We start from the raw sequence: 46,087 nt of genomic DNA on the forward strand, positions 1-46,087 counted from the left end.
CAGAAGGGGATCAAAAAATTCGTTGGGGCGGTAGCCTTTTCTTGGGCCGTACCGTAAAAAATGCACCAGCGGCGGCATGGCGGCAGGCCTTCCCAGAAGATAGCAACGTCTGTACCTGTTTTCATCAAACAGCCCGCTTTCTTCCACAAGGCGCAAATCCTGCTCTGTAGGGGCAGGATACACGGGAAGATCATCACAGCATACGGGCTGGATGTTGGCGCGTGGAGTCATTGTCCCAATCTCCTTTGAAGGCTTTTCCAAAATTTGGCGGCAGCTGTTCGCGCTGCCTCTGAATACCAGCGTAAGGTACCCGGCCATGGCCTGCCGAAGTCGCGGAAGAGCCATTCCCGCCTGGCAACGGCTGAAAGTCGCGCTCTGGATGCAAAAGGTTCATCCTTGAAGGCGTCCATGCGCGTATGGCCTTTGCTGGCTGCGGTATCGAGCAGCAGGGACTCCCACTGGTCAAAAATTGGTTCCGGAGCATACTGGGCAGCCGTTTTTAATGCCTCCTGCCCAAGCGCACTGCGCAGAGCCGCGTTGCTCATGGCCCTGCCCAAAGTGTCAGCCAAGCTTTGGGCGGTCATTTCCGGCGCCAGAAGGCCGTTTACTCCATCCCTGATTATATGGTTTACGCCTGCACATTGGGCAAACCCTACGGCTGGCGTTCCTTGCGACATGGCTTCCAGAACTGTTAGGCCAAAGCCTTCACAGCGTGAGGGAATGCAGAAAAGTTGCGCTTGGGCGAATATGTCCAGTGCAGGGTCGGCAATGCCCCGCATATGTATTGCCGATCTGGCGGAACTTTGGGCAATGGACCAGGAGATCGCTTTTTCCTCTTCGCCATATCCCCATATATCCAGCTTCCAGTCTTGAAAGCGGTCATGCAGCAGGCCGAAAGCTTCGACCAGCAAAGGTATCTGTTTGACCTTATCAAAACGCCCAAGACTAACCAGCGTGGGGGAAGCTGCATTGTTGTTTGCTGCAGTGGCACCTGCACCCGGCACGGAATTGGGAATGACCGTTACCCGCTCATGCAGCCACGCGGGTAAGGAATTGATGAACTCCGGCAGCAGCAGGTGTATGGCGTCTGCTCCGCTCATGGCCGCCAGACGGCCCGCGCGGTTCCAGAACTGCTCTACCCGGGCCGGGAAGCTGTGCTCGGAATATACCAGTGGAACGCCCGTTCCCATAAGGGTAACAGCCCAGAAAAGCTGCATGACCCCACCCTGCATGGCAATGGCCACATCGTAATTTTCTTGCGAAATCGTTTGCCGCAGCAGAGCGATGTTGTCATGTTTGTCAGAGTAGCTGACTCTGAATATCCGGGCACGGGGGTCAAACCTGTATGGAGGCGTGTTCTTTGACCTGGACGAACTGTAGATACTGACCTCGTGCCCCCGTTCCAGCATGGCATGTGTCAGTTCCCACACAAATTTAGGGCCGCCTCCAAAAAGCCAGTAGTGCATATCAAACAATATGCAGATTCGCAGAGAGCGGTGCTCTGCCAAAGCGGCTGAAGGTGGGGCCGGACGCCTTCTTTCCATTACTGGTTCAGATTGATGATTGTGGTATTTTTTTCACGGCCGCGATCATTTTGCCCTCCAGCCCCGGCGAAGGTGCAACGCAAAGCCGCTTTAACATGTAGTTTACGTCAATGATGTTGTCCCGTATCAGGGGTAAAAATACATTGTAACTATCATGATTTTTTGAAGTATTTTCTGGTTGAGGAATGAAAATGTCATCGCAAAGCAGTATTCCGTCGTCAGCCAGCATATGCCAGGAATTGCACAGGTCAAATGCCACATCCGGATAGTTGTGTCCGCCGTCCATCCAGATGATGTCAAACGTGCCTGAAATATATTGGGGGAGCAGAAAACTGTTTTTCTGGATAAACGTAATGTTCTTTGCAGAAAGGTTCTTTTCACGCTGTTCTTCAAGCGCACGTTTTTTTTCGGGGTTTTGCCGGCCGTAGCTGGTGATATACCGCTGTGAATCATCAGGAAGATCGCAGGTTACAATCTGCGCATGGGGGAACAGCGCCGAGAGAAAGGCGGTAGTATCACCAGAAAAAGTGCCTATTTCCAGAATCCGCCGAACTTTTTCCGGTACAATGGCGGCCAGCGCCAGCCAATGCTGGGAGGCGCCTTCGTACATATTTTCGTGGAATGTGCCGGCGATACCCAGAAGAGGAAGTATAGCGTTGGTTTTTTCCAGAGCTTTTTTGTAATCCCATCCCATTTTTTCAAAGCGGGCAGCCTGAGAAACAATCGCGGTTTCAGACGGAGTACCCGCCTGTTCTATTTTTGTTTTGATATCAGCAATATCCTTGCTGGTCATATTCGCAAATTCCGCCGGGGTGTTCTCCGACTTGTCCAGAACGCTCCCCGTCAGTCTTTTATCTATTTCCACGCCGTTCCAGGTACCCTTGTACAGGCAGGGGAGATCTTCGATGCCGATCCATGCCGCAAGTCGGGGCATAACAGTTGCTGTGTCGCAAACAAGGTCTGTAAATTTTATGGTCATGAAGCGGTCAGGGTGCTGGTTGGCAAATCGGGCGGCAACGTCCTTTGCCTTGAGCATACGCCTGAGCCAGTCAGGTTTGATCGTTGTAAGTTCCTCAAGGGCGTCTTCAATGGACATCTGCCGCGTGAAGGCTTCTCGTTTGCAGTGGGCGTACAGTACTTCCTGCGTATCACGCATAATGTAAACGACTTTGGCCTGAGGGTATGTTTGCAGAAGAGTCTCAAAGCGGAAAAAATCAACCTGGGGCATGCTCACTCCCCAGGTGGGCCGCGGGGCTTCGGGCATCAGGTGTTCACCCAGCACTGAATGCATCTCGCTGAAAACAGACTGGGCATCCAGATGTTCCAGTGTGCTGAGCCTGTCCATGAGAGCCTTGTCCAGAGCGTAAAAGTCAAGTTTAAACGGCAGTTTGACGATGTTGTCGCCGGAAACAGTGAAGGGAATGTATCCTTGCCGGGCAAACCCTTCCAGATGGTTCCACCTGCCCGCGCAGGAAAGAGCCGCGCGCACATCGCACATTTTTTCTGTTTTTTCATCAAAATGGTACAGCATGGGCGGTTTCCAGGCTGACAGGTAGCACAGGGCCGACGCCATAAAGTCGTGCCAGAATGAAAAACTGAGTACGTCCGGATGCCCGTTCAGCAATGATGCAAGCAGACCCTTGCCTGAAACCTGCGATCCGCAGAGGCAAAGGGGGGAAATGTTGCTCTGTTTCATCTATGCCTCCAGAGGCGCCCAAATGATTTCACGTTGTTTCAGTCCGTAACGTATCAATGCTTGCTCGATGCCGGGCATATGCTGCCTGCGGGCAAAAATAACAAGTGGCAGATTGCCGTCTGTGGAAAATTCTTCTGACATGAGTTCCGGATTGCGTACTTCGATGCCATCTACAGTGGGCGGCGTACTGCCCACATCCACCAGAAAGCAGCGGGCGTTCACGTTGCTGAAAAACTGGCGGTATTGACGCCACGCAGCGCCGCAACCCCAGAAGTAAGCTTCGCGACCGGCGAGCACCTTGGCATTTTTTTCTACTTCGACCCGCAGAACAGAATTGAACAGGAAATGGATTTTATCCGGCAAGGCTGCCAATTCCTCAAAGGAACAATCCTCACCAGGAAGTTGCGAAAAGGCTTCGTCGTCAAGCAGGCTGCGCATATAGAGCATCAGCCCCCGGTAGTAGAGGTGCCGTTCGTGGCGGTGTTCGGGCAGTACAAAAGGATACTGGTCGTACAGAGCGTCAAAAGGCAACCCCTGATACAGAAAATATCTGCGCCTGGGGCTGAGGTGCTGTCCTTCCACTGTAGGCAGGCTTGCAACCTGCTTCAAGGCCGCTGCGTATTCAGCCTCCGTATCTACGCGGAACAGATACCCGTCGTTGTCCTTGAGTCGCAGGGGGACGTTAAGGCCCTTGAAAAATGAAGGAAGGTCTTCGTCCTCCACAATGTCCTCACGGTAGTTGCCGGGGTACCATGTTTTTGCATAGCGTTCGATGGTTTCCACATCGTATTGCTGATCCACTACCGTTACGTGATCGTTCAGACGGACCAGCTTGCGCTTGCGAAAATCTCCTAACAGGCCCGGGCTGAAAAGTTCGCCCCTGTGACCAAGCAACTGGCGCTCGCCGGGCAGGCACATGCCGCAGCGGAGGCAAAGTTTACTGACCTGTTCCTGAAACTCATGAGGCTTGCGCTTCCACCAGCCAGCTTCAACGGGCCATGCATTGACGCCGTCAAACAGCAGCATGTCCAGCGCGGCACCCACTTCGCAAAAGTAGGCACCGTGGATATTAACCGTGGGGCTCCAGCAGCGTTGCAGCCAGCAGTTGTTGATGAGCTTCCACATCAGAGCCTTGTTGGGCACGGCCTCTTCCACGGCAATGGTCAGCGGATGATGGCTGCATGAGGTCATCTGCTCTTCGTTGTGTGGATTGTAGCGGATGGTGCGGTAGGTACGCGTCATGTCCGAATTGGTTTCCGGCCACTGCGTCCACGGGTATTCCGGCTTCCAGTTGTAGAGCGAATCCGGATCTGGGGCGTCTGTGCTGACTGTAGCGGGCGTGCTGGGCAGGCCGGATGTGAACATATTCAGCTTTGCCTGCGGCAAATGCTTGCGAAGCAAGGCGTTTATTTCGGCAAGCTGCGGGTGCAGCAGTGGTTCGCCGCCGATGATGCTGACCTCCGTGGGCCAGTCTTTATAGGCGATAATGGCTGCTTCTATCTGCTCCAGAGGCATATGACGCCGCTGATCCGACCGCAGGTGGCGTTCATACCGCGTGCAGTAGACGCATGAGTGGGGGCAGACAGTGGTGATATCAATAAGTGCGCTCCAGCGCTTGTAAATGTAATCCACAATTACACTCCGGATGTAGCAATAAATGTGTTGTAGTCGTGCTCGTCAAAAATGGCTTTTGCTTCGCGGTGCCAGATGGAAAATAATGGGCAGAGAGGCGTGAGCCAGTCGCTGCGGCGTAATGAACTTGGGGCGAACCGCCAGGGCTTGTTGCTGTTCAGGTAATGCAGAAAAAAAGGCACATTTTCTGACAGTACAGAGCCGTTAAACATGTTGAATCTGTCGTCAAGCTGCAGGCAAAATTCTTTATCAAGCATACAGAAGAGATTGAGCAGGGTTTCTTCATTATAAAAGAGAAATTCCGGGCCGATCTTTGCGTATGCCTGTGCGCTCTGCTGCGAAAGCTGCATTTTTGTCAGTGCAGCGTTATTTGCAAAAAATACGCCAGGATTGTTCAGAGGTTCAAGCCAGCTCCGGGGCGATGGGTCAAACTCCTGCTGGATGCTGGTATGGTTGTCAGTAATGGAAAAAAACCTGGCTGCAGGGTTGGCCCCGCTGGTGGCTACAAAAGACGTACGGGCAAAAATCTCATCCGGGTGGAAGGGGCGCACACAAACAACATCGGCATGGACACCAAGGCTGTAGGCATAGCCTCTGGCATGAAGCATCTCAGGCACAAAAAGTTGCACATAGGCCTCGGGCGTGGTGTGCATATGCTTGATATCAAAGGTGCTTCCATCTTTGCTGTGCAGAGGCTCAATGCCATATTTGTCTAGCAGGGCCTTGCCCGCGTCCGACAGGCACTGGATGTCTGTCACATAAAATGCGTCGGCCTGACCGGTACGTCGACGCGTGGACTCCAGCGCAACAATGGCAGGGAAGAGATAGTTTTCGTCTCCGGCGCAAAACAGGGCATAGTTTTTTTGCACGTCAGGGGCTGCAGGCAGTGGAGCAGCCGGGGGCTCCTGCTCAAGGCTGTGGCGCAGGCCGTGCAGCAACGCATCATGCCGGGCTTGCGTGGCCTCGCTACGCGCTTGCGCAAGGCCTGCTGCAACCGTAGCACTGTTGCTGTCATCAAAATCGCTGCCTCCGCCGCGGAAGATAAGGCGTGCGTTGGGAAGGTGCATGCTGTTGGCCGCCTGCACGGCAGTGGTTCTGGGAGCGGCGTCCGTTTGCCGTACAAGCAATGCCCAGAATTCCGCAGCAAAGCAGGAAATAGACGGTGTGATCGCGCATTGCGACTCTGCCGTAACCGGAGCGTCCGGCCTGAAGTAAACGGGTGATGGCACAAGCTGGATAACATTTTTTCCAAACCAGCGGGCCTCATCAAGCCTTTTGCTGTTCAGCCCTAACACCGTGCTGATGGATGGGTGTGACAGCATCATGACGGTGTTTTTCAAGAACAGGTGGGGAACTGGCAGCATTATGGCATTTATTTTTTCCCGCAGCAGAGTCTCGTCCTGTCTGGAAAGCCCCGGCCCGGGCATGTAAGGCCCGGCGCGGTTCACATACGTCAGCACAACCGGATGCTGCGCCGCAAGGGTGAGCAGTGCCTGCTCATGGGCGCTGAAATCATTATACTGGTAGTCTGGCGTCAGCGGCAGTGGGTCCATCCAGTCTTGCGCAAGCACCAGCAGGGCGTTTTCAGGAACATAGTTCAAAAAAGTATTGGGAGCGTAACGCGCTTTCTGCCAGTCTGCGCAGCGTTCGAAGTCTTCTTCCGCCATGCTGTTGCGGGCCAGGGTATTGGCAATTTCTGGCACGTTGGTGGAAAAAGCAAAAACAAGGTCGGGCATGAAGCTTGCCGGATGAATATGAACGTTGATCCAGGCAAGACCACATGCGGTGAGTACGCTGGCCATAAAGGTGGAAAGGCTGTAGCCGACTACAAGCACATCGCGGCAGCGCTGGCCGCGATTCAGGATATGCTGTTTGGCAAAAGCGCAGGCTTCGTCTGTTACGCCCTGGCGGCAAAGGGCCAGCCAGTCGCTCTGTTCTGGTGCTGTGGCAGCATCGGCGCATCTGGCAAAAAACTGGCGCATGTCCTGCCGGCTCTGATCATTGTGGCGTACCTGCCGCACGGGCAGGCCCGTGCCTTGCGCGGCAGGCAAGCGGCAAAGATGAAAAAAACTGTCGGCAAAATAGTGCCAGTGCGCTTCTGCCTTGATGGATGAAAGGGTTTTGGTGGGCGGCAGCCGAAAAAAATCGGCCAGAAAAACCACTTCACGCCATTGCGCGGCTGTGTGCTGCATTGCGGCCATGATCAGGAGGCTTTCCCGGGATTGGGCTGCAGGGTTTGCAGGCACCCAAGAATTTTTGCCGCGTTATGCTGGTTGCCAAGCAGAAGCACTTTGATGAACGTGCGGGCGTCCGTATGACGCAGCATGTCGTCAATGGCCGCATCGGAGACGATCATGCCGTCCCTGTTTACCGCTGCCGTGCTGGCATGCCCCACCTTGATGCTCAGATGTTCCGTCAGCACGTTGGTCAGCGCGTCCAGCAGGGGCTGGGGGCAGCCGTGCCGCGAAAAGTAGGCTGGCAGTTCTTGCAACATGTACCACACGTATGTGGCACGCTCCGGGCCTTCAGCGCATTTCAAACGCTCATTGGAAAAGTCATAGGCATACCCGTAGCCCGCGTAGGGGCTGCCAACGTATTTATGGGCATGGAAGGTTGCAGTCAGACAAATGCAGGCATCTTCCACAAAGCGCCGCACACTGCTGTGTTCCAGCGCGTGGCAGACCTTGTGTGCCACGCTGCGGGAGAAAAATTTGTTCCAGACAGTAGACTGCTGCTGAAAATTGGGGGAAGTGACGTAGGTTTGAAAAATATCAAGGCCCGTCAGGTGTTCCACCGGAGGGTCCATAGCCAGAAACCATGCCGCAAAACTGCCGTCGGCGTTTGTACGGGCAGTTCGAAAGTGCAGGATATCCGGCTGTTCCCGCTGGAACAGGGCTACATTCTTCCCCAGGCTCTCGGTTCCCCATATAAGATCGTCAGCATCGGCAAAACCGATGATGTTCCCTTTGGCGGCCCGCATACCTTCAAGCCTGGCCCGCATTGTATAAATGGGGGCGGCATGCGGCAGCAGGGTTATGTTCAGTCCTTTTGCCCGGTAGGCTTCCACCAGTGGCAGGCACGGCTCGTCCGAGCAGTCGTCAACCAGCACCACCTCGATATCTTTAAAATCCTGGGCCAGAATGCTGTCCAGAAGGTGTGGCAGGCATTGCAGATGGTTGTGGTGTGGTATAATAAGTGAAAGTTCCGGCATGATTAGTCTATCCTCATGGCCGGGTTGCCCGCCATGCGCCAGCCGTTGCGGCAACCTTTGTAAATGTATGCGCCGGGCGCAATGATGTTGTCGTTGCCGATGTTGGCCCCTGGCAGCACAACGGAACGCACGCCAAATGCGTTGCCGGTTCCTATGTGCGTGTCGCCCAGAATAAGGGCGTAGGGGCCAAAAAAATTGCCGTCGCCAATGACAACATCGTGTCCTACAACAACCGCCCCGTTGAAATAATTGGCGTTGCCAATGACCGCATCACACGAAAAATGGCAGTTGGCGGTGACGATTATGGCTTCACCGATGAGCGAACTTTCACCAACATACGAAGAGGGATGCACAAGGTTGCAAAAGGCCGCGCCGCGTGCTTTCCACTTGGCATAGGCCTTGAGCCGTAACGCCGGGGATGCGATGCCAATGACAAATACGTCATCTTGTGCCGGTGTATAGTCGTCGTCCACACCTATTTCCATCTCTTCAAGATTCCGCAGCTTCTGCGGATAACCCTCAAAGGATAAAAATCCCTTGAAATTCAGGTTTTCTCCCCATATTTCCCGCGCCATCCAGTAGCATTCCCTCGCAGCGGAAGAGTTGCCAATGATTACGAGGTTTTTTTTCATCAGTAGCGCCCACCGTCCATAACTATGGTTTGCCCTGTTACCCACTTGCTCGCGTCGCCCAGCAAAAATGTTATGGTTTGGGCCACATCTTCGGGGGTTCCAATGCCCAGAGGGTAGGCGGCCAAAGCCTGTTCGCGGGATTCCGGGCTGAGCATGGCAAAATATTTTTCGCTCATGGGGGTGCGAACCATAGCTGGCGCAACGGCGTTGATACGCAGGCCCTGCGGCGCAAGCTCCCTGCTCAGGCTAATGGTGGCCGCTTGCACGGCAGCCTTGGCGCCGCCGTAGGCTGCAAGCCCGGCCTCCTTGGCCAGCGCCGCCGCTGAAGACAGAAAAACAATGGATGAACCCTGACCCATGTTGTTGCGCTTGTCCGCAAAGCCCTTGGTCAGCAGCAGGGGCGCATGCACGTGGATGTCATAAATGTCCGCCGCCGCATTTCTGTCATATGCACGCAGGGGTATAACAGCGGCAAAGCCTGCACAGCATACAAGGCCGCACAGCTTGCCGTATTTTTTACGTAAATCCGTAACCCATTGCGGCAGTGAATCCATATCTTCCAGCAGGTCGCGCGGTTCAATATGAAGCAGCTCGGGGTGTTCACAAGATATCTTCAGCTCCTGCAACCGGGCTTGGTCGCGTCCGTTGGCAATGACAGTAGCCCCCATCTGGTTGCACAGGAGGGCCACGGCCTTTCCAATGCCAGAGCTGGCGCCTGTAACGAGAATGCGACTTTCCGGCGTAAGCGGGGTCATGCTATCTTGCCTTCCCCAAGATCAACCAGATCGGCAACGGTTTTAACATCCTTGTATTGTGCGAATCGGGTTTTTACTCCGAGCTCTTTATCAAACAGGGCAATGCAGGACATGATGGACAGGGAATCCCATTCTTCCATTTCGGTGAGGCAGGTTGCAAGAGTGATGGGGGTATCTGTTTGCAGTATATCCTGAAGGACTGAAAAGAATTTTTTTTGTTCAAGCACTATGATTCTTCCTTGGGAGTAAGGTTGGTTTCTTTTCCCGTAATCTTGTTCTGCCAGTGGGCAAGGTATTCCTGTTGCGTCATACTGTCGGCAGGGGGATCAAAATCAGTAACGCCCGTGCATATAATATTGCCCATATCCAGAATGGCGGATGCCCAGGATAAACCCACGCCAAATCCACACAGCATCAGACGGCTCTTTTTACTGCGCTCAATCTCCTGCCATGCATCACACAACGCAGTGGGGATGGAGGCTGCCGCTGTATTGCCGTATTTGCTGAAAGCGCTCATTATCGTTTTTTGCTCTGAAAAACCAGTAGCTTGTGCAATCATTGACATGATCTGCTTATTGGCCTGGTGCGGCACAAACCAGTCAATATCTTCTGGAGTCTGTCCTGCCCAGGCCAGAGTTTCCAAAATGTGCGGTGGTACAGTGTTGACCGTAAAATCAAAGATAGCACCGCCATCCATGTAAATATTGGTCAGCCTCCACGGAGTGCCGTTGGGATCGCGCAGGTATTCGCAATATGCGGCGTAATCCTCGACAGTCTTGGGCAGGGGCAACCTGTACGCACCAGCAGGTATCATGAGGGCTTCCGCGCCGCCGCCATCCGCGCCCAAAGAAAACCACGAATGGGTTTCGGCCTCGGAATATTCCACGATGGTGGCGCTGCCTGCATCACCGAAGACCGGCGCGACTACACGGTTGTCGCTGTCAAGGGTCTGACACATGCCGTCGCCTACCAGCAAGAGTACTCGCGTGGCTGCACGGCTTTCAATCAGTGAAAAGGCGAGCCAGAGGCCGTACACATAACCGGAACACCCCTGATTTACGTCAAAGGCCGCGCAGTTTTTAGAGAGGCCCAGTTTTTTTTGCAGAATGCAGGCAGTTGCAGGCAGGATGTGGTCGGGCCGCTGGGACAGAAAAATGATGGTGTCAACCGAGGCGGGATCAACTTCCATTTTCTTGAAAAGCAGTTCGGCGGCCTGACGGCTCAGATCGGAAGGCGTAACTCCGGGCTGGGCCACGCGGCGGCAATCCATGCCTACTATTTTTGTCATTCGCTGGGCTTTTTTGATGTCGCCCTTGAAATATTGCAGTTCGTCTTCAAGACGGATGACGTCTTTGGGAGCAACTGTGTGTATTCCGGAAATTTTCGCATGAAAAAATTGTGACTGCGCCATGTTCTAACCTGCCAGACAATGTTTGATACTCTGTGCGATGCGCTCAACGGTTTTTTCTTCCAATCCCGCATAGAGGGGAAGGCAAAGAACCCTGCGTGCTACGCTTTCCGCCACTGGGCACGGCAATGCGTCCTTGACGTAGGACAGCGTGTTCAGGGACGGGTAAAAGTACCGTCGAGGAAAAATATTATCCTTGGCAAGAGTATGCACAATTTGTTCCAAGATTTTTTCATCGTCAAGAATTATGGGGTAATAGGCATAGTTCCAGCCCAGCCCCGTACGGAAACCCGGACGCCGCAATCCGCTGGTTGGCAGCAGCGTCTCGTACATGTTGCATATAATACTGCGTTCTACAATGTTTTCAGCTACTTTGTCCAAAATGCACATGCCCATTGCGGCATGCAGTTCGGACATCTTGGCGTTTGTGCCAAGCCTGTGGTGCTCGTCTCCCTGATGCCCATAGGCGCGCATAAGAAGGAACGCCTCACGGTCTGCATCTGTATGGGTGACAAGGCAGCCTCCTTCCACGGTATTGAAAACTTTGGTTGCGTGAAAGCTGCACGCGGCAGCGTCGCCATAGCTTAATACGCTTCGGTTCTTGTACGTGGCGCCAAAAGAATGCGCCGCATCATAGAGGACACGCAAGTCATGCTTTTGGGCCAATCCGTCAAGAGCCTCTACATCGCAGATATTGCCGTATATGTTGACAGGAAGGAGGCCAGCAGTATCGGGCGTGATACGTTCGGCAACGCTTTTGGGGTCAAGGCAACATGTTTCTTCGTCAATGTCCGCAAATACCACAGTGCAACCTTCCCACAGCAATGCGGAAAGCGTTGCAACATAGGTGAAAGGTGTTGTAATAACTGTTTTGCCCGCAAGGCCAAGCACATGCAGGCCAAGCTGCAGGGCAATGGTGCCGTTGGAGCACACGTTGACGCGCTGCGTGCCCAAAAATTGCGCCAGCCGGATCTCCAGCTCTTGCGAAATAGGGCCATGATTGGTCAAATGCTGGGAGGCAAAGATCCGCGAAATGTAGGCGGCATATTCCTGTTCTGACGGCATCAGTGGGCGGGTGACGTAACAAGGATTATTCATAAAAACGTCGGTATGTTGCGAGTGGCATCATCAACCCTCTGTGCAGTAAGAAAGAGAAAATTCGGACGCTAGCCATATTTCAGGGGTAAAGTAGTCTTTGCACTGTTCAGAAATGTGAATTTATAGAGGCTATCGACGGAAATACAGCAGGAAAATCATTATTAAAAAATAGGCGCTTTCCAAATATTTGTCCAGAATACCGATCAGATCGTGTCGATATTCTACTTTATTGGCGGTAGTATCGGGGCAGAAAGTCTGCCATGCAGCAACGCATGTCTTACGCGATAACAAGTGGCAAAATGTAAAAGATGTCTTGCCCGGCACGATGGAGATTCCGATAACACGCGTGCCAACAACGATCTGTTTATTTAGTCGGCGATGTGAATAGCAAAACTGAAGATCCCCTGCACACGCAAGAAAGGGGTAGTTAAGCTTTCACTTAACCACCCCTAGTTCTTTTTTATCTGGTCGGAGCGAAAGGATTCGAACCTTCGACCCCCTGCTCCCAAAGCAGGTGCGCTACCAAGCTGCGCCACGCTCCGAAAAAAAACCGCGCCGTGGCTTGTGCTGGCGCGGAAATTTGTGGGGCGAAAGATGGGACTTGAACCCACGGCCACCTGGGCCACAACCAGGTGCTCTACCTACTGAGCTACTTCCGCCACGAGAAAGTTCTTATAGGCAGGATAATTTCTTTTGGCAAGCCTTTTTTAGCATCAAGGTGATCTGGATTTTATCTAGAAAAAAAACTACACTTCGCCATCCCGCCGAAAGAGGCAGCCTGCGGGTTATTTCGGCTCCAGAATGGCAAGCCAGACTGGGCCGCGTTTACCCGCCCATGCACGTTCGCATCTGCCCGACGGGGCGCAACACCACACGACACTATTGGCCGCAAAGCGGCAATAACCGTACATTCGGGGACATCTAATGGACAAACTGGTCATTGAGGGCGGTGTGCCGCTTACAGGCGTTATTGAAGTCAGCGGTTCCAAAAACGCGGCTCTACCTATTCTTTTTGCCGCTATTCTGGCTGAAGAGTCTGTAACCATCACCAATGTGCCCGATCTGCGCGATATTCACACGACCATCAATCTGCTTACAGTGCTCGGCTGCGACTGCCACTATGAAAAGGGGCAGGTGCGCATCACCCCCGGCACCTTGTTGCCTGAAGCTCCCTATGATCTTGTGCGCACCATGCGGGCCTCAGTGCTTTGCCTGGGGCCGCTGCTGGCACGCATCGGGCAAGCCCGTGTGGCCCTGCCCGGCGGCTGCGCCATTGGTGCGCGCCCCGTTGACCAGCACCTCAAGGGGCTGGAATTGATGGGCGCCAGCTTCCAGCTGGAAGAAGGGTATATCATTGGCCGCTGCCGCAAACTGACTGGCGCGCATATCACTTTTGACATGCCCACAGTGGGCGGCACTGAAAATCTGCTCATGGCCGCGGTATTGGCCGAGGGCGAAACTATTTTGGAAAACGTGGCCCGCGAGCCTGAAGTGGTGGACCTTGCCAACTTCCTGTGCGCCTGCGGCGCGCGTATCACGGGTCAGGGCACGTCCACCATCCGCATCAAGGGTGTAAGCTCCCTGCACAGCGCCACCTATCCCGTCATGTCAGACCGTATCGAGGCTGGCACCTTTCTGGTGGCTGCCGGTATTACGGGTGGCGAGCTGCTGCTGAACAACTGCCCTTATGAAGAGCTTGAGGCTGTTATTCTCAAACTGCGCAGCATGGGTATGGAAATCACCCCGCAGGGCGAAGGCGTACTGGCTCGCTGCTGCTCCGCGCCCTTGCGCGGTACGGACGTGAAAACGCAGCCCTTCCCTGGCTTTCCCACAGATATGCAGGCGCAGCTCATGGCCCTGATGTGTCTGGCTCAAGGGGCCAGCGTGGTGGAAGAGAGCATTTTTGAAAACCGCTTTATGCATGTTCAGGAACTGATGCGTATGGGCGCGCAGATCAAGATTTCAGGCCATACGGCTATGGTGCGAGGCGTGCAGAAACTCACGGGGGCGCCCGTGATGGCCTCGGACCTTCGCGCCAGCGCTTCGCTGGTGCTGGCTGGTCTGGCGGCTCAGGGCACCACAGAGGTACGCCGCATCTACCATCTGGACAGAGGGTATGAGCACATTGAATACAAACTTAACGCCGTGGGTGCGCGCATTCGGCGTGAAAAGCAATAAAGGCCCAAAGGAGAAAAACATGCAACGTCTGGCGCTTGTTCTGCTGCTGGTCATGCTGGCTGCCCTTAACGGCTGCGCTTATGGCGGCTACGGCCTCTATGACGACCAACGCCTTGTGGACACCATTTCGGACGACAAGGCCTTGGCCACCAAGATCAAAACGGCTCTTATGGACGAAAGTTTCACCGGGGGCTGGTCTGTATCGGTGTACAGTTTCTATCGGCATGTTTTCCTTGTGGGCGAGGTTCCGGCGGATATGCAGGGCAAGGCCCTGACCATCGCCCGCAGGTACAATCCCATTTCTGTAACGCCGCACTGGTTTACCCCGGCTACCAGCGACAGCAACAACATGATGCTGGCCGCAAGACTGCGCAAAGATCTCATTGGCACCAAGGGGCTCTCGTCATCACGTATAGATACGGAAGTGAACGCGGGCCGTGTGGTGTTGCTGGGCGTTGTCAAGGATGACGCTGAAAAGCAGCTGGCCATACAGGCCGCACGCGGGGTGCCGGGCGTAACTTCCGTAACGAGCTATCTTATGTTGCCGCAGAAGGTCGGGCAGCTTGGCACAGGCACGGTTGAGCAGCACGACGGAGCGGGCCTTGCCGGCGAAGGTGCGATGCCTGACGGCGGAACAGGCGGTATGAATACAACGCCTGCGTCCTCGCCGCCTTCTTCGGGTGGGACACCGGGAGGCTCGCCGGGCGGTCTGGACAGCAAGGATTTGCCCTGACGCAGAAACCAGTAAAACATAGATCAGCACGGATGGCCCGGTTTTGGCGCAATTGCCTGTAAACCGGGTCATCTTGATATTTGGCGGTCAGGCTGCAAACCAGGCGGAATGATTAAATAGAGCAGTTTTACATCGAAGTTGCCCTGAATATAAGGAAAACCCGTGGACAAAAGCGATAACACGCTCATACGGCCTGCCGAAGCGGCGGACGTGGAAGCCATTTTTCACATCCGCACCAGCGTGAAGGAAAACCATCTCTCACGGGAGCAGATGGCAGATATGGGTATTACGCCTGATGTCATTAAAGAAACCATTGCTGCCGGGCCGTGTGCGTGGCTGGCTGAAGTGGATGATAGCCCCGTGGCATTCGCAATGATTGATGTGGAGGGAGGCTGCGTTTTTGCGGCCTTTGTATCGCCAGAATTTGAAGGCCGCGGCCTTGGGAGCAAGCTTATGGCCGAGGCCGAAGCTGGTCTGTTTTCCGCGAATGAAACCATCTGGCTGGAAACTGACGGCAAAAGCCGGGCCTACGGGTTTTACATGCGCCTGGGCTGGAAGCCTGTGAGCACCTATGAAAACGGTGATGTGCGCCTTGAAAAGAAGCGCCCCCAGACTGGTAAATAAACTGTCTGCGCCGCCTGAGGCATGCGCGGCGGGGCAGGCCAGAGCACTTTGCACGTAAAATGCTCACGAAGGGCTGCTCCCCACCTGTTGCCGAAAAAACACAGGAACTTCTATTCGCCGTCAAGCGGTCATTTTACCCGAACAGCCCGATATGGCAGGACACTTTCGTACAAGCCAGATTTCAAGGTTTTGCCTGCCGTGTCACCTGCGCACAGGCTTTGTCAGGGCGCAGAGCCTGACCCATGCGGCGGAGTCCTTCATGAGGTTCGGCGTCCAGCTCCTTCCAGCTCTGCTCTTTATGGCGCAGAAGGGCAGCAACCGCGTCAAGAGCCTCTTCGGCACTGTCCACCCAATGACTGACGGCCCCGTGCAGCATGAGGCCGGGCCCTTCCAGAGGGCCGCGAATGCCCAGCACCGGAACTCCGGCTCCTGCTGCCAGACCGACCTCAACCCCGGCATCCTGTCCAGAAGCGCCGTAATAAATGACCAGATCAGCCTTGATGCAGGCATCGCGGCAAAAGCTGTAAACCTGCCCGCCGTTTCTGTCCGTATCCATCCAGATGCGGCGTTCACCGGGGGTGAGCCCCGGCGGCGGCACGGCTTTTTCCGTCCAGTCAAGAATGCAGCAACCCATGCCGCGTAATTCCCGCCCAAGAAGCCGCACGCCGTGTTTATGTTTGAATGAACCAGCCACATAGATGGTCAATGCCGCCATGAAAAATCCTTTAGATAGATACAGTCGAGAGTGGGGCCTGCTAATATTCTATGCCCGGCGCAGCCTTGATGCCAGCTCGCCACGGATGCTTGATTTCGGTCATGGATGTCACAAGGTCCGCCGCTTCCACCAGCCAGTCCGGGGCATTTCGGCCTGAAAGTACCAGATGTTTGTCCTGCTGACGTGCGCTGGCAAGCAGATCTTCCACTTCGTCGCGTAAAAGAATGCCAGCGCCAAGGGCGTACAGACTTTCGTCCAGCACCAGCATATCCACTTCAAGCAGTTGCTCCCGCGCCCAGTCAAGCACGTGCAGGGCGGCTTCGCGGTGGGCGGGGCGTTCCTCGTCACGGCGTAAAAAGCCGAGGCCTCCGGCCAGAAAACGCGGCCCCAGCCATTGAGCAAGCATTGTCTGCTCTCCGGCCTGTCCGTCGCGTTTCATAAACTGTCCAAAGGCCACTTTCATGCCCTGGCCCATTGCGCGCACAGTCTGGCCTGTGCAGGCGCTGGTCTTTCCTTTGCCGTCACCAGTGTAAACAAGAATCATCAGGTCCATACTCCGGGCAGGGTTGTGCGGCAGGAAGGGCAGGCGCCCGGTGCGCCCGCCTGCATATGCATGTTAACACTGTAGCCCTGGCGCTCAATGACCATAATTCCGCATTGGGGGCAGAACGTATTGCTGCCCATAGCGCTCATCGCATTGCCGATATATACGAAGTGCAGTCCTTCCTGGCGGCCAATGCTCCAGGCCTCTTCAAGCTTGGAAAGAGGGGTAGAGGGATGGTCGGCCATCAGGTGAGCGCCATGAAATGCTGAAAGATGCCAGGGGGTATGGGCGCCCAGCTCATGATGGATGAAGGCTGCCGCTTCCTTAAGCTCTGCGGCGCTGTCGTTGACGCCGGGAATGACCAGCGTGGTCACCTCCAGCCACCAGCCAAGCTTGCGCATGGCTTTGAGGTTGTCAAGAACAGGTTGCAGCCGTGCGCCGCAGTACTGGCGGTAAAAGCTGTCGCGGAATGATTTGAGGTCCACGTTGGCGGCGCAGACTCGCCGGCTGAGGGCCAGCAGGCAGTCTTCCGACATATAGCCGTTAGTCACCAGCAGGCAGCGGATGCCGCGCGGGGTGGCCAGCCCGGCTGTTTCGTAGGCCAGTTCAAAAAATACTGTTGGTTCATTATAGGTAAAAGCCATGCTGCGGGCGCGTTTTGCCTGGGCCAGCACCACCAGATCTTCGGGGGCAGCACGTTTGCCAGGCACGATACCACTGGGTGGTATGTGGGCGATGTTGCTGTTCTGACAAAATTTGCAAGTAAAATTGCAGCCAGCGCTGCCAATGGAAAATGTTTTTGTGCCCGGCAAGAAATGGTAGAGAGGTTTTTTCTCCACCGGATCCAGATTGACGGCCGTGACCACGTCGCCCACCAAAGTCACCAGATTGCCGTTCATGTTGGCCCGCACGCCGCACAGCCCTTTGTCTCCCTTTTTCAGACGACAGCCGTGAGCGCACAGACGGCACTGGACAGATCCCTTGTGTACGCCGTCCAGCGCATGCCAGAGTAATGCCTGCATGTCAGCGTCCCCCAGCAGAAGTGTTGGGGGCTATAGTGCTGTATGGCACAGCGGGGGAGACTTCTTCATTGGGCGTGGCTGGTGGTTGGTCCGGTTGCGAAGGGCGTTGCTGCACTGGTTGCTGTGGTTGACTGGTATATCCCGGTTGGCCAGGGTTTTGCTGCCCGAAGCCCTGCCCGGGATTCCCAAAAGGCTGGCCTTCCATTGGGGGCATGTTTTCCTGCATATACTGCGGGTCGCCCTGCTGACGCCATTGTTGTTCGTCGGCAAGAATATCGGCCTCTTCATTGGCTCGCTGGTTGATGGTGGGAGGAGCGTACCCCCCGTATTCCCGAGCATTGTTGCCTTGCCCGTATCTTTGCCCGTCATAGCCCTGGTTGCCGTAATTGTAGTTATTATTGGCGGGTTGCTGGTTGTTATTCTGCCTTTGTGAGGAACCAGAACCCTGCTGCGGGCCGTCTGTGGGCCAGGAAGGGCCGCCGGGATGCGGGTTGCTGTTAAAATAGGGGTCTTGTTGCCAGTTGTCGCCAGAGCCGCCAAATTGGGAGCCGCCTGATTGAGAACCGTCAAACTGGCCGCCGGATTGTGGAACCCCGGGGCGCTGGCCGGGCCGTGGGGCATTGGGGCCGCCGCCGGGTTGCTGATGGCCAGGGTATGGGCCGCCCTGATACTGGCTGCCGGGACGATTCTCAGAAGGTCTGCCGCCGTGGTATCCGCCGTTTGGCCCGCCTGGATACTGTGCACCGGGATTGCCGTGGTATCCGCCGCCGGGATTTTGCCCACCGGGCTCTGGCCTGCCGGGGTACTGGCCGCCGGGGTAATTCCCCGGATACTGACCGCCCGGATGATTGCCGCCGGGGTATTGCCCCCCCGGATATGGTCTGCCGGGGTATTGCCCGCCAGGGCCGGGAACTCCGGCTATGGGGCCACCAGGATAAATGCTTCCCTGACCGCCGCCAGTATAGCTGCCATCGGGTGACACCCAGGGGGTGACATAAATGGGGCCGTTCCACTGCTGCGGCTGGGGAGGCGGTGGTGGCGGCACTACAGAAGTGATAATGTCACCATTACTGTCGCGCCACGTATCAGTATGAGCCCGCCGTTCGATGTTGCTGCCCTCAAGATCCTGTGTGCCCCAGACTTGTGCTCCGCCCTGTTGCCCGGGCGGCGGCACATAGCCCCCGCCGCTGGTGGCTGCGGAAGCCGGGCAGGCGTCAGCCAGCGCGAAAGCGGCGCACAACAGGTATATGGCCGTGTGTTTTTTCATGGCTATCCTCTTAATGGCGGCATTTCCACTCTCTCTCCCCGTATTACTCTAGCAGTGGCGGCGAAAGTGGTCTACGAAAAATGGAAGAGGCGGCGCGCTGGTGAAAAAAGTAGAACAGCCAGTTGCAGCACCCCGGAGAGTACAGCGGCACACGAAGAAAAACGGGCGCAGCGGGCGGTCAAAAAAGTCGCTTGGGCTTTGCGGCAAAATCTGCTAAAGAACGCCAATCCAAAGGAGGCTACGGATGTCCAGCGATCGCGCAAAGGCCTATACGCAGGCAGGCGTTGACATTGAGGCGGGAAACACCCTTGTTTCACGCATCAAATCTATGGTGCAAAGCACCCAGACCAGGGGTGTCATTTCAGATATAGGCGGCTTTGGCGGCCTGTTTCGACCTGACCTCAGCGGCATGAGCGAACCTGTGCTGGTTTCCTCTACGGATGGCGTGGGCACCAAGCTCAAGCTGGCCTTTGCCTTTGACAAGCACGATACCGTGGGCATCGATCTGGTGGCCATGAGTGTCAACGATATTTTGGTTCAGGGCGCTAATCCACTGTTCTTTCTAGATTATTTTGCTACAGGCAAGCTTGATGTGGATACGGCGCAAACCGTTATAGGCGGCGTGGCCGAAGGCTGCCGTCAGGCCGACTGTGCCCTGCTTGGCGGAGAAACCGCTGAAATGCCCGACATGTACGCCCCCGGAGAGTATGATCTCGCGGGTTTTTGCGTGGGCATTGTGGATAATGCCAAGCTTATCGACGGATCGGGCATCCAGGTGGGCGACCATATCGTAGGCATTGCGTCCTCTGGTCTGCACTCCAACGGGTATTCCCTGGCCCGCAAGGTGCTGGAAAAGAGCGGACTCAAGCCTGACGACGCCTTCCCCGGAGCCGACGGCGCCAGCGTGCGCGACGTCATGCTTGCCCCCACCATCATTTATGTTGAAGCCGTCCGTTCCCTTCTGCGTGACCTCAACGTGAAGGGTATGGCGCATATCACTGGCGGCGGTTTTTACGATAATATTCCCCGCGTTCTGCCTGCCCAGGTGGAAGCCCGCATTAATTTCGGCAGCTGGCAAATGGCACCTGTCTTCCGCTGGCTTAAAGAAACGGGCGACCTTTCCTGGCCAGAAATTCTGCAGATTTTCAACGGCGGCATAGGCTATGTGATGGTGTTGCCCCCTGATCAGAGTGAAGAGGCCATCAGCCGTATTCAGGCGTTCAATCTGCGCGCCTGGCACATCGGCGATGTGGCCCGCCGCAGCAAGGGCGACGGCAATGAAACCGAACAGGTTGTGGTGAACTTCTAGTTCTGGTCACCTCTGCGGACGCACATTCGCAGAGGTGAAGCACGGCCACTTCGGTGTTTGATTTCGCAAAAATAGCAATGCTGCTTTTCCGTAATCCTTTGGGCAGCGGCAGAGGCAGCATTTGCATTTTGGGGCGAGCGTTTAATGACGCCAGCGCCAGGGGCATTGTAAACAACATTGCTCCGGCACGGCCTTTTGCTCCGCAACCACCCATACTTGGGAGAACTCCGTGAACAGCACCCTGGGTTGTCTTGGCAATGCACTGTGGTTTTTATTGGGTGGCGTCTTTATGGGCCTTATGTGGTGGATGTTCGGCGTGCTCTGTTTCATCTCTATCGTAGGCATTCCCTGGGGCCGCGCGTGCTTTGTCATGGGCAACTTCGCCTTTTTCCCCTTTGGCAAAATGCCCGTTTCGCGCGACGTGCTGACGGGCACTCCTGATGTGGGCACCAGCGTGTTTGGCACGGTGGGCAACATCATCTGGCTGCTGCTGGCAGGTATATGGATCGCCATCGGGCATCTGCTGTCTGCCATCTGCTGTGCTGTGACCATTATCGGTATTCCCTTCGCGTGGCAGCACGTCAAGCTGGCGGCTTTGGCCTTGTGTCCCATTGGCAAGACCATCGTGCCCGCTCCGGTCGCCCAGGCTGCCGAAGAAGCCGCGGCACTGCGCGACTACCACAACAAGCGCTGATCTGCGCTTCTTTCAAGATATTTTTGCGGCCCCGTGTCTCTTTGGATATGGGGCTGTTTTCATGTCATGCCTGCCTGTTTTTTTGCATTGAGCCGGAATTTTCGGCATGATGCCCTGTGCCGCCAACAGGCTGGGCATCTGCAATAAGCAGGGCGGCGGGTAGTGGGCACTTGAGGGTCCTTGAGCAGTACGTGCGGGATTAGTGCACTGTAAATAGCGGCAATTGCCGCGCGAAGACCGGCCAGGAGAAAGAGTATGGGAGACAGCAAGGTTTTGCGGCGGGCAGTATTTCTTGACCGTGACGGTACCCTGAACAAGGATCTCGGCTATGTGCACCGCAAGGAAGACTGGCAATGGCTGCCGGGCGTGCCCGAGGCGCTCAAACGCCTGCACGCCGTGGGCTACGTGCTTGTGGTGGTGAGCAACCAGTCCGGCATTGCACGGGGCATGTATACCCGCGAAGATCTGCGCCTGCTGGAACAATGGGTCAATGCAGACCTGGCTGCAAAAAATGCGGTTGTGGATGCATGGTACTATTGTTCTCATCTGCCCGAGATCACCGGGCCGTGTCAGTGCCGTAAGCCTGAGCCGGGCCTTATACTGCAAGCTGCCCGCGAGCTTGACCTTGATCTGGCCAACTCATGGATGATCGGCGACCGCGTGCGCGATGTGCAGGCGGGGCTTGCGGCAGGCTGTCAGAGCATTTTGCTGCATCCCGACGGCAGCAAGAACAAGGACGATGATGAGGTTCCTGACGGCGTGGCTGTGGTGCCGCATCTGCCTGCGGCTACGGTGCGCATTCTGGCTCCCCGCATGCGGCAGTTGCGCACGGCGCGCATGCTGGAAAAGATGAAGGAATGATCAGCGAGTTGAAAAAAAATCGTCTGGTTCTGCAAAAATAGATTTGGAAAGAAACGTAAAGGCCCGGCATAAACCGGGCCTTTTGCTGTGAAAGAGCTTGCGAAGTCTGTTGTAAACTTGCGGCTATGGTGACGATCAAGGCCGTCTGTAACCACCATCAAGTGTACTGTGGTTCATTTTCCTTGACGATCTGGAAAGATTTCATGGCCTTCACGGTTCCGGCAATACCCTGATACTTGCACACGCCCGCCACGGTGCAGTCCAGCAGGTCTTCCTGGTCCGTATCCAGTACCAGAACGTCGCCTACCTGCATGCGCAGCAACTGGTTGCCCGTAATGGTGGTGCTGCCAAAGCGCACCTTGAGTTCAATGGGGGTTTCCAGAAGGCGCTCTTTAAGGCGCGCCACCCACGCGTGGTCCACTTCAAGTCTTTCTGTCTGAAAGCTGGCGTGCAGTTTGGAGCGGATGGGTTCAATGGTGGCGTAGGGCAGGCAGATGATCATGGACCCCAGGGCCGTATCAAGCTCAACTTCAAAGGTAATGACCACCACAACATCGCTGGGCGGCACAATGGCGGCGAACTGCGGGTTGATCTCGCTGCGCACCAGCTCAAGCTTCACATCGTGCACGGGCCGCCACGATTCTTCCATATTCTCAAGAGCGATTTTGACGATCTTGTCCACCACCGCCTGCTCGATGCGGGTGAATTCGCGCCCTTCCACCTTGGGTTGCGAACCTGCGCCGCCAAAAACGCTTTCCACCAGGGCGAAGACCAGCCGGGAGTCCACCACCATGATGGCATTGCCGCGCAGGGGGTCCATCTTGAAGATGTTGATGGACGTGGGCACGGGCAGCGAACGCATGAATTCGCCGAATTTGGTCATATCAATGGATATGGGATTCAACTCAACGCGTTTGCGCACGGAGTTGGAAAGAGCGTTGGTGCAAAGCCGGGCAAAGCGGTCGTTGACGATCTCAAGCACGGGCATACGCCCGCGTATGATACGGTCCTGATTGGCGAGGTCAAAGGATACGATGCCGGAATCATCTTCCGTGACCTCGACTTCGCTTTCTATTTCACCGCCTGAAAGCCCGCGCAGCAGGGCATCCACTTCATCTTGCGCCAAAACTTTGTTCATGCCAGCCTCAAAAATATCTGGTGAAGGTTCGCTTGTTCTTCTTCCGCAAACCTTGCAAGAAAAAGGCCATTTTGACAAGTACAGGGCAGAGCCAAAGGCGGTAAAGTAAGGGCCATACGCTTTTTCTTGCCAACCTGTGCCCCTTGAGGCAGGCTACAGCCGGAGCGACATCCATGCTGTTACAACTTTTTTCCACTGCCAGAACGCCCTTCCTTTCCGGGGAAAATGCAGGCGTCACAGCCCTTGAGATAGAGGCCACACCGGGCGAAAGCCTTTCACGGGCCATCTGGCTTTCCGGGCTGGTGCCCCCTCTGCCGCTGTGCAGCGGGTTGGGCTGTTGTGGCCGCTGCCGGGTTCGCTTTGTGGCTGATGCTCCAGCCCCCTTGCCTGCCGAATCGGATATTTTTTCAACTGTCGAGCTGGGTGAAGGCTGGCGTTTGGCTTGCCGCCGTCAAGTGCCTGACGCTGCAAGGCTTGTACTGGAGCTTCCAGCAGAAAATCTGGCCCTGCCTTCTGATCAGGAAAAAACATCCAGTGTGGATTTTATGGTGGACATGCGGCAGGCAACGGCGGATAACACTCCGCCAGCCAGCTCTGCCGTTGATGGCGTTTCCCTTGCCTTGGCGGTGGATCTGGGCACGACTTCCGTATATTGGCGGGCTGTTGCCGTGCCCGAAGCGGAAGATGCGCGCGCGGGTGGTGCAGGCACTGCTACGGGCGTCGCAACTACTGTAGCCCAGGGCAGTTTTCTGAACCCGCAGGCTGGCGCCGGGGCCGATGTCATGTCACGATTGGCCGTGGCCATGCAGCCACAGGGCCGCATGGTTTTGTCTGAACTGGTGCGTCGCAGCCTGCGCAGTGTCGTCGGCTCGCTCGAGCAGGGCGGGACCGCGCGAGTTGCAAATTTGTGCGTGGCTGCCAATACGGCCATGACGGACATCTTTCTGGATCTTCCCGTAGATGGTTTGTGCGCAGCGCCCTACAGACTTGGGCACCAAGGGCACAAAAATGTGGATGTGCCCGCTTTGCCGCCAGTGTACATTCCCCCCCTGCCAGCTCCCTTTGTGGGCGGCGACATAAGCGCGGGGCTGGCCGCTCTGCTGGCTGCCGGTACGCCCCGGCCCTTTGTGCTGGCAGACCTTGGCACCAATGGCGAACTGGCGCTTGTGGATGCGGCGGGCAGGCTTTTGCTGGCCAGCGTGCCTCTGGGCCCGGCGCTTGAAGGCATTGGCCCGCAGTGTGGGCAATTGGCCGGGCCAGGGGTTATTACAGATTTCAGTCTTGCGCCCGCAGGCCTGAATGCGCATTTTTTTGCGCAGAGTCCGGAAGATGCCAGGCCAGAGAACGATGGGCCGGAACACGGCGGGCAATGCCCTTGCCCTTCCTGTCAGGCTATATCTGCTCGGTCGCTGGCGAACGGGCGGTCCGGCCCGGAAGCTGAAATGCACAAGGCGCGCGGCATCAGCGCCACCGGGTATATGTCATTACTGGCCGTACTGTTGCGGACGGGCCTTATGCGGGAGGACGGCGGTTTTGAAGCCGCCCCGGCTATGCCCCTGGCCCGCAGGCTGGCCTCTGGTCTTGAGGCTGGTAAAGACAGCGGCGGCATGCGGCTGCGGTTGCCCCACGGCATGTGGCTGTGCGCCGCCGATGTGGAAGAACTGCTCAAGGTCAAAGCGGCCTTTGCTCTGGCGCTGGAGAGTCTGCTGGCGGCGGCGGGGCTGGCCCCTGCCGAAGTGGCCGCGCTGTGTCTAGCCGGGGCTTTGGGCGAACATGTGCGGGCTCATGACCTGCAAACCCTTGGTTTTTTGCCTTCAGCACTGGCCCCCCGGCTGCGGGCCGTAGGCAACGCCTCTTTGGAGGGAGCGGCTCTGCTGGCCATAGATGCGCAGATGCGCGAAAATCTGGCTGGCCTGTGTGCAACATCACGGCTGCTGCCTCTTGTGGAAGAAGAAAATTTTCATCAGACCTATTTGCGCCATATGCGCTTTGGAGCATAAATGTCAGACCAGAATAATAAAAAATCCCGTCCGAACCCTTCCCGCGACGACGGCACTTCACGCGACAAGCGTTCGGATAAACCGTCACGTTCCGGCGGCTCTCGTTTCGGTGGTCCACGCCCCGGCGGCGGACACTCAGGCAAGCCCGGACAGGATAAAAACGGCGAAAATCGGTCCCGGCCCGACAGGGCGGGGGCGGACAGATCTGGCTCTGGCAGCGGCAGACCCGGAAAGCCCGGCTCTGGCAAAGGCAGGCCCGGTAAACCTGAATCAGATAAGGGCAGACCCGACAGGCCCGATAGATCAGACAGATCCGACAGGTCAGATCGGCCTGATAGATCCGACAGAACCGATAGATCAGGCAGACCCGATAGGGCAGGCAGGCCTGACAGATCAGACAGGTCTGACAGGTCTGGCAAGAACAGCCCCGGCAAGCCCCGGTCTGACAACGACAAGCCCGAAAAAAGTTGGCCTGACAAAAACTGGTCTGGCAAGCCGTCTGATCAGGACAAAGACAGGGAACGCGATCAGCGTTCGCCGCATTCCGACAGGCAGGGCCCCGATCGGCCGGGCAGGCCGGACAGGCAGGGCAGACCTGATCGATCGGGCAGGCCAGATAGGTCTGACAGACCCGCTAGATCAGACAGGCCCGACAGATCTGATAGATCCGACAGATCAAATTGGTCCGACAGACCAGACAGATCAGGCAGACCTGATAGGTCAGATAGATCAGATAGGCAGGGTAGACCTGATAGATCGGACAGGCCGGACAGACCATATTCCGGTAAGGCTGGTGCGCCAGCCAGAGGCAGAAGCGGCGCGAAGCACGGCTTTGATCGTGACGCTGGTCAGGGCAGAAACCGGACTGAGATGCACGGTGACACTGCCCGCGCACCCCGCCCGGCGGCTGTCTATAATAATGCATGGCGCGGGGCAGCGCCGCTGTTTCCGCCTTTGACGGAAGAGGTGCGGCATATCCTCGGCCAACTGCCGGAGGTACTGGCGCGTGTGTGGCCTTTGAGCGCCGCCCATCGGCGTTCGCTGCCTGATGACGTGGCCCGGCTGTCACGCTTGCTCACGACCGAGCGGGCGGCTCTTGACCGCCCTTATTGGGGCACCCCGGCTTTTGTGAGCGCCTATCTGTATTACTTTTTACCCTGGAATCTGGTGCGGCTCACCCGGTTGCTGTCAGCCATGCCTCTGCCTGATCCGCATCTGGCAGTGGCTCAGGGCGGTAAGGCTTTGCTGCTGGACGTGGGCTCCGGCCCACTGACCTTGCCTTTGGCCCTGTGGCTGGCCCGGCCCCAGTGGCGTCAGGCTCCCATCCAGGTGCTGGCTCTGGACAACTCGTCGCAGCCCCTGGAACTGGGCCATACCCTGCTGAAAGAAATGGCCACATTGACGTATCATCAGCCGTGGGCCGTGCAGACTGTGCGCGCGCCGTTGGAACATGCGGCCAGACAGGCCGCACCTCTGCTGGCCGGGGGGCAGGTCCGTCCCTGGCTGGTCAGTGCGGCCAATGTGCTCAACGAGCTGCGCTTTGGCAAGCGTGGCGGACGCGCCAGCTCGCTGGACGGCTATGAAGACGAAATGGATGCCGCGGGCCAGATGGGGGTTGTGGATACTTACAATGCGGACGACCGCACAAGCGTTCCCGGTCAGCCGATGGACCCTGAAGAGCGGCCCGACGATTGCCGCCAGGAAAAGCTTGTGCGTTTTATGGATACGCTTGCTCCCCTGTTTCGCACGCACGGCTCTGCCAGAGGGCGGTCTGAAGGGCAGCCTGCTGGTCCTGCGCTGCTTTTTGTGGAGCCCGGCACGCGCCTGGGCGGCTCGACTATTATGGATTTGCGCCAGTTGGCCGTGGAAGGTGGGCTTACAGCTCTGGCCCCTTGTCCGCATCAGGCAGACTGTCCTTTGTTGGGTCGGCAGGGAGGCCGCACATGGTGCCACTTTACTTTTGGCAGTGAAGACGCCCCCCGCTGGCTTGAAGACCTTTCAGCCGAAGCCGGGCTTGCCAAAAGTGGCCTGAGCCTCGCGCCGTTGCTGCTTTCTCCTGTAGCTGCGCCCGACGCTCTGTCTGGGGTGGAAGGGCAGGGGCGCAAAACCTCCGGGGCCATGCAGGCCCGCGTGTTGACCGCCCCCTTCGCTGTGCCAGGCCTGGCTGGCCGGGGCCGCTATGCCTGCGCGGCCTGCGGGCTGTTGCTGCTGGAAGATGCCGAGGGCCTGCCCTCCGGCAGCCTGCTTGAAGTGCAGGTGACCCCTGATGCACGGCGTGACGGCAAAAGTGGAGCGCGAATTGTGCGGCGGCCTGGTGGCTCTGCGCCCGTTGCGGCTCCTTCTTCGGGCTTTCCCGCGTCGCGCCAGCAGCAGCCTTTTCCTGCGCGAAATTCTCGCAGACCTCAGTGGCGTGACGGCAAGGCCGGAAAAAAATCGTAAAAATACTTTTGCAAGGTTGAAAAGCCCCCGCAAGGCCTGCATGCAAGCGCCTTGTGGGGGCTTTCACATGATAGATGAAGCTTATTAAAAATATTTATCACTATGTAAAATAATTTAATTCAACATGTTATCCTAGGCCTCAAGTTGCCGGGGCTTTTATTTGCTGCGCATACGTGTATACTTGTCTTTGGTCCCGCAGGGCTGTTTTTGCCATACACAACTTCAATCCAAGGTTATTCTTCCCATGCCTGAAATGCCTAAAGATCTTCCTCAGCCGCAGTTGAAGCCCAATACCGAAGTCGTTTTGCAAAAGCGTTATCTGCGCAAAAACCTGGACGGCCAGATTGTCGAGACCCCGCGCGATCTCTTTTGGCGTGTGGCTTCTTCCATCGCCGTTGAAGAAGAAAAATACGAAGGTTCCAGTCAGAAGTGTACTCAACTGGCTCGCGATTTTTATGATATCATGACCAGCTGGAAGTTCCTGCCCAATTCGCCAACGCTCATGAATGCAGGCACGGATCTGGGGCAGCTTTCCGCCTGCTTTGTGCTGCCGGTGGGCGACTCCATTGAAGAGATTTTTGACGCCGTCAAGTATGCGGCTATGATACACAAGTCCGGCGGCGGCACGGGATTCTCCTTCTCCCGCCTGCGCCCGAAGGACAGCCGCGTGGGCTCCACAGGCGGCGTGGCTTCCGGCCCGGTGTCGTTTTTGCGCATCTTTAATACGGCCACAGAGCAGATAAAACAGGGCGGTACGCGGCGCGGGGCCAATATGGGCATCCTGCGGGTGGATCACCCGGACATTCTTGAATTTATTCGTGCCAAGGAAAAAGAAGGCGAATTCAATAACTTCAATCTTTCCGTCGGGTTGACTGAAGCCTTCATGCAGGCTGTGGAAAAAGACGAGCACTATGACCTCGTGTCGCCCGGCAGTGGCGAGGTCATGAAGCGCCTGCCCGCCCGCGAAATCTTTGACCTGCTGGTGCGCAAGGCCTGGCAGTCGGGCGACCCCGGCATTGTCTTTCTGGACCGCATCAACAGGGATAACCCCACGCCGGATCAGGGCGATATTGAGTCCACCAATCCCTGCGGTGAACAGCCGCTTTTACCGTTTGAGGCCTGCAATCTGGGCTCCATCAACCTTTCCTGCTTTCATGTGCCGGGGCACGAAAATGATGCCGACCCCGCCGCCAAGGGTATAGACTGGGCCGAACTGCGCCGTGTGGTGCATCTGGGTGTGCGGTTTCTTGATAACGTCATTGATGCCTCGCGCTTTCCCCTTGACCGCATCAGCGAAACCGTGCGGAAAAACCGCAAGATTGGCCTGGGCGTTATGGGTTTTGCCGACCTGCTTTTCCAACTGGGCGTGTCCTACGATTCGCAGCAGGGCATTGACCTTGGCGAGCGCGTCATGGCCTTTGTGCAGGAGGAAGGGCACAAGGCTTCGGCTGTGCTGGCGCAGGAGCGGGGGCCCTTTCCGGCCTATGAAACTTCAATGTATGCCCGGCGCAAACTTGGCCCTTACCGCAATGCCACTGTGACCACCATCGCGCCCACGGGCACGCTGTCCATCATCGCTGGCTGCTCGTCGGGTGTTGAACCGCTCTTCGCCCTGTGCTTCACCCGCAATATTCTGGACGGCGAACGCCTTGTGGAGGTGAATCCGTACTTCGAGGCTGCGCTGGAGGACGGGGGACTGTTCAGCCATGAGCTTATGGATGCGGTAGTCGCCAAGGGTTCCATTCAGGAAATGGACTATCTGCCAGCTCCCATGCGCAAAGTTTTTGTGACAGCAATGGACATTGCTCCGGTGTGGCATCTGCGCATGCAGGCGGCTTTTCAGCGCCATACGGACAATGCTGTATCCAAGACCGTGAACCTGCTCAACAGCGCCACGGAACAGGATATTCGCGAAATCTACTGGCTGGCCTATGAGGAAGGCTGCAAGGGCGTTACTGTCTACCGCGATGGCTGCAAGAGCATTCAGGTGCTGGCCACGGGTGAAGGGCAGAAAAAAATGGACGGCGAAGGCGCGTCTGAAGCGGGCGACACGGTGCAATCCGGCAGTGCTGCATCCGTTTCACCCATTGCGGCCACGCCTTCGCTGGTGCGCAAGCGGCCCGATGAAGTGCAGGGCTTTACCCGCAAGGTGCAGACAGGCCTTGGGGCTATGTATCTTACCGTTAATGAGGTAGACGGCAAGCCCTTTGAGGTTTTTGCCACCATAGGCAAATCGGGCAGGTCTATTACTGCCAAGGCCGAAGCCATAGGCCGCCTTGTGTCTTTGGCCCTGCGTTCTGGCGTGCATGTTCGTGACGTTGTTGCGCAAATCAAGGGCATTGGCGGCGAGCACCCCGTGTTTCGTGGCAAGGGGCTGTTGCTCTCCATTCCCGATGCCATCGCCTGGGTGCTGGAACAACGCTATCTCAAGGATGAGGTTGTGGATACCGTCAGCGATCTTGCCGCCAGTTGCTGCCCCGAATGCGGCGAAAGGCTGGTTTTTCAAGAGGGCTGCCTTATCTGCCCTGCCTGCGGATTTTCCCGCTGCGGCTAGTTCGGGTTTGTCATGAAATGGATAACCCATCAGGCCACAGCCGTTGCTGCGGCCCTGGCTTTGCATTTGCCCGTGGCTGGCGTTGCGGCAGCCTGCGCCGGAGCGGTACTGCCCGATGTGCTGGATCAGCGCATGGCAGGGCTGGCTCCAACAAAGCGCGGGCGGCAAAAACTGTTCAATGCGGTGCACAGGCGAACCACCCACTGGTTTGGCTGGTGGCTGGCGCTGTGTGCGGTGCCCTTTGCGCTGCCCGGTTCCGAACTTGGCCCAATGGGACGTGATGTGCTTCTGGGATTGGGATTTGGTGGTTTGAGCCATGTGGTTTTGGACATGTTGACGCCTTCGGGCGTTCCCCTTACCCCTTTTTCACGCAGCAACAAGGTTTCGCTCAAGCTGTGTTCAACGGGCAGTCTTGGTGAATACTGCTTTTTGCTCTGCGTGGTGGGGCTTGTGTGGTGGTTTTATGGCGCAGACCTTTTAAAGGTGACACGCCAGTTGGCACACATGAAAATTCTGTAGTCTTTGCGCACCTGTTCCCAGTCCGTCAGTTTACGGCGTGGCAAACGAAAATGTCCTTGGACAGCGTTTGCCACGCCATTTCTTTTTTGTGCGTACAGCTGGATTCTTTGAGAAACTGGTGGACGCTTTTCATAAATGCCGATGTAAATTTAATACAACTGCATGTACTTATGGGATATATGCAACAAATTTCATATATGTAACATACAAAACATGCGCTCGAAATATTGTCTTCAAATATAAATGGCGATAATCTGGATCAAATTGACTTTGAAATTATTCAAATTTCAAAGTTATCATTCTGTAAAGAATGATTTTTCGACAAAATTTACAGAGTTTTAGGGATAACTTCACCCGTGTGCAAGGCCAATGCGTTTTGGTTTTGAAAAAGTTTGACGGCGTTAAATAAGGATTGTCCTTATGGCTTGAGCTGAAATTAGGTAACTGGCAAAAATATTTGCATTCTGCATGGGTCTTGTATGCTGATTTGTATCAAGGCCAATATGGAGTTGCTTATGTGTGAATCAGACATCAAGGAGATGCTTGCTTCGGTTGATGTGGCCATTGACGGTTCCCGCCCCTGGGATATCCAGGTTCACAATAATAAACTGTATGGCCGTGTTTTGCGCTTTGCCAATCTTGGGCTGGGCGAGGCCTATATGGAGGGCTGGTGGGATTGCCAGGCCCTGGATCAGTTCTTCTGCCGGGTTTTGCGCGGAGGGCTGGAAAAACGGTTCCGCTTCACCCTGCCTGTCCTGTTTGAAATCCTTTCGTACATGTTCCGTAATCTCCAAAGCCCTGAACGTGCGCATATGGTGGCGGTGCATCATTATGATTTTGGCAATGATGTTTTTGAAGCCATGCTTGATTCGTCCATGCAGTATAGCTGCGGCTTCTGGCAAGGGGCGGATACTCTGGAAGAAGCGCAACAGCAGAAGCTGGAAATGATTTGCCGCAAGCTGCATTTACAGCCGGGCATGCGTGTGCTCGACCTCGGCTGCGGTTGGGGCGGGCTTGGAAGCTACATGGCCCGCCACTATGGCGTGAGCGTTACTGGCGTTACGGTTTCCAAAGCCCAGGTTCAGTATGCGCGCGACCATAGCCAGGGTTTGGACGTACGCTGGCTGCTGCAGGACTACCGATCATTGACAGGCACATATGACCGCATTGTCTCTGTGGGCATGTTTGAACACGTGGGGCACAAAAACTACGCTGTCTATATGGGCACAGTACGCAAGCTGCTGGCTGAAGACGGCCTTTTCTTGCTGCACACCATCGGAGCCAACGAACCGAACCATAGTGTGGATCCGTGGATAGAGAAGTATATTTTCAGAAACGGCATTCTGCCCAGCATTTCCCTTTTGGGAAAATGCGAGGAAGGGCGATTTGTTATGGAGGACTGGCATAATTTTGGCGCAGACTACGACAAAACTCTTGTGTGCTGGGCTGATAACTTTATCAAGGGTCAAAAAGAGGGTAAGTTTGAGTGCAGTGAAGTGCAGAGCCGTATGTTTCTGTATTATCTGTTGAGTTGTGCAGGCGCATTCCGCGCGCGTGATCTGCAATTATGGCAGATTGTGTTGAGCCCAAAAGGTGTTGTGGGTGGATATATTCGTCCCTGATATTACCGGGCTTGTTCAGTTATTCTTCTTGCCTTGAAGAGAGGGCGGCGTTATGGCTTCTGCTCGTGTCATAACGTCGCCTTATGCTTGTCGGCTTTTGTCTTGTGGCCAGGAGAGTGTCGTGAACGGAATTCTTGCATTCAAACTGATTTTGACGCCCTTGCTGGTTTTGATCTGCATGCTCATCACCCGGCGGTGGGGAGCTTTTGTAGGGGGAGTGGCGGCAGGTTTGCCTGTGGTGTCTGGCCCCCTTTCTTTTTTTCTGACTCTTGAGCAAGGGGTGACCTTTTCCGCGCACGCTTCCTACAGTACGCTGCTTGGCATTGATGCCAACGGGCTGGCCGCTGTGGCCTATCCCTGGCTGGCTGTGCTGGGCGTACCCTGGTATCTGGCCATTGCCCTTTCGCTTGGCATATACTTTCTGGGCGGCTGGCTTGTGCAGTTTTTTCCTTACTGGCCGTGGGCTGCCTTTGCACTTTCTTTGCTGTCGCCCCTGCTGGTGTTGTTCTGTCTGCCCAGGCAAGGCATGTCAGAAGTTGTTTCACAACCGCGTTCACACTGGTGGCTCATTGCTGTTCAAATGGCCTTTGGCTCATTGCTGGTCTATGCCGTCACTGAGATTGCCCATTGGCTTGGCGCGGGCTGGAGCGGCGTGCTCATGTTCTTTCCCGTCATGATTTGCGCGATGGTCCCCTTTATTCATGCCACACAGGGGGCATGGGCCGTAGTGCGCATATACCGTGGGCTTATGGCCGGGTGGTTCGGCTGTATTGCGTTTGCCGCCATTGTTATGGCTCTGGTTGAGCACACGCCGCTGTGGTTTTGCTATGTACTGGCCACTGTTGCGGCTCTTGGGGCCAGTGCTTTGGTGACTCTGGTGCAGAAACGCAAAAAGGCCGCCTGAGTTTTACTGACGACCTTTCAACGTGATTTTATGGGAGCACGGGCGTGCTCTGTCATATGCCCAGTGGCTGGTTGCGCCTGCGCAGGCGAATCGGGACATCTGCTGGCTGCGTGCAGCCGCGCTTTATCCGTCATTACTGAACCCGCTTAACTGGCGTCTCTTCACCGTTGAGAGTGTATATTCTCACGGTGTGCAATTCTGGCGCTGATTTGTTGCCTGTCCGCCTCTTTTGCAGAATGTGCTATCCCTTGGGTCTGTCGCCTATGGCGGCGGTAATTAGCGCTTCCGCAGCCAGTTTTCCGTCCACAAATGCGCGGGCTTCCATTTTGCAGAGCTTGAGCTTCATACGCAGGTTGGAACATTCAAGTTCCAGGCGGTCGCCCGGAACCACCTGCCGGCGGAATTTCACGCCGTCAAGGCCAGTGAAAAGGAAAAGTTTGTCGTCCAGGCTTTCCATTCCGGCAATGGCCAGCAGGCCGCCTGTCTGGGCCAGGGCTTCAAGGATGAGCACGCCGGGCATGATGGGGGCATCGGGAAAATGCCCCTGAAAGAACGGCTCATTGAATGTGACGTTTTTGTAGGCCTTGATGTGTGAACCCGGCACGCATTCCACCACTCTGTCCACCAGCAGAAAAGGGTAGCGGTGGGGCAGCAGGCGTAATATGCGCTGTATGTCCATGCTCTGGGTCTGAGGGGCTGATTCCTGCATGTGGCCTCCTGAGGCAGTTTGGCGTGGCGTGGGCGGGGGCCGCCATTGACCACTGATATTCACGAAGCTCCAAGGGGGCATGCCCGTTCAAGGTCGACGTTATGCGTCTGGTCCGGTGGATGCCCCGCCAAATAAAAGGCCTCCCGCCCCGTCAGGGTCGAGAGGCCGTATCGTAATGCCGAAAAGCGGTTATTTTTTGCCGCTTTTGTCGTTCTTCTTTTCTTTGTAAAGCTTGTTCACTTCAGTGAGCACGTCCTGCGTCAGATCCATAGACTGATCAGCATACAGAACGCCGCCGGCGGTTACGTCAACAACAAAGTTGAAGCCCTTGGCACGAGCCACTTCATAGGTGGCGCTGAAAACCAGGGTAACCATATCTTGGCGCAGCTTCACTTCTTCCTGCTCAACCTTGCGCAGGAAGTTACGGGTCTTCTGATCCAGATCCTGCTTGGAGCGGATGAATTCAAGCTTCTTTTCTTCGCTGACCTTGGGATTCTTGAGCGCTTCAGCCTTGTTCTTCAGGGATTCACCCTGCTTTTCAAGAGCTGAACGTTCTTTGCCAAATTTGTCTTCCATCAGCTTTTTGGCAGCTTCGGCGGGCTCACTCTGGGTGGCCACCGTTTGCATGTCTACAACGCCAATTTTGGCGGCGGGCACGGCATTGCTGTCAGCCGCAAAGGCCGTTCCGGCCAAGAGCATGCAGACCGCGAGGGTCATCATCAAAACCTTGCGCATTTAAAGTACTCCTTCCCCGATTGCTGTTTTTATATCTCGTCCTTGCGGAATTGGGATGACCCTTGCGCCGTAAGAAACTGTATAATTGTGTGGAATTTGCGTCCCTTGTCCGCTTTGCACAAGCAGGTAGGGGGGTGTTTACCGCACCAGTGCAACTGAGCTTTATTCTTCTAATACGTTTATGCGGCACGCATTTCAAATCCCTGCATCACATAGCACCAGCGCTTTCGGGCGTCAAGGAATTCTGGGCTGTCCGTTTTTTTAACAGTCGATCCTTGTATGCAAGTATGCCTTCTGCCAACCCTTCAGCCAGCGCCAGACGGTATTTGGCATTAGCGAGATTGCGTGCTTCATCGGCATGGGTGCAGTAGCCAAGCTCTACAAGAACCGCTGGCATCTGTGCACCAAGAAGTACATGAAAAGGCGCAGATTTGACTCCGTTATTGCGGACTGTATATTCGCGTTTTTTCAATCTGAAAAGAGTAAGCCGCTGAACATCTTGAGCAAGTTTGCGTGATTCATCAACTCTTGTATTCAGCATTACGTCGGCCAGCATTTTTTGCATGTCGCCAAGGCGGTGATCGCTGCCCGTGTTTTCCAGGGCGGCTACGCGGGCTGAATCTGCATTTTCGGCCAGATCAAGGTAGTAGGTTTCAAAGCCGTTGACGGATTTGTCATCATTGGCGTTGACGTGAATGGATACAAAGAGGTCCGCGCCTGCTGCGTTGGCCCTGGTTGTGCGGTCGCGAAGGGAAAGGCCGGAATCGTTGGTGCGGCTGTAAACCACCTCCACACCGTTGGCTTGCAGCAGCCGCCCCAGAGTTGTCGCCACATCCAGAGTGATGACGCGTTCAAGAATGCCGTTGTGGCTGGTGCCGGGGTCGCGGCCACCGTGTCCTGCGTCAATGAAGACAGTGCGCACGGTAAGGCCCAGCTGGCGGGCCATGTCATTGACGTGGCGTGGTTCGCTTGCGCTGGCATCTGCCTTGGGAGAGCCCTTGTCTTGTTGGGCAAAGCCCGCGCCTGCTCCCTGGCGGGGCGGCAGGGGGGTGCTTCCGGCTGCTACTCGCAATATGATACGGCAGGGGTCGCTCTCCAGCTGTGTGTCAAAGCGCCGGACATCTCTGAAACTGAACTGCATTACGGCACCGCCGCCTTTACGGTCGCGCACGCGCACGGACTGCAAAAGGCTGCCTTTGACTGTGACGCCCTGGCTTACGTCCTTGACCACGGAAGCATCTTCGAATTCAAGGTACAGGCTGGATGCCGCGCCTTTTTTGCCTTCTTCAAGCTTGGCGCGGTAGCGGGCCGGGGCCGAGAGATCAAGTACAATTTCTACGGAGTTCTTGTTCAGGGAGTTCCATGAAAGCATATGAACTTCGGGGGAAGTGTCACGAGCAGAAGCCGCGCCGGGTTTGCCGTTCGTAGCTTCTGCATTTTCCGCCACGCCTGTAAGCCGCGCGCGCATGGTCTTGGCCTGTGGCAGCATGTCGCCGTGCGTGTAGAGCGTGGCAATGGCGTCCAGCAGTTCAAGGGCTTCACCTGGCTGGTTCAATTGGTCTGCATCAATGGCGGCTGCCCGCAAAAGGGCGTCGTCTGCCAGGGCGCTTTTGGGAAATTCCTGCGCGAGGCTCAGGTAAAGGTCGCGCGCCTGACGGTATTCTGCCGCAAGATGGGAGCAATTGGCCAGAGATTCCTGGCTGGATGCCGCACGAAAGAGCGCACCAGGCGATATGGCCCAGTTTTTACGGCTTTGATAGATAAGCAGAAACTCCGCCGCCAGTTCTTCCCACGGCTGTCTCCAGCAAGAGCGGACCTTGTCTGCGCTCAGGGCTTCCATATCGGATTTGGCTTTGCGGTAGCGGGGTAAAAGCTGCTCCTGCGGCAAAAGAGCGGCGGGGGAAGCCAGTTTGGTGGCAAGTGTGGTTTGTTCGGCAGCAGCAGATGGGGCTTCAGCTGTGCGTTTTTTGTCTTTGTCCGGCGTGGAAGCAGGAGCAGCTGCCGATGGAGACTGGTCTTCCACGGCGGGCTTGCTTTCCGCGGCGGCTATCTGACGGGCTTCGGGCGCAGTGCGCCCTTGTGCCGAGGCTTGCAGGGTCTTTTCCAAAGCCAGAGCCTCTGGCAGCATGTCGCCCTTGGGGTATTGGCTTTTGATGCGGTTAAGCAGTTCCAGTGCGCCTTTGTCGTCCTTGAACCAGGCTGCCCGGAGCTTGGCGGCGTGGAAAAGGGCGTCGTCAGCCAGACGGCTGTCGGCATGGCGCAGAGCCACTGCCTCATAACATTCTATGGCTTTGCGGGCATCTGCTTTGGCAAAGGAGCGGCGGGCTAGCTCTTCAAGGCTTTCCGCCGCGCGAAAAAGCGCCGCGGGGCGGTTGGGCCAACCGGGGTCAGCATCATAGATGGCACGAAATTCAGCAGCGAGTTTTTCCCAAGGTTCACGCAGGCTGGCTCTTTTGACGTCCATGCGCAGACTCTCGATTCCCGCCTTGGCGGTATCATAGCGTTTGGCAGTCGGCGGCAGGGATGTGTAGCCAGTGTCATAGAAGAAAACGACCAACAGGCAAAGGGCCAGCAAAAAAAACAGGGGCGGCGCGAGACGCTTGAAGCCATGCCTGGGCTGGGCCATTGACTCCGAGCCTTGAGCATTGCCCTCAGGCCTGTCTTTGGGCCGTAACTGGGGGCTTTGGGGTTGGGTTTTGGCTTGAGCGCCACCCTGGGTTTGAGATGCTTTTGCTTTGCTGGCCACGGAACTTTCCTTACATGTGCTTGATCGCGGTTGTCATTTTAGTGACAGTCCACCTGTGACGTCCTTATGCCTTTTGCAGCGGCAGATTGTGGTTATTTGGCCTGCAGTTTTTTAGCAGGCACTGACATGCAAACAAGTTTTGCACAATATATGCCAAAAAAGCGTGAGATGCAAAAAAGCGTGGCGCGGATTTGAAACCCGCGCCACGCGTGCAGTTAAGCTCAACCAGTGCTCAGGCGGTTCTTAACGGTCCGTGAATGCTGCCACGGCCTAAAAGAACTGGCCCATACTGAATTCGATTCTGCCGGGGGGCATTTCCTTGTCGTAGTCCTGCACCAAGGGAATGCCGTAGGCTATGCGAAGGTCGCCCATCGGTGAGCGCCAACGCAGTTCCATACCCGTTGAGGCAACGATGTATCTGTCCCATTCATTGCCCATCGTTTTGGAGTCGATGTTGAAACCGGAGTCCACAAAGGGCACCAGAGCCAGACCAAGATCCTTCTGGAAGGTCCAGATGTATTCAAGGTTAGCTACGGCCATGCGGTCACCACCGATCTGCTCGCCGCCGTACTTGTAGTCACGGGGCGAAAGGTCGGAATAGGTGTAACCGCGGATGGTGTCCATGCCGCCAACCCAGAAGCGTTCAAACACGGGAACTTCATCGCTGGTGTTCTGGAATACGCCGCCTACACGACCACGCAGGTGAACCGTGTTTTGCGGGTTAAATGACCAGAAGCCCTGCCAGTCAGCCACAGACTTGATGAAGTTGTCCGTGCCGCCAAGGCCGCCACCGCCGTATTCAGCCCACAAGCGTGCTATTGTGCCCTTGGTTGGACGTTCTTTGTTGTCGGTCGTATCGCGCAGGATGCGGCCTGAAACGGCGCTTGTCCAGTTAATACCCTTGTAGTTTCTGATGTAGGGCGAACTGTTGTCGTTTACGTCGTAGAGATTATAGCGTTCCAGGCGGTAACCTGTGCCAACAGACGTGTATTCGCCAATGGGATAACCAAAGCGGATAGTATCGCCTATGGTATCCTTGGTGAAGTTGTCCCAGTAGTCATGCGTGTAGTAAATGTCGTTGCCGAAAGAAAGGTCGGTATCGTACACGCGGGGGTTGGTGAAGGACAGGGTGCCCGACGTACGGCGCCAAGAGAAGAAGCCCTGCAACTGCAGCCAGTAGCCGCGTCCGAAGAGGTTGCGCTCCATAATAGAAGCGCTGACGCCCACGTCGTAGTAACTGGAGTAGCCGATACCGCCCATGACGGCGCCGGTGTTGGCTTCTTTGACTTTGACCTTGAGGTCGACTTCGTCTTCCTGACCGGTGGGGATGATTTCCATATCCACAGCGCCGAAGTAACGCAGACGGTTCAGGCGTTCATTGGAGCGGCGCAGTTTTGCGCCTTCATACATATCGCCGTCGCCCAGGCGCATTTCGCGCAGGATTACGTTGTCGCGCGTTTTGGTGTTGCCTTCGACCATCAGACGGCGGATGAAGACTTTTTGCTTTTTATTGACGAGATAGCCTACGTCCACCTGATCGCTGCCGTCGTCGGCCTTGATCAGTTTGGTGTCCACTTCAGCAAAAGCGTATCCGTAGTCTGCATAGTGGTCAGTCAGGCGCTTGGAATCTTCCTGCATGACGGTGAGGGAGAAGAACTTGTTGGACTTCTGCCAGTCATCCATCTGCACGACTTCAAGCATTTTGTCTTCGCTGTCGATGACGTCGCCCGCAAATACCACGTTGCGGATAGTATAGCGGGGGCCTTCATTTACCGTAAAGGTAACATAGATGCCGTCATCACGATAATCCACCTGGGGCGCGCCCACCTGGATATCAACGTAGCCTTCGTTGAGGCCGTAAGCAGCAATGGCGTTGGTATCACGCTCAAGATATTCTTCCTTGAGCACGCCGGATCCGGTCAGCCACGAGAAAATGCCGCGCGGCTTGAGCGCCATGTATTTATCAAAGTCGCCCTGACTCAGGTTCTTGAGGCCGTCAATTTTAACTTCTTTGACGTAGAGCTTGTTGCCTTCGTCCACATTGATGACGAGCACGGCACCACGGCCGCTCTGGCGGTCTTCAAGGCGGTAGTTGACCTTGGCAAGGTAGTAGCCTTCCTTGCGGTAGAGCTCGGTAATCTTTTGCAGGTCGTCGGAAAGAACCTGTTCGTTAAGCACGTTGCCGCTTCTTGTGCCCATAGCTGCAAGAACGTCGTCTTTCTTGATGTCCTTGGAACCCTCTACCACGATGTTGTCGATGCGGGGCTTTTCCACAACAGTAAAGACGAGCACATTGCCTTCAAGGCTGGCCTGCACGTCGCTGAAATATCCCATTTCCCAGATGCGCTTCACTTCTTCGTTGATGGCGTGGGCATCAGGGGTGTCGCCTTTACGGATGGTCAGGCGCATGAGCACGGTGTCCGGGTCCATGACGTTCATGCCGCGCACCTGTACGTCAGACAGGCCGCCCTTGGCAGCAGCCGGAGCGCCCATTGGCACAAAGCCCGGGCCATTGTCTGCCTGCTGGGCAACAGGGGCGGCGTTGGCCTTCGTCATTTCGGCAGCCCGGCTTGCAAGGGCGCTGGCACAGTCGCCGAGGGCAACAAGAGTATTGCGTTCAAAACCCGCGGGTACCGCTTCGCCCTGCTGCACAGGAACAAGGCGTGTATCCATATTGAAACCGTCGCCAAGCTGATTGAAGCTGCCATAAATGACAAGCTGCGCGCCTGCCTGACGGCCCAGCGCGCGCGCGGTGGCGAGGTCGATGTTTTCGCCGCGGCTTTGCTGCAACTGGCGCGCGGCGTTCATAGGCACCACGCTCATACCGTTTTGCTTCAGCTGGTCGGCAATGATTTGGGGCACATCGCGTGCGGCATTGGGCATTTCAGGACCGGCATTGACCTGAAATGGCAGGACAAGCACAAGCGGTCCCTGAGCGGCCCCGGCTTCTTGGGGCAAGAGCTGTACAGCGCAAACCAGAGCGGTGACGCAGAGGATGTTAGACAGAAGATTACGCAACATTTTTTTCATACAGTGTCCCCGCTTTCAGTTCCAGAGTGCGGCCCATACCCGCGGCCAGCTCTCGATTGTGCGTCACGACCACCAGGGTCATGCCCAGTTCGCGGTTAAGTTCGTTCATAAGTGTGCCCACCTGCGCTCCTGTACCTTCGTCCAGATTGCCGGTGGGCTCGTCGGCCAGCAGAACCCGCGGGCGCATCAGCACTGCGCGGGCAATGGCCACCCTCTGCCTTTCGCCGCCGGAAAGCGTGGAAATCTTGCTTTCCATACGAGCCGAAAGGCCCACGCGTTCGAGCATTTCGCGGGCCTTGGTCATGATGACGGACTGGCGTTCGCCGCCGATTATGGCCGGCATGGCCACGTTTTCCACTGCCGAAAATTCCGGCAAGAGATGATGAAACTGAAAAACGAAGCCCAGCGTTCTATTGCGAAACGCCGCCTTTTGATCAGGCGTCATGTGTGCCATGTCCTGCCCGTCAAAAAAGACTGCTCCCGTACTTGGAGTATCAAGAGCACCCATAAGATGCAATAGGGTGCTTTTGCCGGAGCCGGAAGCTCCCACTATGGCCAGAGCTTCACCTTCTTCTACAACCAGGCTGATATCCTTGAGAATCTCAAGGGTTTCGCCCGGGGCAGAAAACACTTTGCCCACTTTTGAAAATTTATAGAGTGCGGACATGGTTATTCGTAGCGCAGAGCTTCCGCCGGTTCAAGGCGGGCGGCCTGACGAGCCGGGTAAAGGGTGGCCAGAAAGCACAGCAGCATGGCGCTGGCTCCGACGATAAGCACATCGGTGACAGTGATGCTGATGGGCAGATGGTCAAGCGTGTACACGTTTTCAGGCAGCTTGATAAACTGGTAGCGCTTGAGCAGCCAGCCTAGTGAAAGTCCAAAAGCATACCCAAGCAAAGTTCCCACAACGCCAATGATACTGCCTTGAAGCATAAATATACGGCGTATCATGCCGCGGGTAGCGCCCATTGACATCATGATGGCGATGTCGCGGGTTTTTTCCATTACCAGCATGACAAGGGTCGTCACGATGGAAAATGAACCTATAAGCACCACCATTGTCAACAAGATGAACATTCCGATTTTTTCCAGCTTGAGGGCTGCAAAAAGATTGGCGTTCATTTCCATCCACGAGCGCACGTAAAAGGGTGAGCCCAGTTCGGTGGCGACACGTGCAGATGTCTGGTCAGCCTTGAAAAGGTCGTCAACGGTGAGTTCTAAGCCTGACAGATATTTTTCTGGCAGACCCAGCACATCGCGAGCTGCGCCTAGGCTTACGAAGGCAAGCGATGAGTCGTACTCAAACATGCCTGTTTTGAATATGCCCACCACTTCAAAGGGGCGAATGCGCGGCGCGTAGCCCGAAGCTGTTTTTTGCCCGGAAGGCGAAAGCAGGTTCACGCGGCTGCCTTCAGCAAGGCCCAGTCTTTTGGCCAGCTCTTCACCAATGATGAGGCCGGGGGTTCCTTCTTTTTGCAGGTCTGCGGCAGACCCCGTGCGCATCTGGCGCAGCATGGAAAGCACGTGAGGCCCGGATTCCGGGTCAATGCCCCGCAACACAACGCCTTTAACGCCGTTGCCAGCCGACAGCATCACTTCTGTGTAGATGAAGGGAGTTGCCCCGGTCACTCCTTTGACAGAGCGCACTCGATCCAGCAGGCCGTCATCGTTCTCAAAGGCCGAGGGCAGGTAGGACATGACGATGGCATGGGCATTGGCGCCCAAAATCTTGTCGCGCATGTCAGTCGTAAGGCCGTTGTACACGCCAAGCACGACCACCAGCGCTCCTACGCCAAGGGCCACGCCCAGAATAGACATAAGAGATATTATATAGATGAAGGTCTGTTTACGCCTTGAAAAGAGGTAGCGCGAGGCTACAAATAGTTCGAACGACATTTGCGGCATAGTGGCCCAGCTTGATGGGATATTCAAGAGATTTTTTAGAGTCGCGTGGCTTGTCGGCTGACTTTTACCAGATCAGGCAGTGGCTTTCTGGTGAATTATCAGTTGTTCCGGGGGCATCGCCTGCTTTTTACAAGAGTTTGGGGAGACTGTGACACGCAGCTGTATAGTCAGCTTTTTGGACATTGTTATCGCACATGGGGCTTTGCCCGCAAACTCAAGGCTTGTCAATGCCCGCACAGGTAATGGCAAGCCTTGTTTTTTTGCCGGCCGGGCGGCTGGCATACCAGCTATATATGGATGTCTGCTTGCCGTCATGTAGGGGCTGACTCAAGAGGGTGCTTGTCATTTTTTTATGACGATTGTCATTTAATTGTGAATGGTGGTTTTTGGTATTGTGATGTTTTTCTCAAATTATGTTGGTAATCACAGTTAAAATGGAAACTGTGATTTGGCACAGGATTTGCTTTTGGGGTGAAAAATCGAAGAGTGCGTTGTCTCATGGGGTTTTTTTAGTGGTGGACCTCAACGCTTCCAGGGTGTTTTTAAATTTTATTTTTTACTTTGATGGAGGTTCTAACCCATGCCCTATCCACGAAAACGCGTCTGGGTCATAGGCTGCGTAGTTCTTGTGGCATGTGTGGCTCTGGCTGGCGGCGGCGTGGCGTACACCTCCAGCACGGGCTTTTGCCTTTCATGTCATGAAATGCGCGTTTATCAGGAAGAAATGCGTTTTTCATCACATGCCAAAGACGCGCAAGGCCAACCCATTGGGTGCAGCCAGTGCCACATTCCTTCCGGCAATATCGCTCGCATGCTTGGAGCAAAGGCCTGGTTGGGCCTCAAGGACGTGTGGGTGCATTCCACCGAAGGCGGAGATGATCTGAGCCGGGCGGCTATGCAGCCTGTAGCCCGTCGGTTCACCGATGACGCCAATTGCAGGGCTTGTCATCAAAATCTGACAAGAAACGCCAAAAATGATGGCCCTGTTTCTGAAGAGGGCAGACTGGCGCACGAAAACTATGAGGGCAAAAACGGCCAGTCCCGCAGTGGCTGCGTGGGATGCCACCGCAACCTTGCCCACCTGCCTGTCTTTGACGAGCGCATACCCGCCAATCATTCGTTCGCGCAGAAAATCAAGGAGATTCGGCCATGAAGTCCTGTAAGATCCTGATCGTTTCCCTGCTGGCCCTGCTTGTGCTGACAGGCGGATATTTTGTCTACATGGCCTGGGCTTTTCCTGCCGAGCGGTGTGAGGCGGCGAAACATCTTTCATCGCCACAGATGGAAGGTGATTGCTATAGCTGCCACGCCAAAAGCACACCGCGCATCGCTCAGGAATGGTATGAGAGCAAGCATGGCGTCACCCTCGTGCGTTGCCAGACCTGCCACGGCATGCCTGACGGCAAGGGAGCCATTCCCTTTGCGCGTAAACCAGGGGTCGAGGTGTGCGCGCGCTGCCATTCACTTTCCATACAGCGCATGGAAGCCAAATTCGGCAAGCGCGACGACTGCGTGAGTTGCCATCCCTATCATCAGAGTCCCATGCATGGCCGGGCTTATGAATATCGCATGCCCACAAACAAGACGGACCTGTGATGCGTGCCGTGATGGTCAAATGCTGCGCGTGCTTGCTTTGTTGAGCGAGCCCGGAGGCGGCCTTTCCGGCAGAGATGGTCGGTCTTTGTGAAAAAAGCAGAAGCCTTTGATGCGCAACAGACCTTTACGCCAGCTAATAGCGAGGTTGAAAATATGAGTACTTCACGCCGTGACTTTTTGAAATTTTTTGCCCTGTCCACCGCAATGGCGGCGGCTTCGGGCGCAGGACTGGCTTCATTGGCCCATGCCGCCGACGACAAACCCGAAAAATGGGTCAAGGGCGTTTGCCGCTATTGCGGCACAGGCTGCGGGGTTCTTGTTGGTGTCAGAAACGGCAAGGCCGTGGCCATTCAGGGCGACCCCAACAACCATAATGCAGGCCTATTGTGCCTCAAGGGTTCCTTGCTTATCCCCGTGCTCAATTCCAAGGAAAGGGTAACGCAACCTATGGTGCGCCGCCAGAAGGGCGGCAAGCTCGAACCCGTAAGCTGGGACGAAGCTCTGGACCTTATGGCTTCAAAATTCCGGCACAGCATAGACACCTACGGCCCCAACTCGGTGGCCTGGTATGGTTCGGGGCAATGCCTTACGGAAGAAAGCTATGTGGCCAACAAGATTTTCAAGGGCGGATTCGGCACCAACAACGTAGACGGCAATCCCCGTCTGTGCATGGCCTCAGCCGTTGGCGGCTACCTGACCAGTTTCGGTAAGGACGAGCCTATGGGCACCTATGCCGATATGGATCAGGCCACCTGTTTTTTTATTATCGGATCTAATACTTCAGAAGCGCACCCCGTGCTCTTTCGCCGGATAGCCCGCCGCAAGCAGGTGGAACCGGGCGTGAAGATCATTGTGGCTGATCCGCGCCGCACCAATACCTCGCGCATAGCCGACATGCATGTGGCTTTTCGCCCAGGCACTGACCTGGCTTTCATGCACAGCATGGCCTGGGTCATTATCAATGAAGAACTGGATAACCCGCGGTTCTGGCAGCGGTACGTCAACTTTATGGATGCCGAGGGCAAGCCATCTGACTTCGAAGGCTACAAGGCTTTTCTGGAAAACTACCGGCCAGAGAAAGTGGCGGAAATATGCCGTGTGCCTGTTGAGCAGATATATGGGGCTGCCCGCGCCTTTGCGGAATCAGGCGCAACCATGAGCCTTTGGTGCATGGGCATCAACCAGCGGGTGCAGGGTGTTTTTGCCAACAACCTCATCCACAATCTGCACCTGCTTACCGGACAGATATGCCGTCCTGGGGCCACGTCGTTTTCACTTACAGGCCAACCCAACGCCTGCGGCGGCGTTCGCGATGGCGGCGTACTTTCGCATCTGCTGCCCGCCGGACGCGCCATTCCCAATCCCAAGCACCGGGCGGAAATGGAAAAACTGTGGGGTTTGCCTGAAGGTCGTATAGCCGCCGAACCGGGGTATCATACGGTGGCCATGTTTGAGGCCCTTGGCAAGGGCGACGTGAAGTGCATGATTATATGCGAGACGAACCCGGCCCACACCTTGCCCAACCTGAACAAGGTTCACAAGGCCATGTCGAACCCCGAGTCTTTCATTGTCTGCATTGAGGCTTTTCCTGACGCGGTCACGCTGGAGTATGCGGATCTGGTGCTTGCCCCGGCTTTCTGGTGTGAGCGTGATGGCGTGTACGGTTGCGGCGAGCGCCGTTATTCTCTCACCGAAAAGGCTGTGGAACCTCCGGCCCAGTGCCGCCCCACGGTCAACACCCTTGTGGAGTTCGCCAAGCGTGCGGGTGTGGACCCCAAGCTCGTCAATTTCAATAATGCCGAAGACGTATGGAATGAGTGGCGGATGGTCGGCAAGGGAACCACATATGACTTCTCGGGCATGACAAGAGACCGCCTGCGCAAGGAATCTGGCATCCTCTGGCCCTGCCCCAGTGAAGATCACCCCGGAACGTCCCTTCGTTATGTGCGCGGGCAAGACCCGTGTGTTCCGGCAGACCACCCGGACCGTTTCTTCTTTTATGGCAAACCGGACGGCAAGGCCGTGATCTGGATGCGCCCGGCCAAGGGCGCGGCGGAAGAGCCAGATGCCGATTATCCCCTGTACCTCACATCCATGCGCGTTATCGACCATTGGCATACAGCCACAATGACGGGAAAGGTGCCCGAACTGCAAAAGGCCAATCCGGCTGCTTTTGTGGAGATTAATGAAGAAGTTGCGGCCAGGTCGGGAATAAAGCATGGCTATAATGTGATTCTCGAAACGCGGCGCGACGCGATGGAGCTGCC

The 46,087-nt window shown here is 55.9% G+C and carries 38 protein-coding genes and 2 tRNA genes; 16 read left to right on the top strand and 24 right to left on the bottom strand.

Annotated elements, in window-relative coordinates; all coding sequences use genetic code 11:
* From QM579_RS14240 to QM579_RS14300, 13 genes are all read right to left on the bottom strand, one after another.
* Window positions 1-231 (bottom strand): hypothetical protein (locus QM579_RS14240; protein ID WP_414999788.1); only part of this gene is annotated, 231 nt, incomplete at its 3' end.
* Entirely contained in the window at window positions 228-1,466 is a 1,239-nt protein-coding gene (locus QM579_RS14245) for a glycosyltransferase (protein ID WP_414999789.1), read from the bottom strand. The genes QM579_RS14240 and QM579_RS14245, both read right to left, overlap by 4 nt.
* 85 nt (window positions 1,467-1,551) lie before the next feature.
* Window positions 1,552-3,240 (bottom strand): class I SAM-dependent methyltransferase, encoded by a 1,689-nt coding sequence (locus QM579_RS14250; RefSeq protein WP_414999790.1) that lies wholly within the window; start codon window positions 3,238-3,240, stop codon window positions 1,552-1,554.
* Window positions 3,241-4,872, bottom strand: coding sequence for a radical SAM protein (locus QM579_RS14255; RefSeq protein ID WP_414999791.1), 1,632 nt, complete (start codon window positions 4,870-4,872; stop codon window positions 3,241-3,243).
* A gap of 2 nt (window positions 4,873-4,874) precedes the next feature.
* Window positions 4,875-7,073 (bottom strand): hypothetical protein, encoded by a 2,199-nt coding sequence (locus QM579_RS14260; RefSeq protein ID WP_414999792.1) that lies wholly within the window; start codon window positions 7,071-7,073, stop codon window positions 4,875-4,877.
* A 2-nt stretch (window positions 7,074-7,075) separates the two neighbouring features.
* On the bottom strand, window positions 7,076-8,083 hold the full coding sequence (locus tag QM579_RS14265; protein ID WP_414999793.1) for a glycosyltransferase family 2 protein: 1,008 nt from the start codon (window positions 8,081-8,083) through the stop codon (window positions 7,076-7,078).
* 2 nt (window positions 8,084-8,085) lie between these two features.
* Window positions 8,086-8,715 carry a transferase gene (locus QM579_RS14270; RefSeq protein WP_414999794.1) on the bottom strand — a complete coding sequence of 210 codons (630 nt, stop codon included), beginning with the start codon at window positions 8,713-8,715 and terminating at the stop codon, window positions 8,086-8,088.
* Window positions 8,715-9,470 carry an SDR family NAD(P)-dependent oxidoreductase gene (locus QM579_RS14275; protein WP_414999795.1) on the bottom strand — a complete coding sequence of 252 codons (756 nt, stop codon included), beginning with the start codon at window positions 9,468-9,470 and terminating at the stop codon, window positions 8,715-8,717. Before QM579_RS14275 ends, QM579_RS14270 begins: the two co-directional genes overlap by 1 nt.
* The gene (locus tag QM579_RS14280) at window positions 9,467-9,697 is read right to left on the bottom strand and encodes a hypothetical protein (RefSeq protein WP_414999796.1); all 231 of its coding nucleotides are present in this window, start codon (window positions 9,695-9,697) and stop codon (window positions 9,467-9,469) included. The genes QM579_RS14275 and QM579_RS14280 overlap by 4 nt, the downstream gene beginning before the upstream one ends.
* Window positions 9,697-10,881 carry a 3-oxoacyl-ACP synthase III family protein gene (locus QM579_RS14285; RefSeq protein ID WP_414999797.1) on the bottom strand — a complete coding sequence of 395 codons (1,185 nt, stop codon included), beginning with the start codon at window positions 10,879-10,881 and terminating at the stop codon, window positions 9,697-9,699. Before QM579_RS14285 ends, QM579_RS14280 begins: the two co-directional genes overlap by 1 nt.
* Before the next feature lie 3 nt (window positions 10,882-10,884).
* On the bottom strand, window positions 10,885-11,976 hold the full coding sequence (locus QM579_RS14290; protein WP_414999798.1) for a DegT/DnrJ/EryC1/StrS family aminotransferase: 1,092 nt from the start codon (window positions 11,974-11,976) through the stop codon (window positions 10,885-10,887).
* A 465-nt stretch (window positions 11,977-12,441) separates the two neighbouring features.
* A tRNA-Pro gene (locus QM579_RS14295) sits at window positions 12,442-12,518 on the bottom strand.
* A gap of 41 nt (window positions 12,519-12,559) precedes the next feature.
* Window positions 12,560-12,635, bottom strand: a tRNA-His gene (locus QM579_RS14300).
* Between the two features lie 265 nt (window positions 12,636-12,900).
* Between QM579_RS14300 and murA the strand changes: the two genes are divergently transcribed.
* The 3 genes from murA to QM579_RS14315 all read left to right on the top strand — a co-directional run bounded on the left by murA (window position 12,901) and on the right by QM579_RS14315 (window position 15,511).
* Complete coding sequence (gene murA / locus QM579_RS14305) at window positions 12,901-14,154, top strand: UDP-N-acetylglucosamine 1-carboxyvinyltransferase (RefSeq protein WP_414999799.1); 1,254 nt, start codon at window positions 12,901-12,903, stop codon at window positions 14,152-14,154.
* A 19-nt stretch (window positions 14,155-14,173) separates the two neighbouring features.
* Window positions 14,174-14,887: a BON domain-containing protein gene (locus QM579_RS14310; protein ID WP_414999800.1), complete on the top strand. Its 714-nt coding sequence runs from the start codon at window positions 14,174-14,176 to the stop codon at window positions 14,885-14,887.
* Window positions 14,888-15,049: 162 nt separating this feature from the next.
* The gene (locus QM579_RS14315) at window positions 15,050-15,511 is read left to right on the top strand and encodes a GNAT family N-acetyltransferase (protein ID WP_414999801.1); all 462 of its coding nucleotides are present in this window, start codon (window positions 15,050-15,052) and stop codon (window positions 15,509-15,511) included.
* 181 nt (window positions 15,512-15,692) lie between these two features.
* Here QM579_RS14315 and QM579_RS14320 read toward each other — a convergent pair whose 3' ends face one another.
* Genes QM579_RS14320 through QM579_RS14335 form a run of 4 tightly spaced genes read right to left on the bottom strand, consistent with a single transcriptional unit; the run spans window position 15,693 to window position 19,059 of the window.
* Window positions 15,693-16,226: a translation initiation factor 2 gene (locus QM579_RS14320; protein WP_414999802.1), complete on the bottom strand. Its 534-nt coding sequence runs from the start codon at window positions 16,224-16,226 to the stop codon at window positions 15,693-15,695.
* 40 nt (window positions 16,227-16,266) lie between these two features.
* Window positions 16,267-16,770 carry a cob(I)yrinic acid a,c-diamide adenosyltransferase gene (locus QM579_RS14325; RefSeq protein ID WP_414999824.1) on the bottom strand — a complete coding sequence of 168 codons (504 nt, stop codon included), beginning with the start codon at window positions 16,768-16,770 and terminating at the stop codon, window positions 16,267-16,269.
* Window positions 16,770-17,792 carry an AmmeMemoRadiSam system radical SAM enzyme gene (gene amrS / locus QM579_RS14330; RefSeq protein WP_414999803.1) on the bottom strand — a complete coding sequence of 341 codons (1,023 nt, stop codon included), beginning with the start codon at window positions 17,790-17,792 and terminating at the stop codon, window positions 16,770-16,772. Before amrS ends, QM579_RS14325 begins: the two co-directional genes overlap by 1 nt.
* A gap of 1 nt (window position 17,793) precedes the next feature.
* On the bottom strand, window positions 17,794-19,059 hold the full coding sequence (locus QM579_RS14335) for a hypothetical protein (protein ID WP_414999804.1): 1,266 nt from the start codon (window positions 19,057-19,059) through the stop codon (window positions 17,794-17,796).
* Window positions 19,060-19,303: 244 nt separating this feature from the next.
* Here QM579_RS14335 and purM point away from each other — a divergent pair, with 244 nt between their 5' ends.
* The 3 genes from purM to gmhB all read left to right on the top strand — a co-directional run bounded on the left by purM (window position 19,304) and on the right by gmhB (window position 21,923).
* Window positions 19,304-20,368, top strand: coding sequence for a phosphoribosylformylglycinamidine cyclo-ligase (gene purM, locus QM579_RS14340; protein ID WP_414999805.1), 1,065 nt, complete (start codon window positions 19,304-19,306; stop codon window positions 20,366-20,368).
* 241 nt (window positions 20,369-20,609) lie between these two features.
* On the top strand, window positions 20,610-21,062 hold the full coding sequence (locus tag QM579_RS14345) for a YccF domain-containing protein (RefSeq protein WP_414999825.1): 453 nt from the start codon (window positions 20,610-20,612) through the stop codon (window positions 21,060-21,062).
* A gap of 255 nt (window positions 21,063-21,317) precedes the next feature.
* A complete protein-coding gene (gene gmhB, locus QM579_RS14350; RefSeq protein ID WP_414999806.1) occupies window positions 21,318-21,923 on the top strand; it encodes a D-glycero-beta-D-manno-heptose 1,7-bisphosphate 7-phosphatase in 606 nt (201 codons plus the stop codon).
* A gap of 157 nt (window positions 21,924-22,080) precedes the next feature.
* Here gmhB and fliM read toward each other — a convergent pair whose 3' ends face one another.
* Entirely contained in the window at window positions 22,081-23,061 is a 981-nt protein-coding gene (gene fliM / locus QM579_RS14355; protein WP_414999807.1) for a flagellar motor switch protein FliM, read from the bottom strand.
* Window positions 23,062-23,234: 173 nt separating this feature from the next.
* On the opposite strand from fliM, the gene QM579_RS14360 reads away from it, so the two are divergent.
* From QM579_RS14360 to QM579_RS14390, 7 genes are all read left to right on the top strand, one after another.
* A complete protein-coding gene (locus tag QM579_RS14360; RefSeq protein ID WP_414999808.1) occupies window positions 23,235-25,061 on the top strand; it encodes an ASKHA domain-containing protein in 1,827 nt (608 codons plus the stop codon).
* 109 nt (window positions 25,062-25,170) lie between these two features.
* Window positions 25,171-26,019: a hypothetical protein gene (locus QM579_RS14365; RefSeq protein ID WP_414999809.1), complete on the top strand. Its 849-nt coding sequence runs from the start codon at window positions 25,171-25,173 to the stop codon at window positions 26,017-26,019.
* Window positions 25,932-27,500 (top strand): small ribosomal subunit Rsm22 family protein, encoded by a 1,569-nt coding sequence (locus tag QM579_RS14370; RefSeq protein ID WP_414999810.1) that lies wholly within the window; start codon window positions 25,932-25,934, stop codon window positions 27,498-27,500. Before QM579_RS14365 ends, QM579_RS14370 begins: the two co-directional genes overlap by 88 nt.
* A gap of 244 nt (window positions 27,501-27,744) precedes the next feature.
* Window positions 27,745-30,054 (top strand): vitamin B12-dependent ribonucleotide reductase, encoded by a 2,310-nt coding sequence (locus QM579_RS14375; RefSeq protein WP_414999811.1) that lies wholly within the window; start codon window positions 27,745-27,747, stop codon window positions 30,052-30,054.
* A gap of 12 nt (window positions 30,055-30,066) precedes the next feature.
* Window positions 30,067-30,573: a metal-dependent hydrolase gene (locus QM579_RS14380; RefSeq protein ID WP_414999812.1), complete on the top strand. Its 507-nt coding sequence runs from the start codon at window positions 30,067-30,069 to the stop codon at window positions 30,571-30,573.
* Between the two features lie 479 nt (window positions 30,574-31,052).
* Window positions 31,053-32,195, top strand: coding sequence for a cyclopropane fatty acyl phospholipid synthase (gene cfa / locus QM579_RS14385; RefSeq protein ID WP_414999813.1), 1,143 nt, complete (start codon window positions 31,053-31,055; stop codon window positions 32,193-32,195).
* A gap of 121 nt (window positions 32,196-32,316) precedes the next feature.
* A complete protein-coding gene (locus QM579_RS14390) occupies window positions 32,317-33,099 on the top strand; it encodes a hypothetical protein (RefSeq protein ID WP_414999814.1) in 783 nt (260 codons plus the stop codon).
* Between the two features lie 241 nt (window positions 33,100-33,340).
* Here QM579_RS14390 and fabZ read toward each other — a convergent pair whose 3' ends face one another.
* The 6 genes from fabZ to QM579_RS14420 all read right to left on the bottom strand — a co-directional run bounded on the left by fabZ (window position 33,341) and on the right by QM579_RS14420 (window position 42,215).
* Window positions 33,341-33,808, bottom strand: a complete 468-nt coding sequence (gene fabZ, locus QM579_RS14395) for a 3-hydroxyacyl-ACP dehydratase FabZ (RefSeq protein ID WP_414999815.1) — start codon at window positions 33,806-33,808, stop codon at window positions 33,341-33,343.
* Between the two features lie 189 nt (window positions 33,809-33,997).
* Window positions 33,998-34,543, bottom strand: coding sequence for an OmpH family outer membrane protein (locus QM579_RS14400; protein ID WP_414999816.1), 546 nt, complete (start codon window positions 34,541-34,543; stop codon window positions 33,998-34,000).
* A gap of 208 nt (window positions 34,544-34,751) precedes the next feature.
* Window positions 34,752-37,289 carry an N-acetylmuramoyl-L-alanine amidase gene (locus tag QM579_RS14405; protein ID WP_414999817.1) on the bottom strand — a complete coding sequence of 846 codons (2,538 nt, stop codon included), beginning with the start codon at window positions 37,287-37,289 and terminating at the stop codon, window positions 34,752-34,754.
* A gap of 270 nt (window positions 37,290-37,559) precedes the next feature.
* Entirely contained in the window at window positions 37,560-40,319 is a 2,760-nt protein-coding gene (gene bamA / locus QM579_RS14410; protein ID WP_414999818.1) for an outer membrane protein assembly factor BamA, read from the bottom strand.
* Window positions 40,300-40,986, bottom strand: coding sequence for an ABC transporter ATP-binding protein (locus QM579_RS14415; RefSeq protein WP_414999819.1), 687 nt, complete (start codon window positions 40,984-40,986; stop codon window positions 40,300-40,302). Before QM579_RS14415 ends, bamA begins: the two co-directional genes overlap by 20 nt.
* A gap of 2 nt (window positions 40,987-40,988) precedes the next feature.
* On the bottom strand, window positions 40,989-42,215 hold the full coding sequence (locus tag QM579_RS14420; RefSeq protein WP_414999820.1) for a lipoprotein-releasing ABC transporter permease subunit: 1,227 nt from the start codon (window positions 42,213-42,215) through the stop codon (window positions 40,989-40,991).
* A 589-nt stretch (window positions 42,216-42,804) separates the two neighbouring features.
* On the opposite strand from QM579_RS14420, the gene QM579_RS14425 reads away from it, so the two are divergent.
* The 3 genes from QM579_RS14425 to QM579_RS14435 form a co-directional block, all read left to right on the top strand.
* On the top strand, window positions 42,805-43,377 hold the full coding sequence (locus QM579_RS14425; protein WP_414999821.1) for a cytochrome c3 family protein: 573 nt from the start codon (window positions 42,805-42,807) through the stop codon (window positions 43,375-43,377).
* Entirely contained in the window at window positions 43,374-43,820 is a 447-nt protein-coding gene (locus QM579_RS14430; RefSeq protein WP_414999822.1) for a hypothetical protein, read from the top strand. The genes QM579_RS14425 and QM579_RS14430 overlap by 4 nt, the downstream gene beginning before the upstream one ends.
* 87 nt (window positions 43,821-43,907) lie before the next feature.
* Window positions 43,908-46,087: molybdopterin-dependent oxidoreductase (locus tag QM579_RS14435; protein WP_414999823.1), on the top strand; the 2,180-nt coding region annotated here is incomplete at its 3' end.

The organism is Desulfovibrio sp., assembly GCF_047607245.1.
Lineage (GTDB): Bacteria > Desulfobacterota > Desulfovibrionia > Desulfovibrionales > Desulfovibrionaceae > Desulfovibrio.

What these genes read in the sequence shown, in the direction of transcription:
- QM579_RS14245 (WP_414999789.1), bottom strand. Translation starts at nt 1,466, where the DNA reads ATGCACTACTGGCTTTTTGGAGGCGGCCCTAAATTTGTGTGGGAACTG.
- QM579_RS14250 (WP_414999790.1), bottom strand. Translation starts at nt 3,240, where the DNA reads ATGAAACAGAGCAACATTTCCCCCCTTTGCCTCTGCGGATCGCAGGTT.
- QM579_RS14260 (WP_414999792.1), bottom strand. Translation starts at nt 7,073, where the DNA reads ATGGCCGCAATGCAGCACACAGCCGCGCAATGGCGTGAAGTGGTTTTT.
- QM579_RS14265 (WP_414999793.1), bottom strand. Translation starts at nt 8,083, where the DNA reads ATGCCGGAACTTTCACTTATTATACCACACCACAACCATCTGCAATGC.
- QM579_RS14270 (WP_414999794.1), bottom strand. Translation starts at nt 8,715, where the DNA reads ATGAAAAAAAACCTCGTAATCATTGGCAACTCTTCCGCTGCGAGGGAA.
- QM579_RS14275 (WP_414999795.1), bottom strand. Translation starts at nt 9,470, where the DNA reads ATGACCCCGCTTACGCCGGAAAGTCGCATTCTCGTTACAGGCGCCAGC.
- QM579_RS14285 (WP_414999797.1), bottom strand. Translation starts at nt 10,881, where the DNA reads ATGGCGCAGTCACAATTTTTTCATGCGAAAATTTCCGGAATACACACA.
- QM579_RS14290 (WP_414999798.1), bottom strand. Translation starts at nt 11,976, where the DNA reads ATGAATAATCCTTGTTACGTCACCCGCCCACTGATGCCGTCAGAACAG.
- murA (WP_414999799.1), top strand. Translation starts at nt 12,901, where the DNA reads ATGGACAAACTGGTCATTGAGGGCGGTGTGCCGCTTACAGGCGTTATT.
- QM579_RS14310 (WP_414999800.1), top strand. Translation starts at nt 14,174, where the DNA reads ATGCAACGTCTGGCGCTTGTTCTGCTGCTGGTCATGCTGGCTGCCCTT.
- QM579_RS14320 (WP_414999802.1), bottom strand. Translation starts at nt 16,226, where the DNA reads ATGGCGGCATTGACCATCTATGTGGCTGGTTCATTCAAACATAAACAC.
- QM579_RS14325 (WP_414999824.1), bottom strand. Translation starts at nt 16,770, where the DNA reads ATGATTCTTGTTTACACTGGTGACGGCAAAGGAAAGACCAGCGCCTGC.
- amrS (WP_414999803.1), bottom strand. Translation starts at nt 17,792, where the DNA reads ATGCAGGCATTACTCTGGCATGCGCTGGACGGCGTACACAAGGGATCT.
- QM579_RS14335 (WP_414999804.1), bottom strand. Translation starts at nt 19,059, where the DNA reads ATGAAAAAACACACGGCCATATACCTGTTGTGCGCCGCTTTCGCGCTG.
- purM (WP_414999805.1), top strand. Translation starts at nt 19,304, where the DNA reads ATGTCCAGCGATCGCGCAAAGGCCTATACGCAGGCAGGCGTTGACATT.
- gmhB (WP_414999806.1), top strand. Translation starts at nt 21,318, where the DNA reads ATGGGAGACAGCAAGGTTTTGCGGCGGGCAGTATTTCTTGACCGTGAC.
- fliM (WP_414999807.1), bottom strand. Translation starts at nt 23,061, where the DNA reads ATGAACAAAGTTTTGGCGCAAGATGAAGTGGATGCCCTGCTGCGCGGG.
- QM579_RS14360 (WP_414999808.1), top strand. Translation starts at nt 23,235, where the DNA reads ATGCTGTTACAACTTTTTTCCACTGCCAGAACGCCCTTCCTTTCCGGG.
- QM579_RS14370 (WP_414999810.1), top strand. Translation starts at nt 25,932, where the DNA reads ATGCACGGTGACACTGCCCGCGCACCCCGCCCGGCGGCTGTCTATAAT.
- QM579_RS14375 (WP_414999811.1), top strand. Translation starts at nt 27,745, where the DNA reads ATGCCTGAAATGCCTAAAGATCTTCCTCAGCCGCAGTTGAAGCCCAAT.
- QM579_RS14380 (WP_414999812.1), top strand. Translation starts at nt 30,067, where the DNA reads ATGAAATGGATAACCCATCAGGCCACAGCCGTTGCTGCGGCCCTGGCT.
- cfa (WP_414999813.1), top strand. Translation starts at nt 31,053, where the DNA reads ATGCTGATTTGTATCAAGGCCAATATGGAGTTGCTTATGTGTGAATCA.
- fabZ (WP_414999815.1), bottom strand. Translation starts at nt 33,808, where the DNA reads ATGCAGGAATCAGCCCCTCAGACCCAGAGCATGGACATACAGCGCATA.
- QM579_RS14400 (WP_414999816.1), bottom strand. Translation starts at nt 34,543, where the DNA reads ATGCGCAAGGTTTTGATGATGACCCTCGCGGTCTGCATGCTCTTGGCC.
- bamA (WP_414999818.1), bottom strand. Translation starts at nt 40,319, where the DNA reads ATGAAAAAAATGTTGCGTAATCTTCTGTCTAACATCCTCTGCGTCACC.
- QM579_RS14415 (WP_414999819.1), bottom strand. Translation starts at nt 40,986, where the DNA reads ATGTCCGCACTCTATAAATTTTCAAAAGTGGGCAAAGTGTTTTCTGCC.
- QM579_RS14420 (WP_414999820.1), bottom strand. Translation starts at nt 42,215, where the DNA reads ATGTCGTTCGAACTATTTGTAGCCTCGCGCTACCTCTTTTCAAGGCGT.
- QM579_RS14425 (WP_414999821.1), top strand. Translation starts at nt 42,805, where the DNA reads ATGCCCTATCCACGAAAACGCGTCTGGGTCATAGGCTGCGTAGTTCTT.
- QM579_RS14430 (WP_414999822.1), top strand. Translation starts at nt 43,374, where the DNA reads ATGAAGTCCTGTAAGATCCTGATCGTTTCCCTGCTGGCCCTGCTTGTG.